This is a genomic window from Ramlibacter sp. (genome assembly GCF_035548915.1).
In the GTDB taxonomy this organism is placed as follows: domain Bacteria; phylum Pseudomonadota; class Gammaproteobacteria; order Burkholderiales; family Burkholderiaceae_C; genus Ramlibacter.
In genome coordinates, this window is the sequence record NZ_DASZSE010000014.1 from 1 (window position 1) to 57671 (window position 57671).

At 68.1% G+C, this 57671-nt stretch carries 52 protein-coding genes (1 of these 52 running past the window's edge); 33 read left to right on the forward strand and 19 right to left on the reverse strand.

What is annotated here, in order from left to right:
- The 5 genes from VHA82_RS03105 to fdhF all read left to right on the forward strand — a co-directional run.
- Positions 1-345, forward strand: a 345-nt coding sequence (locus VHA82_RS03105; protein ID WP_325540173.1) for a thiamine pyrophosphate-dependent enzyme, incomplete at its 5' end; no start/stop codon positions are given.
- A gap of 106 nt (positions 346-451) precedes the next feature.
- Positions 452-1849, forward strand: coding sequence for a formyl-CoA transferase (gene frc, locus VHA82_RS03110; RefSeq protein WP_325540175.1), 1398 nt, complete (start codon positions 452-454; stop codon positions 1847-1849).
- Positions 1850-1859: 10 nt separating this feature from the next.
- Positions 1860-4004: an acetate--CoA ligase family protein gene (locus VHA82_RS03115; RefSeq protein ID WP_325540177.1), complete on the forward strand. Its 2145-nt coding sequence runs from the start codon at positions 1860-1862 to the stop codon at positions 4002-4004.
- Positions 4005-4101: 97 nt separating this feature from the next.
- A complete protein-coding gene (locus VHA82_RS03120; RefSeq protein ID WP_325540339.1) occupies positions 4102-5760 on the forward strand; it encodes an NAD(P)H-dependent oxidoreductase subunit E in 1659 nt (552 codons plus the stop codon).
- Between the two features lie 69 nt (positions 5761-5829).
- Complete coding sequence (gene fdhF / locus VHA82_RS03125) at positions 5830-8664, forward strand: formate dehydrogenase subunit alpha (RefSeq protein WP_325540179.1); 2835 nt, start codon at positions 5830-5832, stop codon at positions 8662-8664.
- A 19-nt stretch (positions 8665-8683) separates the two neighbouring features.
- On the opposite strand, the gene VHA82_RS03130 is transcribed toward fdhF, so the two are convergent.
- Positions 8684-10600, reverse strand: coding sequence for an ABC transporter ATP-binding protein (locus VHA82_RS03130; protein ID WP_325540182.1), 1917 nt, complete (start codon positions 10598-10600; stop codon positions 8684-8686).
- 83 nt (positions 10601-10683) lie between these two features.
- On the reverse strand, positions 10684-12177 hold the full coding sequence (gene pap / locus VHA82_RS03135; protein WP_325540184.1) for a polyphosphate:AMP phosphotransferase: 1494 nt from the start codon (positions 12175-12177) through the stop codon (positions 10684-10686).
- 254 nt (positions 12178-12431) lie between these two features.
- Between pap and VHA82_RS03140 the strand changes: the two genes are divergently transcribed.
- From VHA82_RS03140 to VHA82_RS03200, 13 genes are all read left to right on the forward strand, one after another.
- Positions 12432-13490, forward strand: coding sequence for an ATPase, T2SS/T4P/T4SS family (locus tag VHA82_RS03140; RefSeq protein ID WP_325540186.1), 1059 nt, complete (start codon positions 12432-12434; stop codon positions 13488-13490).
- A 68-nt stretch (positions 13491-13558) separates the two neighbouring features.
- On the forward strand, positions 13559-13972 hold the full coding sequence (locus tag VHA82_RS03145) for a TrbC/VirB2 family protein (protein WP_325540188.1): 414 nt from the start codon (positions 13559-13561) through the stop codon (positions 13970-13972).
- A gap of 12 nt (positions 13973-13984) precedes the next feature.
- Positions 13985-14302, forward strand: coding sequence for a conjugal transfer protein TrbD (gene trbD / locus VHA82_RS03150; protein ID WP_325540190.1), 318 nt, complete (start codon positions 13985-13987; stop codon positions 14300-14302).
- 32 nt (positions 14303-14334) lie between these two features.
- Positions 14335-16779 (forward strand): transporter, encoded by a 2445-nt coding sequence (locus tag VHA82_RS03155; RefSeq protein ID WP_325540192.1) that lies wholly within the window; start codon positions 14335-14337, stop codon positions 16777-16779.
- A gap of 10 nt (positions 16780-16789) precedes the next feature.
- The gene (locus VHA82_RS03160) at positions 16790-18094 is read left to right on the forward strand and encodes a type IV secretion system protein (RefSeq protein WP_325540194.1); all 1305 of its coding nucleotides are present in this window, start codon (positions 16790-16792) and stop codon (positions 18092-18094) included.
- A gap of 9 nt (positions 18095-18103) precedes the next feature.
- Positions 18104-18865, forward strand: a complete 762-nt coding sequence (locus tag VHA82_RS03165; protein ID WP_325540196.1) for a VirB8/TrbF family protein — start codon at positions 18104-18106, stop codon at positions 18863-18865.
- A 19-nt stretch (positions 18866-18884) separates the two neighbouring features.
- Entirely contained in the window at positions 18885-20039 is a 1155-nt protein-coding gene (gene trbG, locus VHA82_RS03170; RefSeq protein ID WP_325540198.1) for a P-type conjugative transfer protein TrbG, read from the forward strand.
- 3 nt (positions 20040-20042) lie between these two features.
- Positions 20043-21248, forward strand: a complete 1206-nt coding sequence (locus tag VHA82_RS03175) for a TrbI/VirB10 family protein (RefSeq protein ID WP_325540200.1) — start codon at positions 20043-20045, stop codon at positions 21246-21248.
- Positions 21249-21295: 47 nt separating this feature from the next.
- Positions 21296-23209 (forward strand): type IV secretory system conjugative DNA transfer family protein, encoded by a 1914-nt coding sequence (locus tag VHA82_RS03180; protein WP_325540202.1) that lies wholly within the window; start codon positions 21296-21298, stop codon positions 23207-23209.
- Between the two features lie 8 nt (positions 23210-23217).
- Positions 23218-23685 carry a lytic transglycosylase domain-containing protein gene (locus VHA82_RS03185; RefSeq protein WP_325540204.1) on the forward strand — a complete coding sequence of 156 codons (468 nt, stop codon included), beginning with the start codon at positions 23218-23220 and terminating at the stop codon, positions 23683-23685.
- Complete coding sequence (locus VHA82_RS03190) at positions 23682-24281, forward strand: hypothetical protein (RefSeq protein WP_325540206.1); 600 nt, start codon at positions 23682-23684, stop codon at positions 24279-24281. Before VHA82_RS03185 ends, VHA82_RS03190 begins: the two co-directional genes overlap by 4 nt.
- Before the next feature lie 54 nt (positions 24282-24335).
- Complete coding sequence (locus tag VHA82_RS03195) at positions 24336-26183, forward strand: hypothetical protein (protein WP_325540208.1); 1848 nt, start codon at positions 24336-24338, stop codon at positions 26181-26183.
- Positions 26184-26210: 27 nt separating this feature from the next.
- On the forward strand, positions 26211-26714 hold the full coding sequence (locus VHA82_RS03200) for a GNAT family N-acetyltransferase (protein ID WP_325540210.1): 504 nt from the start codon (positions 26211-26213) through the stop codon (positions 26712-26714).
- Here the strand turns inward: VHA82_RS03200 and VHA82_RS03205 are convergent.
- The 9 genes from VHA82_RS03205 to VHA82_RS03245 all read right to left on the reverse strand — a co-directional run bounded on the left by VHA82_RS03205 (position 26656) and on the right by VHA82_RS03245 (position 34036).
- Positions 26656-27003 (reverse strand): hypothetical protein, encoded by a 348-nt coding sequence (locus VHA82_RS03205; RefSeq protein ID WP_325540212.1) that lies wholly within the window; start codon positions 27001-27003, stop codon positions 26656-26658. The genes VHA82_RS03200 and VHA82_RS03205 overlap by 59 nt on opposite strands.
- Before the next feature lie 67 nt (positions 27004-27070).
- The gene (locus VHA82_RS03210; protein ID WP_325540214.1) at positions 27071-27478 is read right to left on the reverse strand and encodes an alpha/beta hydrolase; all 408 of its coding nucleotides are present in this window, start codon (positions 27476-27478) and stop codon (positions 27071-27073) included.
- A gap of 19 nt (positions 27479-27497) precedes the next feature.
- A complete protein-coding gene (locus VHA82_RS03215; protein WP_325540216.1) occupies positions 27498-27773 on the reverse strand; it encodes a hypothetical protein in 276 nt (91 codons plus the stop codon).
- 77 nt (positions 27774-27850) lie between these two features.
- Positions 27851-28627, reverse strand: a complete 777-nt coding sequence (locus tag VHA82_RS03220) for an enoyl-CoA hydratase/isomerase family protein (protein ID WP_325540218.1) — start codon at positions 28625-28627, stop codon at positions 27851-27853.
- Between the two features lie 62 nt (positions 28628-28689).
- A complete protein-coding gene (locus VHA82_RS03225) occupies positions 28690-29907 on the reverse strand; it encodes a CoA transferase (RefSeq protein ID WP_325540220.1) in 1218 nt (405 codons plus the stop codon).
- A complete protein-coding gene (locus VHA82_RS03230) occupies positions 29904-31190 on the reverse strand; it encodes a TRAP transporter large permease (RefSeq protein WP_325540222.1) in 1287 nt (428 codons plus the stop codon). The genes VHA82_RS03225 and VHA82_RS03230 overlap by 4 nt, the downstream gene beginning before the upstream one ends.
- A gap of 12 nt (positions 31191-31202) precedes the next feature.
- Entirely contained in the window at positions 31203-31754 is a 552-nt protein-coding gene (locus VHA82_RS03235) for a TRAP transporter small permease (protein ID WP_325540224.1), read from the reverse strand.
- A 13-nt stretch (positions 31755-31767) separates the two neighbouring features.
- On the reverse strand, positions 31768-32751 hold the full coding sequence (locus tag VHA82_RS03240; protein WP_325540226.1) for a TRAP transporter substrate-binding protein: 984 nt from the start codon (positions 32749-32751) through the stop codon (positions 31768-31770).
- A 37-nt stretch (positions 32752-32788) separates the two neighbouring features.
- On the reverse strand, positions 32789-34036 hold the full coding sequence (locus VHA82_RS03245; protein WP_325540341.1) for a pyridoxal-phosphate-dependent aminotransferase family protein: 1248 nt from the start codon (positions 34034-34036) through the stop codon (positions 32789-32791).
- Positions 34037-34150: 114 nt separating this feature from the next.
- Between VHA82_RS03245 and VHA82_RS03250 the strand changes: the two genes are divergently transcribed.
- The gene (locus VHA82_RS03250; RefSeq protein ID WP_325540228.1) at positions 34151-34852 is read left to right on the forward strand and encodes a GntR family transcriptional regulator; all 702 of its coding nucleotides are present in this window, start codon (positions 34151-34153) and stop codon (positions 34850-34852) included.
- Positions 34849-37923, forward strand: a complete 3075-nt coding sequence (locus VHA82_RS03255) for an FAD-binding and (Fe-S)-binding domain-containing protein (RefSeq protein WP_325540230.1) — start codon at positions 34849-34851, stop codon at positions 37921-37923. Before VHA82_RS03250 ends, VHA82_RS03255 begins: the two co-directional genes overlap by 4 nt.
- A gap of 13 nt (positions 37924-37936) precedes the next feature.
- On the opposite strand, the gene VHA82_RS03260 is transcribed toward VHA82_RS03255, so the two are convergent.
- The 3 genes from VHA82_RS03260 to VHA82_RS03270 all read right to left on the reverse strand — a co-directional run bounded on the left by VHA82_RS03260 (position 37937) and on the right by VHA82_RS03270 (position 39104).
- The gene (locus VHA82_RS03260) at positions 37937-38359 is read right to left on the reverse strand and encodes a hypothetical protein (protein WP_325540232.1); all 423 of its coding nucleotides are present in this window, start codon (positions 38357-38359) and stop codon (positions 37937-37939) included.
- An 81-nt stretch (positions 38360-38440) separates the two neighbouring features.
- Positions 38441-38653, reverse strand: a complete 213-nt coding sequence (locus VHA82_RS03265; RefSeq protein ID WP_325540234.1) for a hypothetical protein — start codon at positions 38651-38653, stop codon at positions 38441-38443.
- Positions 38654-38723: 70 nt separating this feature from the next.
- Positions 38724-39104 carry a response regulator gene (locus tag VHA82_RS03270; protein ID WP_325540236.1) on the reverse strand — a complete coding sequence of 127 codons (381 nt, stop codon included), beginning with the start codon at positions 39102-39104 and terminating at the stop codon, positions 38724-38726.
- A gap of 97 nt (positions 39105-39201) precedes the next feature.
- On the opposite strand from VHA82_RS03270, the gene VHA82_RS03275 reads away from it, so the two are divergent.
- Entirely contained in the window at positions 39202-39666 is a 465-nt protein-coding gene (locus tag VHA82_RS03275; RefSeq protein ID WP_325540237.1) for a GNAT family N-acetyltransferase, read from the forward strand.
- A 49-nt stretch (positions 39667-39715) separates the two neighbouring features.
- Here the strand turns inward: VHA82_RS03275 and VHA82_RS03280 are convergent, their stop codons facing one another.
- The 4 genes from VHA82_RS03280 to hemN form a co-directional block, all read right to left on the reverse strand.
- Positions 39716-40840 (reverse strand): sensor histidine kinase, encoded by a 1125-nt coding sequence (locus VHA82_RS03280; RefSeq protein ID WP_325540238.1) that lies wholly within the window; start codon positions 40838-40840, stop codon positions 39716-39718.
- On the reverse strand, positions 40837-44784 hold the full coding sequence (locus VHA82_RS03285) for a PAS domain-containing protein (protein WP_325540240.1): 3948 nt from the start codon (positions 44782-44784) through the stop codon (positions 40837-40839). Before VHA82_RS03285 ends, VHA82_RS03280 begins: the two co-directional genes overlap by 4 nt.
- A gap of 193 nt (positions 44785-44977) precedes the next feature.
- Positions 44978-45706, reverse strand: coding sequence for a sulfite exporter TauE/SafE family protein (locus VHA82_RS03290; protein WP_325540242.1), 729 nt, complete (start codon positions 45704-45706; stop codon positions 44978-44980).
- Complete coding sequence (hemN, locus tag VHA82_RS03295) at positions 45706-47094, reverse strand: oxygen-independent coproporphyrinogen III oxidase (protein ID WP_325540244.1); 1389 nt, start codon at positions 47092-47094, stop codon at positions 45706-45708. Before hemN ends, VHA82_RS03290 begins: the two co-directional genes overlap by 1 nt.
- Before the next feature lie 97 nt (positions 47095-47191).
- Between hemN and fnr the strand changes: the two genes are divergently transcribed.
- The 12 genes from fnr to hemP all read left to right on the forward strand — a co-directional run bounded on the left by fnr (position 47192) and on the right by hemP (position 57412).
- Positions 47192-47917: a fumarate/nitrate reduction transcriptional regulator Fnr gene (gene fnr, locus VHA82_RS03300; protein WP_325540246.1), complete on the forward strand. Its 726-nt coding sequence runs from the start codon at positions 47192-47194 to the stop codon at positions 47915-47917.
- Positions 47918-47991: 74 nt separating this feature from the next.
- On the forward strand, positions 47992-48273 hold the full coding sequence (locus VHA82_RS03305) for a FeoA family protein (RefSeq protein WP_325540248.1): 282 nt from the start codon (positions 47992-47994) through the stop codon (positions 48271-48273).
- A complete protein-coding gene (feoB, locus tag VHA82_RS03310) occupies positions 48270-50144 on the forward strand; it encodes a ferrous iron transporter B (RefSeq protein WP_325540250.1) in 1875 nt (624 codons plus the stop codon). The genes VHA82_RS03305 and feoB overlap by 4 nt, the downstream gene beginning before the upstream one ends.
- 266 nt (positions 50145-50410) lie before the next feature.
- Positions 50411-52630 (forward strand): TonB-dependent siderophore receptor, encoded by a 2220-nt coding sequence (locus VHA82_RS03315; protein WP_325540252.1) that lies wholly within the window; start codon positions 50411-50413, stop codon positions 52628-52630.
- 31 nt (positions 52631-52661) lie between these two features.
- Positions 52662-53339 (forward strand): Fe2+-dependent dioxygenase, encoded by a 678-nt coding sequence (locus tag VHA82_RS03320; RefSeq protein WP_325540254.1) that lies wholly within the window; start codon positions 52662-52664, stop codon positions 53337-53339.
- 25 nt (positions 53340-53364) lie between these two features.
- Positions 53365-54462, forward strand: coding sequence for an alpha-hydroxy acid oxidase (locus VHA82_RS03325; protein ID WP_325540256.1), 1098 nt, complete (start codon positions 53365-53367; stop codon positions 54460-54462).
- On the forward strand, positions 54459-54740 hold the full coding sequence (locus tag VHA82_RS03330; RefSeq protein ID WP_325540258.1) for a PepSY domain-containing protein: 282 nt from the start codon (positions 54459-54461) through the stop codon (positions 54738-54740). The genes VHA82_RS03325 and VHA82_RS03330 overlap by 4 nt, the downstream gene beginning before the upstream one ends.
- Positions 54741-54756: 16 nt before the next feature.
- A complete protein-coding gene (locus VHA82_RS03335; RefSeq protein WP_325540260.1) occupies positions 54757-55299 on the forward strand; it encodes a cytochrome b/b6 domain-containing protein in 543 nt (180 codons plus the stop codon).
- 69 nt (positions 55300-55368) lie between these two features.
- Positions 55369-56040, forward strand: a complete 672-nt coding sequence (locus VHA82_RS03340) for a TonB family protein (protein WP_325540262.1) — start codon at positions 55369-55371, stop codon at positions 56038-56040.
- A 10-nt stretch (positions 56041-56050) separates the two neighbouring features.
- Entirely contained in the window at positions 56051-56770 is a 720-nt protein-coding gene (locus tag VHA82_RS03345; RefSeq protein ID WP_325540264.1) for a MotA/TolQ/ExbB proton channel family protein, read from the forward strand.
- 1 nt (position 56771) lies between these two features.
- A complete protein-coding gene (locus VHA82_RS03350; protein WP_325540266.1) occupies positions 56772-57185 on the forward strand; it encodes a biopolymer transporter ExbD in 414 nt (137 codons plus the stop codon).
- The gene (gene hemP, locus VHA82_RS03355; protein WP_414708616.1) at positions 57182-57412 is read left to right on the forward strand and encodes a hemin uptake protein HemP; all 231 of its coding nucleotides are present in this window, start codon (positions 57182-57184) and stop codon (positions 57410-57412) included. The genes VHA82_RS03350 and hemP overlap by 4 nt, the downstream gene beginning before the upstream one ends.
- A 51-nt stretch (positions 57413-57463) precedes the next feature.
- On the opposite strand, the gene VHA82_RS03360 is transcribed toward hemP, so the two are convergent.
- Positions 57464-57671, reverse strand: partial view of a hypothetical protein gene (locus VHA82_RS03360; RefSeq protein ID WP_325540268.1) — the 3' portion only. It continues 68 nt past the right edge of the window; 208 of the gene's 276 nt are visible here — the last part of the coding sequence; its start codon lies off the right edge, out of view; it ends in the stop codon at positions 57464-57466.

The following is a 57671-nucleotide window of genomic DNA, read 5'->3' on the forward strand; positions in this document are numbered from 1 at the left end:
TTCTCCGGCATGGAGGTGGAGACGATCTGCCGCTACAACCTGCCGGTCTGCGTCGTCATCTTCAACAACAACGGCATCTATCGCGGAACCGACGTCAATCCGACCGGCGGCGCCGACGCCGCGCCCATGGTCTTCGTGAAGGACGCACGCTACGAGAAGCTGATGGAGGCGTTCGGCGGCGCCGGGGTGCGGGTGACGACCCCGGACGAGCTCTACCGCGCGGTGAGCGAGGCCATGGATTCCGGCAAGCCGACGCTCGTCAACGCCGCGATCGATCCGGCCGCCGGCACCGAGAGCGGCCGCATCGGCAACCTCAACCCGCAAAGCAAGCTGAAGAAGAAATGATTCCCACCCGCTCGTCCCCGCGCAAGCGGGGACCCTGAGCGATGCCGCAATGCCGCGCCGGATGCCCGCCTGCGCGGGCATGAGCGGAAGAGACGGAGGACCAGAAATGGCCAAGAACAAACAGAAGAAATCGAAGCAAGCCAAAGCTTCGAAGAAGCCCGCCCGCAAGGTCGTGAAGCTCGCGTCGAAGAAGGGCGCGGCGAGGAAGGCGAATGGCAACGGCCTGCCGCGGCCGAGCACCAAGCCCTGGGGACAAGCAGGCAAGGCGCTTGAGGGCGTGCGCATTCTCGACTTCACGCACGTGCAGTCGGGACCGACCTGCACCCAGCTGCTCGCCTGGTTCGGCGCCGACGTGATCAAGGTCGAGCGTCCCGGCGTCGGCGACATCACCCGCGGGCAGTTGCGCGACGTGCCCAACGCCGATTCGCTCTACTTCACGATGCTCAACCACAACAAGCGCTCGATCACCATCGATTCCAAGCACCCGCAGGGCAAGCGCGTGCTCGACGGGCTGATCAAGGTGTGCGACGTGCTGGTGGAGAACTTCGCCCCCGGCGCGCTCGACCGCATGGGCTTCTCGTGGGAGAAGATCCATTCGATCAATCCGCGCATGATCGTCGCCTCCGTGAAGGGCTTCGGCCCCGGCCCCTACGAGGACTGCAAGGTCTACGAAAACGTTGCGCAGTGCGCCGGCGGCGCGGCCTCCACCACCGGCTTCGACGACGGCCCGCCGCTCGTGACCGGCGCGCAGATCGGCGACTCGGGCACCGGCCTGCACCTCGCGCTCGGCATCGTCACCGCGCTCTTCCAGCGCGAAAAGACAGGCCAGGGCCAGCGCGTGCTGGCCGCCATGCAGGACGCCGTGCTGAACCTCTGCCGCGTGAAGCTGCGCGACCAGCAGCGGCTCGACCGCCGCCACGTGATGGAGGAGTACCCGCAATACCCCGAGAAGGAATTCGGCGAGGCCGTGCCGCGCGCGGGCAATTCATCGGGCGGCGGCCAGCCGGGCTGGATCCTCAAGTGCAAGGGTTGGCAGCACGACCCCAACGCCTACATCTACTTCATCACGCAGGCGCCGGTGTGGGACAAGATCTGCAAGGTGATCGGCGAGGAAGGCTGGATCACCGATCCGAGCTACTCGACGCCCAAGGCGCGGCTGCCGCACCTGAAGACGATCTTCTCGCGCATCGAGGAGTGGACCAAGACCAAGACGAAGTTCGAGGCGATGGAAATCCTGAACGGCTTCGACATCCCCTGCGGCCCGATCCTGTCGATGAAGGAGCTCGCCGAAGAGCCGTCGCTGCGCGAGACCGGCACCGTCGTCGAAGTGGATCACCCGACGCGCGGCAAGTACCTGACGGTGGGCAATCCGATCAAGCTCTCGGAAAGTCCCACCGACGTGAAGCGTTCGCCGCTGCTGGGCGAGCATACCGACGAAGTCCTCGCGCAACTCGGCTACTCGAGCGGGCAGATCGCCGAGCTGCGTGGCGCCAAAGTCATTTAAGGAGCGAACCATGAGCACTTTCCAACCCGACAAGAGCAAGGTCCGCGAAGTTCTCGACACCGTGAAGGCGGCCGGCCGCGGCTCCCTCACCGCGCCCGAAGGCAAGCGCGTCTGCGAGGCCTACGGCATCGCCGTGCCGCAGGAGGCCGTCGCCACCAGCGCGCCGGAAGCGTCGAAGCTCGCGCAGGGCATGGGCTTTCCGGTCGTGATGAAGATCGTGTCGCCCGACATCCTGCACAAGACCGAGGCGGGCGGCGTGATCGTGGGCGTGAAGGATGCCGCGGAGGCCGCGAGCGCGTACGAGCAGATCGTCGCGAACGCGAAGAAGTACAAGGCCGACGCCGCCATCCTGGGCGTGCAGGTCCAGCAGATGGTGAAGGGCGGCCAGGAGGTGATCGTCGGCGCGATGACCGACGCGAGCTTCGGCAAGCTGGTGGCGTTCGGCATGGGCGGCGTGCTGGTCGAAGTGCTGAAGGACGTCACCTTCCGCCTCGCGCCGGCCACGCGCGAGGACGCGGGCTCGATGCTCGATTCGATCCAGGCGGCCGAGATGCTGAAGGGCGTGCGCGGCGGCAAGCCCGTGAACCGCGAAGCGCTCGAGGACACGATCGTGCGCGTGTCTCAGCTCGTGAGCGATTTTCCCGAGATCGCGGAACTGGACCTGAACCCCGTCTTCGCGAGTGACACCGGCGCGATCGCCGCGGACGTGCGCATCGTCGTCGACTTCCAGCCGAAGACGCCGCGCTATCGCCCCGACGAGAAGAGCGTGGTGGCGGCGATGAACCGCATCATGAAGCCGCGGGCCGTGGCGGTGATCGGCGCGTCGAACGAGACCGGCAAGATCGGCAACTCGGTGATGAAGAACCTCATCAACGGCGGCTACAAGGGCACGATCTATCCGATCCACCCGAAGGAAGCCGAGATCATGGGGCTGAAGGCCTTCAGGAGCGTGAAGGACGTGCCGGCCGACATCGACGTGGCCGTGTTCGCGATTCCCGCGAAGATGGTGGCGCTCGCGCTGAAGGAGTGCGGCGAAAAGAAGATCGCGGGCGCGATCCTCATCCCCTCCGGATTCGGCGAGACCGGCAACATCGAAGGCCAGGAGGAGCTGCAGCGCATCGGGCGCGAATACGACATCCGCCTCATGGGGCCGAACATCTACGGCTTCTACTACACGCCTTCGAACCTGTGCGCGACGTTCTGCACGGCCTACGATTACAAGGGAACGACCGCCCTCTCCTCGCAGTCCGGCGGCATCGGCATGGCGATCATCGGCTACTCGCGCTCGGCGAAGATGGGCGTGTCGGCGATCGTGGGCCTCGGCAACAAGTCGGACATCGACGAGGACGACCTGCTTCTTTTCTTCGAGCAGGACGAGAACACGCAAGTGATCGCGCAGCACGCGGAAGACCTGAAGGACGGCCGCGCGTTCGCCGAGGTCGCCAGGCGCGTGTCGAAGAAAAAGCCCGTCATCATGCTGAAGGCCGGGCGCACCGCGATGGGCGCGGCGGCCGCGAGTTCGCACACGGGCGCGGTGGCCGGCACCGACAGGATTTACGACGACGTGCTCAGGCAGTCGGGCGTGATCCGCGCGAAGAGCCTGCGCCAGATGCTGGACTTCGCGCGCGGCGTGCCGATTCTCCCCACGCCCAAGGGCGAGAACGTCGTCATCATCACGGGCGCCGGCGGTTCGGGCGTGCTGCTGTCGGATGCGTGCGTGGACAACGGCCTGAAGCTGCTCAAGCCGATGCCCAAGGATCTGGATGAGGCCTTTCGCAAGTTCATCCCGCCGTTCGGCGCGGCCGGCAATCCGGTGGACATCACCGGCGGCGAGCCGCCCATCACGTACATGAACACAGTGCGCCTGGGACTCGAGGACGATCGCATCCACGCGCTCATCCTCGGCTACTGGCACACGATCATCACGCCGCCGATGGTCTTCGCGCGCAACATGGTGACGGTGGTCAACGAGATGAAGCAAAAGGGCAAGGTGAAGCCGGTGGTCGCGTCGCTCGCGGGCGACGTCGAAGTCGAGGAAGCGGCTCAGTACCTGTACGAGAATGGCATCCCGGCGTATGCGTACTCCACGGAGATCCCGGTGGAGATCCTGGGCGCGAAGTATCAGTGGGCTCGCTCGGGCGGGTTGTTGAAGTGAACAAGACCGCCGTCATCCCCGCGTTCGCGGGGATGACGGGGCAATGATCGTGCAGAAGAACCGTACCATCCCCATCGCCGCGGCGGGCTCGCCCGACATGCGGCTGCGCAAGCGCCAGGGCCCCAAGGGCCGCAAGCCCGACGCGCAGGCAGTCGAAGAGGTCGCGCGCGTCCTCGGTGACGCACCGCGCAGGCGCGACCTGCTGATCGAGCACCTGCACAAGCTGAACGACGAGTTCGGCAGGCTCTCCGCGCCGCACCTGTCCGCGCTCGCGCAGGAGATGCGGCTCGCGCAGTCCGAGGTGTACGAGGTCGCGTCCTTCTACCACCACTTCGACATCGTGCGCGAAGGCGAGGACGATCCGCCCGCACTGACCGTGCGCGTGTGCGACGGCCTCTCCTGCGAGATGGCCGGCGCGCAAAAGCTCCTCGCGAAGCTGCCTTCCATCCTCGGGCGCGACGTGCGCGTGCTCGCCGCGCCCTGCATCGGCCGCTGCGAACAGGCGCCCGCCGCCGTCGTGGGCCAGCACCCCGTGCCCCGCGCCACCACGGAAAGGGTCGCGGAGTGCGTGAAGCAAGGCATCACGAAGCACGAGCCCGAAGGCTACATCGGTCTGTCGCAATACCGCGCGGCCGGCGGCTACCGTCTGCTCGAGCAGTGCCTGAAGGGCGAGCGCAAGGCCGACGACGTGATCGCCACGCTCGAATCGTCCGGCCTGCGCGGCCTGGGCGGCGCGGGCTTTCCGGCAGGGCGCAAGTGGAAGATCGTGCGCGCCGAGCCCGCTCCGCGCCTCATGGCCGTGAACATCGACGAAGGCGAGCCCGGCACCTTCAAGGACCGCGTGTATCTCGAACGCGATCCGCACCGCTTCCTCGAAGGCATGCTGATCGCCGCGTGGGCGGTCGGCATCGACGCGATCTACATCTACCTGCGCGACGAATATCACGGCTGCCGCGCGCTGCTCGAGCAGGAACTCGCCCGATTGCAGGCCGACCCGCCCTCGGCGGGCCTGCCGAAGATCGATCTGCGCCGCGGCGCGGGTGCGTACATCTGCGGCGAAGAGTCCGCGATGATCGAATCGATCGAGGGCAAGCGCGGCATGCCGCGCCTGCGCCCGCCCTATGTCGCGCAGGTGGGCCTCTTCGGCCGCCCGACGCTGGAACACAATTTCGAGACGCTTTACTGGGTGCGCGAACTGCTCGAACGCGGCGCCGACTGGTTCTCCTCGCAAGGCGCGAACGGGCGCCAAGGCCTGCGCTCGTTCTCGGTGAGCGGCCGCGTGAAGGAGCCCGGGGTGAAGCTCGCGCCGGCCGGCATCACGATCCAGGAGCTGATCGACGAATTCTGCGGCGGCATGCAGGACGGGTACCGGTTCTACGGCTATCTGCCGGGCGGCGCGTCGGGCGGCATACTTCCCGCCTCGATGAACGACATACCGCTGGACTTCGACACGCTGCAGCCGCATGGCTGCTTCATCGGCTCGGCCGCGGTCGTCGTGCTGTCGGACAAGGACACGGCGACGATGGCCGCGAAGAACACGATGAGGTTCTTCAAGGACGAGTCGTGCGGGCAGTGCACGCCGTGCCGCGCGGGCACGGCGAAGGCGCTCGCGCTCATGAACGCGCCGAAGTGGGACGTGCCGCTGCTCGCGGAGCTGTCGCAGGTGATGCGCGATGCGTCGATCTGCGGCCTGGGCCAGGCGGCGCCCAATCCGGTGGATTGCGTGGTGAAATATTTCCCGCAGGAGCTGGGATGAAACGCTTCGTCATTCCCGCGAAGGCGATTCCCACCCGCGTGGGCATGACGACACTGGGAGTACCTTGACATGAACGCCGTCACGCGAGCCGAACTCGCCATGATCGACGCGCCCGTCGTGACCTTCAGGCTCAACGGCCGCGAAGTCGCTGCGCGCGCGAACGAAACGATCATCGAAGTCGCCGACCGCGAAGGCGTCGACATCCCGCGCCTGTGCTACAAGCCCGGCCTCGACAAGGCGGGCAACTGCCGCGCCTGCATGGTGGAGATCAAGGGCGAACGCGTGCTCGCGCCTGCGTGCTGCCGTGCGCCCGCGCCGGGCATGGAAGTGTCGAGCGACAGCGAACGCGCCCTGAAGTCGCAGCGCATGGTGCTCGAACTGCTGCAGTCGGACATGCCGGAGGTGGAGTACACGCGCAGCAACGAGGTCGACTTCTGGAGCGGGAAACTGAGCGTCGGCAAGCCGCGCTTTCCCTCGCGCGGCAACGTCGCGGCGGATCTTTCGCACCCGGCAATCGCGGTCAACCTCGACGCCTGCATCCAGTGCACGCGCTGCCTGCGCGCCTGCCGCGACGAACAGGTGAACGATGTGATCGGCCTCGCCTTCCGAGGCGAGCAGGCGAAGATCGTCTTCGACATGGACGACCCGATGGGTGTGTCCACCTGCGTGGCCTGCGGCGAATGCGTGCAGGCGTGCCCCACGGGCGCGCTCATGCCCGCGCGCGGCGCGGGACTGCAGGTGCCGGACAGGAAGGTCGAGTCGGTGTGCCCCTATTGCGGCGTCGGCTGCCAGCTCACCTACAACGTGAAGGACAACAGGATCCTCTACGTCGAAGGACGCGACGGCCCGGCGAACCACGGGCGCCTGTGCGTGAAGGGGCGCTACGGCTTCGACTACGCGCATCATCCGCAGCGCCTCACGAAGCCTTTGATCCGCAAGCCCGGCGTGCCCAAGGTGCCGCTGGAAACCATCGACCCCGAGCGGCTGCACGACATCTTCCGCGAAGCGACGTGGGAAGAAGCGCTGGACTTCGCCGCCCGCAGCCTTCGCGAGATCAAGGCGAAGCACGGGCCGAAATCGCTGGTGGGCTTCGGCTCCGCCAAGGGCAGCAACGAAGAGGCCTACCTCTTCCAGAAGTTCGTGCGCACGGGCTTCGGCAGCAACAACGTCGACCACTGCACGCGCCTGTGCCATGCGTCTTCGGTGGCGGCGCTGCTGGAAGGCATCGGCTCGGGCGCGGTGTCGAACCCGGTGATGGACGTGACGCAGGCCGAACTCGTCGTCGTGATCGGCGCGAATCCGACGGTGAACCATCCGGTGGCGGCGACCTGGATGAAAAACGCCGTGAAGAACGGCACGAAGCTCGTCGTGATGGACCCGCGTGCTTCGGACCTTTCGCGCCTCGCGTGGCGCTTCATGCAGTTCAAGCCCGACACCGACGTCGCGATGCTGAACGCGATGATGCACGTGATCGTGCAAGAAGGCCTCGCCGACCGCGCCTTCATCGAGTCGCGCACGAGCGGCTTCGAGGAACTGAAGAGGAACGTCGAGGGCTACAGCCCCGAGGCGATGGCGCCGATCTGCGGCATTCCCGCCGAGACACTGCGTGAAGTGGCCCGCGCGTATGCGACGTCGAAGGGCTCGATGATCCTCTGGGGCATGGGGGTGTCGCAGCACGTGCACGGCACGGACAACGCGCGCTGCCTGATCGCGCTGTCGCTCCTCACGGGCCAGATCGGCCGGCCCGGCACCGGACTGCATCCGCTGCGCGGCCAGAACAACGTGCAGGGCGCGTCCGACGCGGGGCTGATTCCGATGATGTACCCGGACTACCAGCGCGTGGCCGATCCGCGTTCGCGCGAGAAGTTCGAAAAGCACTGGGGCCTGGCAGCCGGCTCGCTGGACGACAAGCCCGGCCTCACGGTGGTGGAGGTGATGCACGCGGCCTACGAGGGCCGGGTGCGCGGCATGTACATCATGGGCGAGAACCCCGCGATGTCCGACCCCGACGCGAACCATGCGCGCGAGGCGATCGCGAAGCTCGATCACCTCGTCGTGCAGGACATCTTCCTCACCGAAACCGCGTGCCTCGCGGACGTCGTGCTGCCCGCGAGCGCGTTTCCCGAGAAGACCGGCACCTTCACCAACACCGACCGGCTCGTGCAGCTCGGCCGCCAGGCGATCGATCCGCCGGGCGACGCGAGGCAGGACCTGTGGATCATCCAGGAACTCGCGCGGCGCATCGGGCTTGCCTGGAACTACTCGCACGTGAGCGAAGTGTTCGACGAGATGCGCCATTCGATGCCGAGCATCGCGGGCATCACGTGGGAGCGGCTCGAGCGCGAGCATGCGGTGACCTATCCGTGCACGCACGAGGGCGATCCGGGCCAGTCGGTGGTGTTCGACCACGACTTCCCGCGCGAGGACGGAAGGGCGCTCTTCGTGCCCGCGGACATCATCCCGGCGGCCGAGCGGCCCGATGCCGAGTACCCGATGGTGCTCATCACGGGCCGCCAGCTCGAGCACTGGCACACGGGCAGCATGACGCGGCGCGCGACCGTGCTCGACGCGATCGAGCCCGATCCGGTCGCGCTCGTGCATCCGCTCGATCTGGAGGCGCTCGGCGCGAAGCCGGGCGAGCTTGTCACGATCGAGTCCCGGCGCGGCAAGGTGACGCTGTACGGCCGGCCCGACGATGGGTCTCCGCGCGGCGCGGTGTTCGTGCCGTTTTGCTACTACGAAGCCGCGATCAACCGCGTGACCAACGATGCGTTCGACCCCGTGGCGAAGATTCCGGAGCTGAAGTACTGCGCGGTGCGCGTCACCTTGGGCGGCGAGCCGCCGAAGCAGGTGAGTTTCGGCGGCGGGCAGGCGCTGGAGCGGGCGCTGAATGGGGGCGTCTAATGCGTGACGGCGCGCGCCGTCATGCAGCCGCCACCTCCTCCACTTCGACGACCTCCTCGCCCAGATACCCCCCGCTCTGGCGCGCCCACAGTCGCGCATAAAGCCCGCCCTGTGCGAGCAGCGACGAGTGATCGCCCTCTTCCACCACGCGCCCTTCGTCCATCACGATGAGCCGGTCGAGCGCGGCGATGGTCGAAAGCCGGTGCGCCACCGCGATCACCGTCTTGCCCTCCATGAGGCGCGCGAGGCTCGCCTGGATCGCGGCTTCCACCTCGGAGTCGAGCGCGCTCGTCGCTTCGTCCAGCAGCAGGATGGGCGCGTCCTTCAGCATCACGCGCGCGATGGCGATGCGCTGGCGCTGGCCGCCCGACAGCTTCACGCCGCGTTCGCCGACCTGCGCCTCGTAGCCGCGCCTGCCCTTCGGGTCGGCAAGCTTCACGATGAAGTCGTGCGCCTGCGCGCGCTTCGCGGCGGCGACGATCTCCCCGTCGGTCGCCTCGGGCCGGCCGTACGCGATGTTGTCCCGCACGGAGCGATGCAGGAGCGACGTGTCCTGCGTCACCATCCCCACGCCCGCGCGCAGGCTCTCCTGCGTCACTCGCGCGATGTCCTCGCCGTCCACGAGAATGCGGCCCGCAGCCACGTCGTGAAAGCGCAGCAGGAGATTGAGCACCGTCGACTTGCCCGCGCCCGAAGGACCGACGAGGCCGATCTTCTCGCCCGGCCGCACGGTGAGATCGAAGTTGTCGAGCACCGGCGACTTGCCGCCGTAGGCAAAGCTCACCCGCTGGAACTTCACTTCTCCGCGGCGCACCGCGAGCGGCACCGCATCCGGCGCGTCCACCACCTCGCGGCGCTTCGTGAGCGTCGCGATGCCGTCCTGCACGATGCCGACGTTCTCGAAGAGGCCCGCGAGCGACCACATCACCCAGTGCGACAGGCCCGCGACGCGCAGGCTCATCGCCGTGACCGCCGCGATGGCGCCCGGTCCGATCGCCGCGTGGCTCCAGAGCCAGAGCGACTGGCCCACCGCGCCGAACGTGAGCAGCACGACGAGCGCGTAGTTGGCGATTTCGAACGACGTGATGAGCCGGCACTGTTCGTAGCCGACCTCGCCCATCCCCGAGAGCGCCTGCCGCAGGAATGCCGATTCCCTGCGCGTGTGCGAAAAGAGCTTGACGGTGGCGATGTTCGAATACGAGTCGGCGATGCGGCCCGTCACCACGGCCTTCGCGTCGGCGTAGGCGCGGCCCACGCGCGCGAGGCGCGGCACGAAGTAGAAGCACGAGACGCCGTAGAGGCCCATCCACGCGACGAAGGGCAGCATCATGCGCGCATCGAACGTGCCCGCGAGCGTGAGGAAGGTGACGAAGTAGACGCCCATGCCGACCAGGATCTCGACGCCCGTCACGATCACTTCGCGCACGGCGAATCCCGTCTGCATCACCTTGGTCGTCGTGCGGCCCGCGAATTCGTCCGCGTGGAAGGCCATGCTCTGCCCGAGCATGAGGCGGTGGAAGTTCCAGCGAAGACGCAGCGGAAAGTTCGTGGAAAGAATCTGCCGGTTCACGAGCGCTTCCGCCGCGACGAGCCCCACGCTCGTCACGAGGAGCCCGGCGAAGAGGGCGAGTCCCGCGCCGTGTTCGCGCAGGAACTCGCCGGCCGGCGTCTTCGCCGCCCAGTCCACGACGTGTCCGAGCATCCAGAAAAGCGATGCGTCGAACCCCGACACCAGCGCGCTCAGCACGGCCAGCAGCAGCACGTAGACGCGAAGGCCTTCGGTGCAGGCCCACACGAATGCGAAGAACCCGGCCGGCGGGAAGGGCGGCTCGGGTTCGGGATAGGGATGCAGAAGTCGTTCGAAGAGTCTGAACAACGGATTCTCCGGAAAGTGGATGGAAGGCCGGCTCGCGCCTTCGAAAGGGGCACGGATCATGCCAGAACTCCGGCCCCGGCGTGCGAGACCTTCGTCCATGGCCGCCCCCGCGGCCGGGTCATCCTGCTTCCGGTCCGCCCTGCCTACTTTCCGCCCGCTTTCTCCAGCCCCTGCTCGAGCGCCTCGCACACCGTTCGCAGCACCTCGATGCGCGACCACAGCTTGTCGTCGCTCGCGATCACGTGCCAGGGCGCGATGTCGGTGGACGTGCGGTCCACCATGTCGCCCACGGCACGCTCGTAAAGCGGCCACTTCTCGCGGTTGCGCCAGTCTTCCGCCGTGATCTTGTAGTTCTTGTAGGGCGTCGCCTCGCGCTCCTTGAACCGCGCGAGCTGCTGCTCCTGCGTGATCGAAAGCCAGAACTTCACGAGCACGGCACCGCCTTCCACGAGCTGCGACTCGAACTCGTTGATTTCCGAGTAAGCGCGCATCCAGTCGTCTTCGGCGCAGAAGCCTTCCACGCGCTCCACGAGGACGCGCCCATACCACGAGCGGTCGTAGATCACCGCATGCCCGTGCTGCGGCACGTGCCGCCAGAAGCGCCAGAGGTAGGGCTGCGCCTTCTCCTCGTCGCTCGGCGCGGCGATCGGAACGACGCGGTAGAACCGTGCGTCCAGCGCCGTCGTGATGCGGCGGATCGTGCTGCCCTTGCCCGCGGCGTCCATGCCCTCGAACACGAGGATGAGCGACCGCCCCGCCATGCGCTTGTCGCGCGCGAGCCGCGCGACACGCCCCTGCAGTTCCTCCAGCTTGCGGTCGTAGGCCTTCTCGCCGAGCTTGCGCGTGTAGTCGAACGACGCCATGAGCGTGCGTCCATCCAGCGCCGGCCGCGCGAGCCGCGGCGGCTCGCGCACGGGCGCCTCCTCGCCGGCGAGCCGCCGCTTGATCGCATCGAGCAGGTATTGGCCCACCGTGAGTTCGCGGTAGTTCGCATCGCTGCCGTCGACGACCCACCAGGGCGCCTCGCCCGTGCTCGTGAGGCGCAGCGCCTCCTGGTCCACGTCGATGAATTCGTCGTAACTCTTCAGGTGATCCCATTCCGCGTGCGTCACGCGCCAGGAATTGTTGGGGTCTCCCTCGAGTTCCCTGAAGCGCTTGCGCATGCCCTTCTTCGTGAGATGGAACCAGAACTTCACGATCACGACGTCCTCGGCGGCAAGCATCTGCTCGAAGTGGCGGATCTGCTCCAGGCGCCGGTCGAATTTCGACTTCTTCTCGTGGCCCATCACGCGGGCGAGGATCGGGTCCGTGTACCACGAGCCGAAGAAGATGCCGATGCGGCCCTTCGCGGGCAGCACCTGCCAGAAGCGCCACATTTCCGGCCGCAGCCGCTCGGGTTCGGTGCGCGCGCCGAACGCCTCGGTGCGGATGTGGCGCGGGTCCATCCACTCGTTCAGCACATTCACCGTCTCGCCCTTGCCCGAACCGTCCACGCCGTTGATGAGCACCACGACGGAGAAGCTCGCGCGCTGCAGCATCTCGTACTGGGCTTCGAGCAATTGCGAACGCAGCTTGGGGGCCAGCTTGCGGTACTCGTCCTTGGGGGTCTTGTGGCCGATCTCGGCGGATTCGAACATGGCGAAGGCTCCTGGGCTGAAAGCCATCATAGGTGCGCGCCGCCGCCGCCCGCCGAGCGACAGCGCGCGGACTTGAGCTGGATCAGGCATCGGCGGCCGGATCGATTGGAGGTAATTTGTAGTACCAGCAATCCTAGTTTCCACCTATATGGTTAATTCGTTCGTGCGCATACATTCCCGCCCCTGAAGGGGAGGAGCGATGCGAAAAACGCAAGGCCGATCGTCGGCCGCGTCGGCGCCGCGCGTGGCAGGGCATGTCTGAAAGCGCACAGGAAGTCGTCGCCGCACGATTGCGCGACAAGTTGTCGCGCGAGTGCGGCCCGGCCGTGGTGAGCGCGCTCGGCGACCCGAAGGTGGTGGAGATCATGCTCAACCCCGACGGCCAGATCTGGGTCGACCGTGCCGGAGAAGGCATGTCGTTCACCGGCACGCGCATGGCGCGGGCGGCCGCCGAAAGCCTTCTCACGACGTGCGCGGCCATGCTCAACACCACCGTGCACTACGGCTCGCCGATCCTCGAGGGCGAATTCCCGCTGGACGGCTCACGCCTGCAGGGCCTCGTGCCGCCGATCGTGCGCGCGCCGGTCTTCGCCATCCGAAAGCGCACGCAGAAGGTGCTCACCCTCGACGACTTCCGCGCGAGCGGCGTCATTCCCGCCGCCCGCGAGGCGGACCACGCGACCGATACGGCGCAAGCGCCATCGCACGTCGCACCCCCGCCCGGCCACTGCGCGAGCCCGATCGACGCGATCCGCGCCGCGGTGCTCGCCCGCAGGAACATCCTGATCGTCGGGGCCACCGGCAGCGGCAAGACGACGCTGGCCAACGCGGTGCTCGACGAAGTGGCGCGCGCCGCGCCGCACGACCGCCTGATCGCCATCGAAGACACGATGGAGCTGCAGGTGAACGTGGCCAACCACGTGCTGCTGCGCTCCAGCAGCGCCATCGACATGCAGCGCCTGCTGCGCGCGACCATGCGCCTGCGCCCCGACCGCATCGTGGTCGGCGAGGTCCGAGGCGGCGAAGCCCTCACCCTGCTCAAGAGCTGGAACACGGGGCACCCGGGCGGCCTCGCCACGGTCCACGCCAACTCGGCGCAGGCGGGGCTGCTGCGCCTGCGCCAGCTGATCTACGAGGCGCCGGAAGCGGCCAACCTGTCGCCCGCGGCCATCGACGCGATGATCGCCGAAGCGGTCAACGTGGTGCTCTTCATCCAGCGCACTCCCGGCTCCCCGGGGCGGCGCGTGAGCGAAATCGTCCGCGTGCTCGGGGCCTCCGGCGGCGGCTTCGAAGTCGAATCCCTCATCGCGTGAGTCCGCGCGACCCGCGGCCATCCACGACATTTTTCTTCCACCCACTCTCGTTTTCATCAGGAGAACCCATGCAAACCATCCAGACTCTTCCGGCCCGCTTCTCGACTCGCCTGTCCGTCTTCCTGTCATCGTGCGACACGCGCACGCTCGGCAAGTGGCGTCCGTACGTCGCATGGGCCCTGCAATGCCTCGTCGTCCTCGCGCTGTGGCTGCTGCTGTCGGACATGGCGCTCGCGGCCGAAGGCGGCACCGGCGACCCGTGGGGCAGCTCGCTCACCAAGCTCGCGGACATGCTGAACGGCACGGTGGCGCGCGGCATCGGCACGATCGCTCTCTTCGCCGCGGGCGGCATGCTCGTCTTCGGCGGCGAATTGAATGAGTTCACCAAGAAGATCTGCATGGTCGTGCTCGCCGTCGCGGTGATGGTGCTGGGCGGCGGAATGATCACCGGCATCTTCGGCGCGGCCAACGGCAACAACTGACGCGAGGCCCGCATGATGAAGGAACCCCGCCGCATCCCGTTTCACAGCTCGCTCAATCGCAGCCACCTGCTTCTGGGCGGCGAGCGCACGCTCGTCATGATGACGGGGCTCACGGTGATCACGCTCGTGTTCAGCGCGGGGTTCCAGCTCTACGCGGTCATGCTCGGCGCGGCACTGTGGGCCGTCGCGCACGCCCTGCTCGTGAAGCTCGCCAAGGCCGACCCCGACATGAGCCGCATCTACCAGCGCCACCTGCAGTACCGGCCTTACTACATGCCGCGCGGCTGCGTCCACGCCGTGTTGCTTCCCGAGAAGAGAAGCGCGCTCTGAACCCGGCGCCAACCACCTCGCTCCCCCAAAGCATGCTGCAACTCAAGCAATTCCGCGATCGCGCCCGCGGCCTGCCCGACCTGCTCAACTTCGCCATGATGGTGGCCGACGGCGTGATGCAGAACAAGGACGGCAGCCTGAGCGCCGCCTGGTACTTCCGCGGCGAGGACATGGCGAGCTGCACCCACGAGGAACTCGCGGCCATCTCGGCGCGCCTGAACGCCGCGCTCTCGCTCATGGGAAGCGGCTGGATGCTCAACTGCGATGCCATCCGCCGCCACGCGACCGACTACACCGGAGTAGGCGCCTTCCCCGACCGCACCTCGCGCCTGATCGACGAGGAGCGGCGCGAACTCTACGCGTCCGAAGGCAGGCACTTCGAGACCGTCTACGCCCTCACCCTCACCTACCTGCCGCCGCTGCGGCAGGCGAGCAAGCTCGCCGATCTCATGTACGAGGACGCGAGCCGCGACAAGAGCGAGCAAGGCCTCGCCGACCGCCTGCTCGCGCAGTTCCAGCAGCAGGTGGAGGATTTCGAATCGGTGCTGTCCAACACCTTCCCGATGCGCCGCATGCGCGCCCAGCAGGACAAGGACCCGCACGGGCGCCCCCGCACGACCGACGCCTTCATGCAGTACCTCGAATTCTGCGTGAGCGGCGTGCTGAGGCCCGTGCAGCTCCCGAGCATCCCGATGTACCTGGACGCCGTGATCGGCTGCCATCCTTTCGCCGGCGGCATCGCGCCTCGCGTGGGCGACCTCCACATCAAGGTGATCGCGATCGACGGCTTCCCGCAGGACAGCTACCCGGGCATCCTGCACGTGCTGGACGAACTGGACATGCCCTACCGCTGGTCCACGCGGTTCATCTTCATGGACACGTACCAGGCCAAAGGCGTCATCAACAGCGTGCGCCGGCGCTGGCAGCAAAAGCAGCGCGGCCTGAAGGACCAGCTTTTCAACACCGCCAAGGGCCCCGTGGACCTGGACGCCATGCGGATGACGAGCGACACGGAAGCCGCGCTCGGCGAGGCCGAGAGCAACGCCGTGAAGTTCGGCTACTACACGTCCTGCATCGTCCTCATGCACGAGGACGCGCGGCACCTCGACGAGCAGGCGCGGCTCGTGCGCAAGCACATCCTCAACTTCGGCTTCGGCGCGCGCATCGAAGACATCAACGCGGTCGAAGCCTACCTCGGCTCGATCCCGGCGCACGGCTACCCGAATATCCGCCGGCCGCTCATGCACACGCTCAACCTCGCGGACCTGCTGCCGATCACCGCCGTGTGGCCCGGGATGGAAAGCAATCCCTGCCCGTTCTATGCGCAACCCGCGCCGCCCCTTCTCTACGCGGCCACCACGGGCTCGACGCCGTTTCGCCTGAGCCTGCACGTGGGCGACGTGGGCCACACGCTCATGATCGGCAAGACGGGCGGGGGCAAGTCCACCGCCCTCAGCTTCATCATGGCGCAGCACCTGCGCTACCCCGACGCGCAGATCTTCGCGTTCGACAAAGGCTATTCGTCCTTCGTGCTGTGCAACGCGTGCGGCGGCACCTACTACGACATCGGAGGCGAAGGAGCCGAGCTCGCCTTCTGCCCGCTTCGCATGATCGACGAGCCCGACGACCAGGCATGGGCCGCCGAATGGATCGCGTCCTTGCTGATGCTGCAAGGCGTCGGCATCACCCCGACCGTGCGCGAGGCGATTCACCACGCGCTGCTGCGGCTGGTCCACTCGCCCCGGCGCACGCTCACCGAGTACGTGGCCGAACTGCAGGACGAGGAATTGCGGCAGGCGCTCACGCACTACACGCTCGCCGGCCCCATGGGCCACCTGCTGGACGCGGAGACCGACAGCCTGGACGACGCGAATTTCCAGGTGTTCGAGATGGAGCACCTCATGGGCATGGGCGAAAAGAATCTCGTGCCCGTGCTGCTCTATCTTTTTCGCCGCATCGAAAAGCGGCTGGACGGCAAGCCGACGCTCGTGCCGCTCGACGAATGCTGGCTCATGCTGTCGCATCCGCTCTTTCGCGAGAAGGTGCGCGAGTGGCTGAAGACCTGGCGCAAGAAGAACGCCGCGATCCTGCTGGCCACGCAGGAACTCGCCGACGTGATCGCCAGCCCGATCCGCGACGTGATCTTCGCGAGCTGCCCGACGAAGCTGCTGCTGCCCAACCCCGAAGCACACGACCCTTCCTCGCGCGAGGCCTACAACCACATCGGCCTGAACGAACGCGAGATCGACCTGCTTTCCACCGCGGTGGTGAAGCGCGACTACTACTACAAGTCGCCGCTCGGCCGGCGCATGTTCTCCTTCGGCTTCGGCCCGCTCGCGCTTTCGTTCGTGGGCGCGAGCGGCCAGAAGGACCTGCGCGCCGCGCGCGACCTGATGGCGCAGCATGGCGATGCGTGGCCCGCCGAGTGGCTGCGCAACCGGGGCCTGGAACGCTGGGCCGAGCGCTCGGCGCAATGAGGTGGATGCGATGCCGCACAACCCGCTCGCGCAAGCCTGCTACCTGATCGATCCGCGCGACGCTGAGGGGCGCTCGAGGCGCCGCCACGTGCGATCGGGCGTGATCGCCTTTTCCCTCACGTATCTCCTGCTGTTCTTCGCGCAAGGGGCGCAGGCCACGAGCTTCGACGGCATCCTCGGCGTCATGCAGTCGCAGACGACGACGTGGCTCGCGAGTCTCGCGGCCACGGGGCGCACGGCGTTTCTCGCGCTCGCCACCATCGAGATCGCGTGGTGCGCGGCGCTCTGGGCCTTCGAGAAGGACAACATGACGAGCATGATGGGCGACATGGTCAAGAGCATCATGACCATCTCGTTCTTCTACGCGCTCATGATCAACGCGCCCGAATGGATTCCGAAGATCCACGAGCAGTTCACCGACCTCTCGCAAAACACGATCCACGCGCCGGCGCTCACGGTCGACGCCGTGATCGGCCAGGGCCTGCAAGCGTGCATCTTCGTGCTGATCAACCTGCTGAACCCGCTCAACATCTTCGCGGGGGTGGCCGCGCAGATCGCCGCCCTCGTCCAGGCGATCGTCGGCATGGTGGCTTCCATCGGCATCAGCACGGTCGTCACGGGCGGCGAGAATCTGATCACGCCGCTCGTGCAGATCGGCATGATCCTGCTGTGGGGGTTCACGAGCTGGTGCATCGCGGGGCTGGTGTCGCTGGTGGTGCTCGTGTGCTATCTCATCATCGCGCTGCAACTGCTCATGCTGCAGATCGAGATGGGGCTGCTCATGGCCGCGGGCGCCGTGTTCCTCGGCCTGGGCGGCTCGCGCTGGACGCGCGACTACGTGCAGAAGTATCTGAACCACGCCCTCGTGACCGGCTTTCGCTACCTCGTGCTCATGATGGTGCTGAGCGTCACGATGGCGGGCGCCGAAGCCGCGCCCTGGGAAGCGACGGCCAGCGCGTTCACCGGACTCGCCCAGGGCATGTCCGGCGCGCAGGGCGACGCGAACCAGGCGCTCCTCGTGTCGATCTCCTCGTTCGGCATTCTTTTTCTCGTCCTCATCAAGACCTTCCTCGCCATCAAGGCGCCCGATCTCGCCGGTGCGCTCTTCAGCGGCGGCTCGGTGCTCACCGCCAGCTCGGTGTCCGACACCGTGATGGGCGTGGTGGGTGCGGCAGCCACGGTCGTCGGCATGCCCGGCGCCGCCATGCAATCGGCCGAAGCGCTCAAAGGCCTGAGCGCGGCGGCCAAGCCGGCCGGCGGGGCGGGCGCGGCCGCGGGCGCGGCGAAGCCCTCGGGCGCCGTCGCCGGACTTTGACGATTCACCATGAAGAACCTGTTCAAAAAAGACATCGAAGCGATCGAACGCGTGCTGGAGCCGATGCGAAAGGCGCAGCCGCGCGTGGGCCTCGCCGCGGGCGCGTCCGCCGAACCGGGCGAACGCGACACCAACCCCTACCTCGAAGCCCGGCGCGAGTGGAACGAGCGCTACGGCACCTACATCATCCAGGCGTCGAACTGGCGCAAGATCGCGCTGCTGTGCGGCATCACCGCGCTTTCGAGCGTGGGCGGGCTCGCCTACATCGCCACGCAGACGAAGGTGGTGCCCTACGTGGTGCAGGTCGACCGGCTGGGCGAGGCGCAGGCGGCGGGCTTCGCCGAGCAGGCGCAGCCGGTGGACCCGCGCGTGATCCGCTACGCGCTCGGCAACTTCGTCACGTGGTGGCGCTCGCTCACGCCCGATCGCGTCGTTCACAAGCAGAACATCCAGAAGCTCTACGCGATGGTGCCGGTGGGCTCGCCGGCGGTGACCAAGCTGAACGAGCAGTTTCGCGCGAAAAGCCCGTTCAAGGAAGCCGAGGAATCCAGCGCCACCGTGCAGCTGCTCGCGCTGCTGCCGATTTCCGGGCAGACGTGGCAGGTCGAATGGATGGAGACGCACCGCGACCCTCGCGGCGAGCTGCTGAAGAAGATCCGCTTCAAGGCCACCGTCACCGTCAACCTCTCGGCGCCGACGACCGAAGGCGAGGTCACGAGCAACCCGCTCGGCGTGTTCGTGCGCGACTTCAACTTCACGCAGCAGATCTGAACAACCCTGTCCTTCACCGATGCGCATTCACCTCCTCCTCGTGCCGCTCTTCGCCCTGGCCGGGCCCATGCACGCCGCGGCGCAGAGCGCGAAACCGCCCACGCCGACCCTTCCGCGCGCCAACAACGGGGGCTACAACGCCGGCCACAACATCGCCCACACCGTCGCCCATCCCGCCTCCACCGCGAGCGCGGCGACCCAAGCCGAAAGCGCGGACCCGCCCCTGCCCGATGGCGTCGCCTGCGCGGGCCCGGCGTGCAAGAGCAAGCCCGCCGTGCCGGAACTGAAGCCCGTCGCGCGCGACAAGACACCGAAGCTCAGCGCAGCCGCGAACCGGTCCGTGGCCGAATCGCAATCGTTCGCCAACACCGCGGCCGTGGCGCCCACCCTCGGCAAGGGCGGCCGGGTGCTCTTCACCTACGGCGACTCGATTCCGACCGTCGTGTGCGCGCCGCTGCGCGTATGCGACGTGGAGCTCGAACCCGGCGAGACCATCCAGGGCGCGCCCCACATCGGCGACTCGGTGCGCTGGCGGGTGTCGCCCGCCATCTCGTTCGATCGCGACCAGCGCGTGACGCACCTCGTCATCAAGGCCACCGCCGCGGACCTCGACACGAACCTCATCGTCCCGACCGACCGGCGCACGTACTACCTGCGGCTCGTCTCGAGCGAGGACAAGTACGTGTCGCGCGTGGCATTCGAATACCCCGACAACGACGAGCGGGCCTGGCGCCGCCTCGCGCGGCAGGCCCGGCCAGCGGGCTCGGCCGCCGCGGCGAGCGCCGCCGCGACGGCGCTCGACGATCTTCCGCCGGTGGCGCTCAGCCGCCTTCACTTCGACTACACGGTGACGGCCTCGGGCCATCCCCGCTTCAAACCCGTGCGCGTCATGGACGACGGCGCGCGCATCTTCATCACGATGAGCGACGACATGCCGGTGGACGAGGCGCCCGTGCTCTTCGTGGTCGGCGCGGACGGAACCGAGCAGCTCGTCAACTATCGCCTGCGGGGCAACATCTTCGTGATCGACCGGCTGGCCGACAAGCTCGCGCTCGTGGCGGGCACGGGCGGCGAGCAGCAGCGCGTGGACATCGTCCACGGCACCTGCAGGAAGCAGGGCTGGCAAGGCTGGCAGGCTTTGTTCAGCCGCTGCGCCGCCGCCACGAGCGAGTAGACGATGGCCGCGGCAACTTCCTCCCCCGACGGCCTGCAGCTGCGCAGCAAGCCGAAGATCAGCGCGCGGCTGAATCGCAAGGCGCTCTTCGTGCTGGGCGGCGTGCTCGCGGCCGTGGTGCTCTTCGTGATGACGAACATCGCCCATCCGAACACCGCCTCCGGCGGCAAGGCGGGCACGGCGGACCAGCCCCGCTCGCGCATCGTCTCGGCCGACAGCGCCGCCGCGGAAATCACCAACGCCGTTCCCGACAACACGCCGCGCATCGCCGCTCGCCCGCCCGAAGTGCCGCCGCTGCAACCCGAAGGCGGCCAGGCCGCCGCGAGCGCACCGGGAAGGCCAAACCAGCCGCCGCGCGAGGATCAGGAGCTCGCGCAGGCGCTTCGCAGCGGCACGGCGCTGATCAACTTCGTGAGCGGCACGGCGCAGCCGGCCGCGTCCGCGCACGACGCGTCCGGCGAACGGGAGTCGCGCAAGGACCGCGATTCGCTCGACATCGGTGAGCCGTCCCCGAGCGAACCCGACCAGAACCGGCAGTCCCGGAAACGCGATTTCCTGCAACGCGCGGCCGAGGCGCGGCCGCCGCCGTACCGCATCGCGCGGCCTCGGGCGCCGCTCTCGGAATTCGAGATCAAGACCGGCTCCATCATTCCCGCGACGCTCATCACGCAGATCGATTCCGACCTGCCCGGCGAGATCGTGGCGCAGGTATCGCAAAACGTTTTCGACAGCGCCACCGGACGGCACCTGCTGATCCCGCAGGGCACGAAGCTCTTCGGCCAGTACGACTCGTCCATCGCCTTCGGCCAGGAGAGGCTCATGGTGACGTGGTCGCGCCTCATCTACCCCGATGCGAGCACGCTGGACCTCGGAGGGATGGCCGGCATCGACGGGCAGGGCCAGGCGGGATTCGGCGACCGGGTGAACAACCACGTGGTGCGAACCTTCGGCGCGGCCGTCCTCACCTCGCTCTTCTCCGCGGCACTGCAGGCTTCGCAGCCGCAGCCCGTCACGGGCGGCACGCTCACGTCGCAGCAAGTCGCCGCGGCCGCGATGGGCCAGCAGATGGGCCAGTTCGGCATGGCGGTGGCGAACCGCTACCTGCGCGTGCAACCCACGATCGAGATCCGGCGCGGCCACCGCTTCGCCGTGATGGTGAGCAAGGACCTCGTGTTCTCCGGGCCGTACGGCGAGCAGTCGCCGGACTGATGCCGGGGCACGCCACGCGTTTTCCACTTCAAGGGAGGGCCATCGACATGGCAACGGGTATATCGACCGCGCAAGGCGCACTCTACAGGCTGCCCGGCAAGCTGGTGCTGCCGGGGCAGATCGCGGGCCGCTACATCGGCGGCGCGCTCATGGGCTTCGCCCTGGTGGCGCTCCTGTGCACGCAATATCTCGCCTTTCGCTTCGGCTACCAGGAAGCGCTCGGCAAGCCCTTCTTCGATCTGGGCGCGCACAAGGTCTACGAGCCCTTCGGCGTGTTCCGGTGGTACCAGTCGTGGGGCAAGTCGGCCGACCCGGCCATCGCGATGTATTTCCGGCACGTGATGTGGGGCGGTGCCGCGGCCGCGGCGGCGATCGCGATCTTCGCGCTCACGAAATTCAACCGGGCGCTCAGGCGCGCGGACGACGACGCGCGCGCGGATCACCTGCACGGCTCCGCGCATTGGGCCACGCCCGCGGAAGTCCACGCGACCGGGCTCATCGGCAAGGGCGCGGGCGTCTACGTGGGCGCGTGGAAGCATCCCTCGACCGGCGCCATCCGCTACCTGCGCCACGACGGGCCGGAACACGTCATGGCGTTCGCGCCGACACGCTCCGGCAAAGGCGTGGGCCTCGTGCTGCCCACGCTGCTCTCGTGGCCGCACAGCGCGCTCGTCTACGACATCAAGGGCGAGAACTGGGCACTCACGTCCGGCTGGCGCAGCCGGGAGGCCGGCAACAGGGTGCTCAAGTTCGAACCCACGGCGGCCGACGGCTCCAGCGTGCGATTCAATCCGCTCGCGCAGGTGCGGCTTCGCACGGGCAAGGAAGTCGCCGACATGCAAAACCTGATGACGATGATCGTCGACCCCGACGGCAAGGGCCTGCAGGACCATTGGCAGAAAAGCTCGCAGGCGCTGCTCGTGGGCGTCGGCCTGCACGTACTCTACGCGGAAGAAAACAAGACGCTCTCGGGCGTGGTGGAACTCCTCAGCAATCCGAACCGCACGATCAAGGAAACGCTGTCGCACATGCTCGGGACCGTGCACGACACGCAAGGCGACGGCTGGAACGAGGCGGGCGGGACGATCACCTTCACGCATCCGGTCGTCGCCGCCGTGGCGCGGGACATGATGAACAAGGCCGAGGAGGAAATGTCGAGCGTGCTCTCCACGGCCATCTCCTATCTGACGCTTTATCGCGACCCCGTCGTCGCGGCCAACACGAGCGGAGACGACTTCATGGTCCCCGACCTCATGAACCTGGAGCAGCCGGTGTCGCTCTATCTGGTCGTGCCGCCTTCGGACAAGGACCGGCTGAAGCCGCTCATCCGCCTCATCGTGAACCAGGTGGTGCGCGGCCTCACCGAGAAGATGGAGTTCGCGCAAGGCCGCAGCGTCGCGGGCTACAGGCATCGCCTGCTGCTGCTGATCGACGAGTTTCCGAGCCTGGGCAAGCTCGACGTGTTCGAGGAGTCGCTCGCGTTCATCGCCGGCTACGGCCTGAAGGCGTACCTGATCATCCAGGACATCTCGCAGCTCTGGACGGCGTACGGCAAGGACGAGAGCATCTTCTCGAACTGCCACGTGCGCCTCGCCTACGCGCCCAACAAGGTGGAGACGGCCGAGCTGCTGTCGAAGATGGTGGGCACCACCACCGTGGTGCGCGACACGCGCTCCTACTCCGGCACGAAGTTCTCGCCGAAGAAGAACGTCTCCATCGCGACGCAGGAGACGCAGCGCCCCCTGCTCTCGCCCGACGAGGTGATGCGCCTGCCCGCGGCGCGCAAGGATGCGCAGGGCAACGTGCAGGAAGCGGGCGACATGCTGGTCTTCATGGCCGGCCACGCGCCGATCTACGGCAAGCAGATCCTCTACTTCATGGACCCCGTGTTCAGCGAGCGCGCGAAAGTCCCCGCGCCCGCGGTGAGCGACCGCGTCCGCGATACGGCGGCCGCCGCATGAGAGCCGCCATGGACTGGACCCCCATGCTGGAGCAATGCGCGCCGCAGGTCGCGGCCGCGACGATGCGCGCCGTCGCGCAGGTGGAAAGCGGCTTCGATCCGCTCGCGATGCACGTGAACGGCCACTGGCGGCTCGGGCGGCGCGCACGCGACGCGGGCGAGGCGAAGGCCTGGCTGCGCTGGCTGATGGCGCGCGGCCATTCGGTGGACGTGGGTCTCATGCAGATCAACACGGCCAACTTCGCGGCGCTCGGGCTCACGCCCGACAATGCGTTCGACCCTTGCCGCAATCTCGCCGCGGGCGCGGCGCTGCTGCAGGCGGCCTACCGCCGCACTCGCGCGACCGAGTCCGATGCGCAGATCGCGCTGCGCCGCGCGGTGTCGGCGTACAACACCGGCCGCGAGGACGATGGATTTCGCAACGGCTACGTGGCGCGCGTGGTGAACGCGGCGCGCCCCACCGGAGCACGGCCATGAGCTCGGCCTGGGTGGCCGAGGCGCTGACCGCGCAGATGAACTCGCTCTCGCCGCGCATTCGGCAGGCCATCGCGAACCAGGCGCTCTTCACACCGGTCATCGTGGGCGCGCTCTCGCGGCTGCAGCAGGACCTGAAAGCGGGGCATCATGAACAGGTCCGCGAGGGCATCGCCGAACTCGACGATCTCCTGAAGCTTCGGTTCGAACCCGACTTCTCGGAGTTGCGGCACGTCTGGCTGTTCGCCGGCAAGAATGTCCGCTTCGATCTCGCGAGACTGCGGCGCAAGGTGGTCGAGGCATTCAAGGACGATCCGGTGACGGCGGCCGCCGTGACGTACGGCCTCGACCGGCTCACCGCCAATCTCTCCACCTTCGACGGCTGGCTCGCTCGGGCGCTCGATGCCCGCCTGCAGGCCGAGTCCCCGCTGGAACGGCTGCAGGCCGACCGCGAGGCGATCGAAATCATCGAAGGCTATCTGGACTTCCTTGGCACCGACTCGCTCGTGTCCGCCATCGAGAACAACCCCTTCGCGCCCGCGAACATCCAGGCGCCCTTGACGGTCACCCTGACCGCCCTCGCCGAGCGGCTCGCCTGAACACGGGCGCCGGCTCACGCGCAAAAAACCAACTTTCAGGAGGAGCAACACAGCATGGAAAAACTCGAGACACCGCAAAAGTCTCAGACCCAGGAATGGGGCGCGACCTTCAGCATGGGCGACTTGACGGCCACCGCCAGCAAGACGGTGCAGGTGCCGCAGAACGACGGCTCGTCTTCGCTGTCGCTCGCGAAGTACAAGTTCCACGAGGAGTTCAGCGACACGAAACTGGAGGAGATCAGGCACAAGGCCGAACGCGAGAGAACCCTCGTCGGGCCGGACACGGGCAGCTTCGAAAAGGTCCTCGAGGCTGCCAAGAAGACTGCGGAGTATTCGAGGGCCATGGAAAAGGGCGTGCCGGTGAAGGAGAGCCATCACCTGGTCCTCACGAAGGAAGTGCAGATCGGCCGCGGGCAGATGATGCAGCAAACGACCGAGCTCATGGATGCGGTGAAGACGTGGACGGACCGCTTCGACGAGGAGGGGCAGCGCAAGCAGTCGAGCATCGGCAAGTCCGTCGAATCCAACACCAGGCGCGATGCGAAGATGCAGGCGTGCGAGGACTTGACGGCCGGCGCGAAGATCATCCAGGCCCAGCAGCAAATGAAGATCGAGCAGGTGGCGAAGGCGAAGGATCCGCAGGAGTTCCGGCTTCTCGACGCCAAGCTTCTGCGCGAGGTCTACGGGATGCAGCCCGCCGGCGGAGGAACCTCCGAAGTGGGGCTCATCGCGGCTCCCGACAAGTCGGTGGCCTACGCCTTCAAGAGCGTCGCGGGCGAAAGCGACCAGATGGGCACGGCCAAGGGCGCGGGCGCGATCCGCGAAGTGCTCACGAGCCGTGTTGCCGATGTCATCAAGAACGGCCCGAGCCAGCTGGACTTCGGCTGGCCGGCCACGAGCTTCGCGCGCTTGTCGGGCGTGCAGGGAGGCTCGGCGGAGCTGGGCGTTCTGGTCGACGGCATCAACGGCAAGAAAATCTACGACGACGACGCCCTCGATCACGTGCGCAAGACCGGCGGGAACGTGGAACAGAAGAAGGCGGAATCCGCCGATCGTTTCGCGAAGATGCCCGCCTCGGAAATCCAGAAGGTGCTCATGTGCAACCTGGCGATGGCGCAGTTCGACATCAAGTGGGACAACGTGATCGTCGAGGAACACCCCGGCGGGCTGAAGGCGCGCCCCTATGACGGAGGCGCCGCGTTTCCGGACAAGGACACGTTCATGGACATGCAGATGGGCCGGCCCAGTATCAAGGGAGAAAAGCTGCTCTTTCTGGACATCAACACGAAACATCTCGCGGCCGATCTGTCGATGAACGATCCGCAGCTCGCGCAGATGCGCGACAAATTCCTTCTGATCGACGAAGAAGCGGTGCGCAAGGTGATGGCCGAAACGGTGAAACAGGCGGGCATCGAAGGCATTCCCGCCAACGTGGTGGCCAGTGCGCAGCAGGGCTGCGAGCTCACCCTGAAATCCATCCAGGGCATGAAGGAAGTGATCCGGTCGGACCAGAACATGACGTTGGGCACTTTCCTGCAGCGATGCGAGACCGAGGTCTTCCAGGGCATCGCCAAGGACATGAAGCAGGAGTGGCTGCAGGAAAAGAAGATGGCCTACGACCGCCTGCAGGAAAAGCACCCCGACTTGCTCAAGCCGTCGAGCGTCTTTCAGGGCGACGATCAGAAGTACATGTTCGGCAACTTCCTGAAGCCCGACGAATTCGCGAAATTCCAGAAGCTCGCCGAGTATGGCGCGCAGAACCTGGCCCAGCACAACATCGCCGTACCGCTATCGGAATTCGGAACCTGCACGGCCGCGCTGGGCCGCGTTCCCGCGGAAGTGCGGGCAGCGCACCCCGCTTTCGCGGAGAAGTCGCCGTCGCACGGTCTGACCAAGCATTGAGCCCACTGGGCGCTGGGCGCAAGCGCGATGGAGACTTCGCCGGGGAGACTTCGACACGCCTTGGGCAGGCTCAGCCTCGCGGGCGACCCGCGCGTCCTGGAAGCCGTCGCCTCATGGCATCACGGGCAATGGGCGGGGCCACGGGGCGAATCGCTGCCACAGGTGCAGGAACGGCTGCGGGAGCGGCTGCGGCGGGGCGCGGGCGAGACCTGGGTCTATCTTGCCGATGGGAAGCCCGCCGCAACCGCGAGACTCCTGCACGACGAGAACCCCATCGCGCCCGGCAACGTGCTGCTGCTCGCTGACCTTCTCGTGGCGCCCGAGTGGCGCGGGCAAGGGATTGGCCGCGCATTGTGCGCGCACATGGTCGCCCTCGCGCGGCAGGAGCGGGCCGGGCCGCTGCACGCACTCACGGTGGACCGCGTGGACTTCTTTCGAAAAGTGGGATTCAGGTGCCTTGCCGATACCGTGGTCACGGCCATCGGCCGAACCCGGGTTCTGGCGAGCTTGCTCGTGCACGATCGGTCCTGAATTCGAGCAGCCGCTCGAGCTCCGCGAGGACGAGGGACGGCTCGCTCAGTTGCGGGAAGTGGCCGCTCGACTGTGCGATCACCTGCCGGCCTTGCGAGGAAAGGCGGGCCAGGGCCTGCTGGTGCGCGCGGCGCGCCCCCGCCGCGGCGGGCGACATCAGCCACTGCGGCGGCGGCTTGCCTCCCGTGATGACCGCAAGGGGCACATCCGGAAACTCCCCCGCGCATTCCACTTCCCGCACGGTCTCGCCGATCAGCTCCACTTCGCAGTGGACATTTTCTTCGAGCATTTGCCGCGGCACGGCGATCGCGTTCGATGCGCCCTGCGCGAAGAGCGCGGCCTGCTTTTCGAGGACTTCATGGTCGCCGGGGTGCGTGGCTTCGATCAGGAGCAGTGCGCACTTCGCGCGGATGAAGGCGCGCGAACAGGTTCGCGAAGAGGCCGCCCAGGGAATGGCCCACGAGCACGTAAGGCGGCTCGAGGCCCGCATAGCGCAGCAGCTCGCGCATCGAGGCGATGACCGCGACACCCGTCTGCGGCTGCCGCGGCGCATCGCTGCCTTTCACGCCCGCGCGGTTCCACGCGAACACGGTGCCCATCGATTCGATGCGCGGATATAGCCCGCGCCAACCCTCGAGGCTCACGCCCGCGCCGTTCATGAGCACGATCGTGGACGCGCCGAAGCCGGACACGACGTAGCTCAGCCGACCCGCCTGGGTCTGAGCCACCTGGATCGGCGGCAACATGCCGAGCCGAAAGCTCATGCGGGGCCGTGCGCCACGCTCACCCGCCTCCGATGCCCACCGTAATCCGGCCAGTGCCTTCGCATTCGGGGCAGGTGCGGCCGGCGAGCATGCCGCTGCCCCCGCATGACGGGCAGACCGACTCGCCGGTTCCGGGGGCGCCCTGGGGAGCTTCGTCGCCCGGGCGCATGCCCGGCCGCGGCTTGCTCGCCTGCTCCGCGCTGGCGGGCGGGGACGCAAGATCGATCGACGCGCCGGGGTCTTCTTCCCCCGCAACGGACTGGGCCAGGTCGATGGGCTTGTCCTTGGTACTCATTGAACGATCCTAGGTCGCCCGCGCGCCACTGTGTGTAAGACAGCCGGCTCACTTTTCAAGCCCGGCAGTTGCGCCCGCTACCGGCCCCGCCACACCGGACTTCGCCTCGCGACGAACGCCTGCACGCCTTCGCGAAAATCTTCGCTCGCATAGCAGCGGCGGATCAGGTCTTCGGCCTGCGGCAGCGCCGAGCTGCGCAGACGCGCCAGCATCTCCTTGCTCACGGCCTGCGTGAAGGGCGCGAGGGCGGCGAGCTTCGCGCACATCCGATCGCTCGCGGCGTCGAGCTCGGCGGGCGCCACGACTTCGCTCACGTAGCCGCAGGCGCTCGCCTCGTCCGTGCTCAGCATGTCCGCGGCCAGCAGCATCCGCAGCGTCCGCGGCCCACCGAATGCCGCGACCAGCCTCGCGACGTTGCCGATGGACAGGCAGTTGCCGAGGGTTCGCGCAATGGGTACGCCGAATTTCGACGCGGGCGTGCACATGCGAAAGTCGCACGCCGTCGCGATTGCGAGGCCGCCGCCCACGCACCAGCCTTCGATGACGGCGACCGTCGGCATCGGCAGCGATTCGAGAAGGACCATGCCCGCTTCGATGCGGCGTTCGTATTCGACGCCGTCCTCGCCGCTTGCGAACGACTCGAATTGCGCGATGTCCGTGCCCGCGACGAAAGCTTCGCCTCCCGCGCCGCGAAAGCGCACGACGCGCACGCTGCGATCTTCACGCAAGCGCTCGCAGATCGAAGCGAGCGCTTCGTACATCGCCCAGGTCATCGCGTTGCGCGCGGCGGGACGATCGAACGTCACCGAGGCGATCGCGCCGTCGATGCGAAGGTGGACGTTTCCGTGGGTCATGGCGATGTCATGGCAATCTCTTGGCGATCTCTTGGCAATCTCTTGGCGACGGCGCCTGAAAGCTATGCCGAGAACGCGCCCCGCGCGGCGAGCTCGTCATGCGAAAGCCCGAGCTCCTCGACGATTTCCCGCGTGTGTTCGCCAAGCCGCGGCGGGTGGCGGCGCACCTGCTGCGGCGTGCCCGAAAGCTTCACCGCAAAGCCGATGTTGGAGACCTTGCCTTCCACCGGATGATCGATCTCCATGCGCATCGCGCGCGCCCGGCCGTGTTCGCTCTCGAAAGCCTCGGGGTAGGAAAGGATCGGCCCCGCGGGAATGCCGCTCGCAAGCAGCGTCCGCACCCAATGGTCCTTCGGCTTCGTCTCGAACGTGCGTTCGAGCTCGTCCTGCAGCGCCTCGCGGTTCGCAAGGCGCGAGGCGATCGCCGCGAACCGCGGATCGTCCAGCAGTTCCCGCCGATCCATGAGCGTGCAAAGTTGCGTCCACAGCTTCTGGTTGTTGGCGCCCATCACGAAGTAGCCGTCGGCGCACTTCATCGCCTGATAGGGCGCGGTCATCTTGTTGGACGTGCCGAGCGGCTTCGGCGGCGTGCCCGTGCCCCAGTAGTCGCAGATGTCCCACACCGAAAACGCCATCGCCGCGTCGAAGAGCGCGGCGTCCACGTATTGCCCCTCGCCCGTGCGCTGCGCGCCGATGTAGGCGGCGAGCGTCGCATAGATCGCGAAGAGCGCGCAGCCGATGTCCGCGACGGGCACGCCGCACTTCACCGGCGGGCCGCCGGGATAGCCCGTCACGCTCATCACGCCGGACATGGCCTGCGCCATCAGATCGAAGCCGGGGCGATCGGACCACGGCCCGCTCTGGCCGAAGCCGGAGATGCTCGTGTACACGAGCCGCGGATTCACCTGGCGCACGTCCTCGTAGCCGAGCCCGAGGCGCCTCATCGCGCCGGGCCGGTAGTTCTCGATCAGGATGTCGGCATCCTCGGCGAGCTTCAGCACGAGCTGCCGCCCGGCATCGGTCTTCAGGTTCACCGCGACGCTGCGCTTGTTGCGGTTCATGTTCAGGAAGCCGAGGCTGTCGGGCCCCTTCATGCGAAACCCCATCGAGCCGCGCGTCTGGTCGCCGCTGCCGGGCGGCTCGATCTTGATCACGTCCGCGCCGAGGTCGCCAAGGAGCATGCACGCGTACGGCCCCGCCATCACCTGGCTGATGTCGAGGACCCGCACGCCTTCGAGCGGCAGACGCTTCGCCGGGTTCTCCAAGGACGATCCCTTCATCGATAGAAAAGCTGCACCAGTCCCATCCCGGTGATGGGCACGTACGTCACGAGCGCGAGCACCGCCACGAGCACGCCGATGTACCAGACGTTCACGCGCGTCACCTGCCACACCGACGCCTTCGCGATGGAGCTCGCCACCATCAGCACGCTCGCAACCGGCGGCGTCTGCTGGCCGATGCCCAGGTTGATGGTGACGATCAGGCCGAAATGCACCGGATCGATGCCCGCGGCGCGCACGAGCGGCATCACGATGGGCACGACGAGGATGATCGCGGCCGCCGAGTGGAGGAACATGCCGAGAAAGAGAAAGAGCACATTCAGAAGCGCGAGAACGGCCCATTTGTTGCTCGTGAAGTCGGAGACGGCCTGGGCGAGCGCCTGCGGAGCCCGCACTTCGCTCAGATAGGTGCCCAGCAGCGCGCTCGTGGCGACCAGCAGCATCACGACGGCCGTCTGCACGCCGCCTTCCATCGCCGCGGCACGCAGGTGCTTCAAGTCGAGCTCGCGGTAGATCGCGACCCCGACGAAAAGCGCCGCCCCCACGGCGAGCGCCGCACCCTCGGTCGCCGTCACGATGCCGCCGAAGATGCCGCCCAGGATGATGATGGGCAGCAGGAACGCCCAGAGCGCCTCGCGGCCCGTCTTCATCACCTTGCGCAGCGAGAACGCTTCCGCGCGCGGCAGGTCGTAGCGGCGAGCGAGAAACGTCGCGGTGCCCATGAGCCCGGCCGCGCCGATCAGCCCGGGGACGATGCCCGCGACGAAGAGCTGCACCACGGACGTCTCGGCCATCACGGCGTAGAGGATCATGGGAATGGAAGGCGGGATGATGACCGCGAGCGTGGCCGCGGACGACATCGAAGCGGCCGCGAAATCGCTGGGATAGCCCTTCTCCTTCATGCCGGGGATCAGGAGCGATCCGAGCGCGGCGACATCCGCCACGGCCGAGCCCGAAATCTCGGCGAAGAAGAGCGACGCGCCGATCGAGACGTGGGCGAGCCCGCCGCGCAGCCAGCCGAAGAGCGCCGAGGCGAATGCGATCAGGCGCCGCGAAATGCCCGATGCGTTCATGATCGCGCCCGCGAGAATGAAAAGTGGGATCGCAAGCAGCGGGAAGTTGGTGGCGCCGTTGTAGATGACCACGGCCATGTTCGGCAGCGACGCCGTGCCGTGCGTCGCGAGCATCGCGGCGACCGCCACGAGGCCGAGCGATACCGCAATGGGCACGTCGATCAGCACCAGCGCGAGGACGGCGGCGAAGAGCACGAGCATCACGGCCATGGCGGCGGTCTCTCAGTGAAGCCCGTCGGCGAGCGCTGTCGCATCGGCCGCGGTGAGCGGCGCGCGCGAACCGACGAGCAAGTCCGCGAGCTCGATCGCCTCGGCCACGAGGATCAGCCCCGAGGAGACGGGTACCGCCGACTGCACGAAATTCATCGGCACCCAGGGCAGGCTCACCAGCGTGTCGCCTTCGAGCACCGGCATGATCGTGAGGCCGACATAGCCGAGCAGCGCGAAAAACGCGATGACCAGCAACTGCGCGAGGACGGCCAGCCAGCGGCGCGCGGCGGGTGGCAGCCGATCCGCGACCTCCGGGCAGCCGATGTGCGCCCGCTTCACCGAAGCGAGCGCCGAGCCGTAGAAGGTGAGCCAGGCGAGCAGCACGGATGCGACCTCGTCGTACCAGACGAGCGAGCGGCCGAGCGCACGAAAGACGACGCCGAGCATCACTTCCAGCGTGAGCGCGACCATGAGCGCGATCACCACCCACTCGAGGACGCGCCCGTAGCGGTCGCGAAACCGCAGCATCGCGTTGCCGCGCTCGGCGATTTCGGAGAGCCGCATCCCGTCGACTCCTTCAGCGGCCGAGCGCGATGGCCTTGTCGATCAGAGGCTTCGCGGCGGGCACTTCCTTCGCGAACTCGTCGTAGATCGGCTTGCTGGCCTTGATGAATGCGTCCTTGTCCACTTCGTTCACCTGCATCCCGGCTTGCTTCAGCTTCGCGAGCAGCTCGGTTTCCTGGCGCTCGGCCGTCTGGTAGATGAAGGCCTGCGTCTCGCGCGCGGTGTCCTCGAGGACCTTGCGCACGTCCGCGGGCAGCGTCGCGTATTTCTTCGAGCCCGCGATGAGATAGGCCGGCGTGTACACGTGCCCCGAGAGCGAGAGGTACTTCTGCACTTCCTGCAGCTTCGCCGACCAGATCTGCGCGAACGGGTTTTCCTGGCCGTCCATCACGCCGGTCTGCAGCGCGGTGAACAGCTCGGAGAACTTCATGGGGCTCGGGTTCGCGCCGTACTCCTGGAACATCTTCACGCGCCACTTGCCCTCGGGCACGCGCAGCTTGATGCCCTTCAGGTCCTCGGGCACGCGCACCGGATGCTTGTTGTTCGTGATGTGGCGGTAGCCGTTCTCCCAGACCGCGAGCACCTTCAGGCCCTTCTTCTCGGTCTCGGGCGCGATCACGGGCCAGAAGATCTCGCGCTCGATCTTCGCCATGTGCTTGCGGTCCTTCACCATGTAGGGCAGCTCGAAGATGCCGTAGACGTCGAGTTCGGACGTCATCACCGTGGAGGGCGCCGCGAGGTCGACCGTGCCGAGCTTGAGCTTCTGGATCAGCTCCTTGTCGCCGCCGAGCTGGCTCGAGCCGTACGTGACGACCTTCACCTTGCCCGCGAGCTTCTCGTTCACGCGCCGCGCGAACTCGTCGGCGCTCAGCTGGAAGAGCGATCCGGGCTCCCCGACGTGGCCGAGCTTCAGCTCGGTCTGCGCCGCCGCGCAAAGCGGCATGACGCACGCCGCGGTGAAGGCCGCGGCCGCGGCCATCGCAAAGAGTCTTCTCATGGCTTGTCTCCTGTCTCGTTGGACTTCGGGTACTTCATCACTCGCTCGCCGCGCGCCGCGGCGCGGCGCCTGCATGCAGCGGCAGCGGATGCTCCGCAAAGTGCGCCATGGCGGCCTGCACCCCCGAAGCCGCCAGCTTCACGCCGGCGAGCTTCAGGCCCATCTCGCAGCCGCCGAGCGCCGCCACGAGCGTGAGGTCGTTGCAGTTGCCAAGGTGCCCGATGCGAAACATGCGGCCCTTCACCTTGCCCAGGCCCGTGCCGAGCGAAAGGTCGAAGCGCTCGTGGATGAGCTTGCGCACCCGATCGGCATCGACGCCCGGCGGCATCACCACGCCGGTCAGCACGGGCGAATGCGATTGCGGCTCGACGCACTGCGTCTCGAGCCCCCATGCGGCCACGGCCGCGCGCACGGCTTCGCCCCAGCGGCGGTGACGCGCGAACGCACCCGCGAGCCCGCCGTGGGTGTCGTCGAGCAGCATGTCGCACGATTCCGCGAGCCCGTAGAGCAGATTCGTGGCGGGCGTGTAGGGAAAGTAGCCCGTCCGGTTCGCCTCCATCATCTCGTCCCAGGCCCAGAACGATTTCGGCAGCTTCGCGAAGCGGCTTGCCTCGATCGCTCTTGGCGACAGCGCGTTGAAGCTGATGCCCGGCGGCAGCATCAGACCCTTTTGCGAGCCCGCGATCGTGACGTCCGCGCCCCACTCGTCGTGCCGGTACTCGGCCGATGCGAGACCGGAAATCGAATCGACCATGAGAAGCGCCGGATGCTTCGCCGCGTCGATCGCGCGACGCACGGCGAGGATGTCGCTCGTGGCGCCCGTCGAGGTTTCGTTGTGCACGACGCACACCGCCTTGATGGCATGCTCGCGGTCGGCGGCGAGCCGCTCCTCGATGAGATGCGCCTGCACGCCGCGCCGCCAGCCTTCCACCCCGGGCAGGCCGATGCGTTCGGCCCTCAGGCCCAGGCGAGTCGCCATCCTGTGCCAGAGCGCGGCGAAGTGCCCGGTTTCGTACATCAGCACGTCATCGCCCGCGCTCATCGTGTTGGCGAGCGCGGCTTCCCACGCCCCCGTGCCGGAGGCGGGATAGATGACGACGGGATGCTTCGTCTGGAACACCTCGGCGACGCCCTTCAGCACGCGCAGGCCGAGCGCGCCGAACTCGGGCCCGCGATGATCGATGGTGGGCATGCTCATCGCCCGCAGGATGCGATCGGGCACGGGCGACGGCCCGGGAATCTGCAGGAAGTGATGTCCGGTGGGATGGAAGTCGAGCTCGAGCATGAGGCGGCGCGGCGAACGAAAACTCATTTTGTATGCAAAAAACCGGAATGGCCGCAACGGAATTTCCCTATGAAGTCTTTCGGGCTGCACGGAGTTGTATGCAAAAATCGGCCTATGTCGGCCGAGATCATCTCCATTCCGCGTGCCGGCCTGCACGAGCACGTGACGCAGGAGCTGCGCCGCATGCTGGTGGAAGGAACCATCGCGCCGGGCGCCAAGCTGAACGAGCGCGAACTCTGCGAGGCGCTCGACGTCTCGCGCACGCCGCTGCGCGAAGCGATCAAGCGGCTCGCCGCCGAGGGCCTGGTCGAGCTCGTGCCCAACCGGGGCGCGATCGCCATCGAGCTCGGCGAGGAGGACATCCGCCATACGTTCGAGGTGATGGGCGGGCTCGAAGCGCTTTCGGGCGAGCTCGCGGCCGAGCGCATCACCGACGAGGAGCTCGCGGAGCTGCGCGCGATGCACTTCGAGATGCTCGCGGCGTACACGCGCCGCGACCTGCGCGCCTACTACCGGCTCAACGCGAAGATCCACAGCGCGATCAACGCGGCCGCGAGGAACCCGGTGCTTTCCGCCACGTACGATCGCGTGAACGCGCGCCTGCAGGCACTGCGCTTTCGCTCCAACCAGGATGGAGAAAAGTGGAAGACGGCGATGCGCGAGCACGAGCTGATGGTGGACGCCCTCGCGCGCCGGGACGCGGCGGCCATGCGCCGGGTGCTGATCGCGCACCTGAAGAACAAGCTCGACGTGGTGCTGCAGCAGCTGCACTCGCGTGAAGAGCGGACCCAGAGGAAGAAGGGCACGCGCACATGAACGCACCGCTGCCCCTGCGGGTCGCGCGCGGCGCGGACGCGAACGCCTACGACCGCGTCGCGCACGCGACGCAAAGCGAGCTGGCAGGGCGGCTTGCGCAGCGCCTCGCGAGCGAGACGAAGGGCGAAGTGCTCTTCTCCGCGGCCGACCGCGGCCGCTATGCGACGGACGCCTCCATCTACCAGGTGATGCCCGTCGGCGTGTTCGTGCCACGCACGAGCGACGAAGCGCGCGCCGCGCTCGACATCTGCCGCGATCTCAAGGTGCCGGTCGTCGCCCGGGGCGCGGGCACGAGCCAGTGCGGCCAGACCGTGGGCGCCGGGCTCGTGATCGACTTCTCGAAGCACGTGCGCGCGCTGCTGGAATTCGATAGCGCCAATGCGACGGCGGTCGTGGAGCCCGGCATCGTGCTGGACCACCTGAACGCGCAGTTGAAGAAGAGCGGCCTGTGGTATCCGGTGGACGTCTCCACGAGCGCGCAGGCGACGCTGGGCGGCATGGCGGGGAACAACTCGTGCGGCAGCCGCAGCATCGCCTACGGCAACATGGTGCACAACGTGCTCGCGATCGAGGCGTGGACCTCCGACGGAGCCCATCACCGCTTCGAATCCTACGAACGCTGCGCCGGCGGCGCGCGCGAAATCGGCCGGCGCGTGAAGGACCTCGCGTCGCTGCTCGCCCCCGAGATCGACCGGCGCTGGCCGAAGGTGATGCGCCGCGTCGGCGGCTACAACCTCGACATCTTCCGCAACCAGAGCGAGCGGCCCTACACCGGCGACGGCGGCGTGAATCTCGCGCACCTGCTCGTGGGCAGCGAAGGCACGCTCGCGCTCACGAAGAACCTCACCCTCGCGCTCGCGCCGCTTGCGCGCGCGAAGGTGCTCGGGGTCGTGAACTTCCCGACCTTCTACAAGGCGATGGATACCGCGCAGCACATCGTCGCGCTCGGCGCGGAGGATCGCAGCCTCACGGCGGTGGAGCTCGTCGACCGCACGATGATCGAGCTTGCGCTGCGCAATCCCGCATTCGAATCGACCGTGCGCGCGTCGCTCATCGGCCGGCCCGATGCGCTTCTGCTGGTCGAATTCTCGGGCGACGACCGGCGATCGCTCGCGCGCAAGCTCCAGCAGCTCGAGGAGCTGATGGGAGACCGCGGCCTGCCGGGATCGGTCGTGCACCTCGTGGACGACGCCTCGCAGAAGAATCTGTGGGAAGTCCGCAAGGCCGGCCTGAACATCATGATGAGCCTGAGGGGCGACGGCAAGCCGGTGAGCTTCATCGAGGACTGCGCGGTGCCCCTGCAGCACCTTGCCGAATACACCGACGCGCTCACGCAGGTCTTCCGCCGGCACGGCACGCGGGGCACGTGGTACGCGCACGCCTCGGTCGGGACGCTGCACGTGCGGCCGATCCTCGACATGCGCAAGGACGGCGCGAGAAAGATGCGCGCCATCGCCGAGGAGGCATCGGCGCTCGTTCGCAAGTACAAGGGCGCCTACAGCGGCGAGCACGGCGACGGGCTTTGCCGCGGCGAGTGGATCGCCTGGCAGTTCGGCCCGAAGATCACGCAAGCCTTCGCCGAGATCAAGAAGCTCTTCGACCCGGAGGGGCTTCTCGCGCCGCAGCGCATCGTCGAGCCGCCGCGCATGGACGACACGCGCCTCATGCGCTTTGCGCCGTCATATCGCGTGATCCCGCTTGCGCCCGCGCTCGACTGGAGCGAATGGGACGTGCAGAACGATCCCGCCACCGAACGCACCACCCCGCCCGGCACCGGCGGGGACGCCGCGCAAGGCTTCGCCAAGGCGGTGGAGATGTGCAACAACAACGGCCACTGCCGCAAGTTCGATGCGGGCACCATGTGCCCGAGTTTTCGCGTGACGCGCGACGAGCGGCATGTCACCCGTGGGCGCGCCAACACGCTGCGTCTCGCATTGAGCGGCCAGCTCGGGCCCGACGGGCTCGCGAGCGATGCGGTGCGCGAGGCGCTCGATCTTTGCGTGAGCTGCAAGGGCTGCAAGCGCGACTGCCCGACGGGCGTGGACATGGCGCGCATGAAGGTGGAGTTCCTGCATCACGACCGCAGGAAAAACGGCTTCACGCTGCGCGATCGCCTCATCGGGCAGCTGCCCGCCTACGCGGCGACGGCGAGCCGCTTCGCATGGCTTCTCAACCTGCGCAACCGCAGTCGGCTCGTGGCGCGCATGACGCAGGCGCTGACCGGTTTGGCGGCCTCGCGCAGCCTGCCCGCCTGGCGCCGCCAGCACTTCTTCAACCGCCCGCTGCGCTCGGCCACGCGCGACGAAGTGTTCGCCGCCGAGAAGCCGGCCGTGCTTTTCGTCGACACGTTCAACGGCTTTTTCGAATCGGAAACCGCCTGGGCCGCGTTCCGGGTCCTGCGCGCGGCGGGCTACACGGTGCACGTCGCGGCGAAGGACGACGAGACGAGCGGCCATCTCTGCTGCGGCCGCACGTATCTCGCGACCGGCATGGTGGAGAAGGCGCGCGCCAGAGCGAGCGGCCTCGTGAATGCATTGCACCCGTTCGCCCGGCGCGGCATCGCGATCGTGGGGCTGGAGCCATCGTGCCTGCTCACGCTGCGCGACGAAGCGCTCGCGCTCGGCCTGGGCTCGAACGCGCAGGAAGTGGCGAAGCACGCGCTTCTCTTCGAGGAATTCCTCGCGCGCGAAGCGGCCGCGGGCCGGCTCGCGCCGCTGCAGGCGAGACTTGCCCCGGTCGGCGCGCCCGTGCTCGTGCACGGCCACTGCCATCAGAAGGCGTTCGGCGCCGTCTCGCCCGTGCTCGACGTCCTGAAGCTCATCCCCGGCTTGCAGCCGCAACTCGTCGAATCCAGTTGCTGCGGGATGGCCGGCGCCTTCGGCTACGAAGCGAGCCACGTGGAAGTTTCGATGGCGATGGCGCAACTCTCCCTGTTCCCCGCGCTCCGCGCGCAACGCGGCGCGATCGTCGTGGCCGACGGCACGAGCTGCCGCCACCAGATCCGCGACGGGCTCGGGCGCGAGGCCGTGCACGCCGCGGTGCTGCTCGCGGGGCAGCTGAAGGGGGGCTGAAGGGGAAGCCGAGTCAAGCCGCGGCGGCTTCGGTCCAGAAGGACGGCGCGGGCAGGGTCGCCCAGCGCGGGTCGCGCGTGCCGCTGAATTCCCAGCACACCGCCTCGAGCCAGTCGCGCGCGCGCGGGTCCTGCCGCTGCAGCTCGCGCAGGAAGTCCGCCTGGAATCGCTGCACGTGGCCCACGAGCTGGTCGTCTCCCTTTTGCACCACGAACTGCACGATGAGCCGCTCGCGGCCGCGCGCGTTCTGCACGAACAGAATGTGCCCGACGATCCAGTCGGACGGGATGCCGTGGCGCCGCATCGCCTCGTGCAGCACGACATGCGCGAGCGCGCGGCGGCGCTGGCTGTCGGTCTGGCGCGGCATCTTGTCGGCCGACGAGTTTCCGCCGAAATCCGAGTCGGGCGGCACCGAAGACGAGCCGGGCGGTTTCATGAGCGGGAAGTGTGCGCGAGAAACATCGTGGCGCAAGCAGGGCGTCCATTCCCGGTTACAGACGTTGCAGCGCCGCGCAATTCAGGCCTGCCTCAGGCGGCGCACGCGGGAATCGGGCGCCCCGGGGTCGGATGGCTCCGGCGCGTCCTGCCCGGTTCGGCGCCCGCGGATCACTTCGCGAATTTCGCGCTGCAGAAGTTCGCGGCGGATGCGAAGCGGCAAGGTCTCGTTGGTCCACGAGGCGCGGGCCTTCGCCTCGCGCATGCTCGTGCCGCCGTCTTTCTCATGGGTCATGCAGCCGATGTACCCTTGCCGGGCCGGCGCGGCGGTAGGACGAATTTGTCGGCGGTTGTACGGGCTGCCTTCACGCACCCGGCGCCGGAGAAAGCCGAGCGCAGTATTCGGTGAAGCGCTTGGCGTCCTGCTTGTCGAACACCTCCTGCGCGCCGAGCTTCATGCAATGCGCGCACACCGCGGGGGTCGCGTAGCTGCTGAACACGACGATGCGTCCTTCGGGGTTCGTGGCCCGGCAGCGCTGGATCACGCCCATGCCGCTGCCCTCGTCGAGGATGAGGTCGACCACGGCGAGGTCCCAACGACCCCGATGCTCCTCGAGCCACAGGAACGCTTCGGCTTCGGAGGCGGCGGTACCCACGAGGGCGAGGCCGCCCATGCTGCTGAACAGGTCCGCGAGGAGCGCTCCCATGCGCTGGTGATCCTCGACAAGAAAGACACGCAGGTCCACGGCAGGCACAGCTCGGCAAAGCCCTATTGGGTACTCCTGCGGCGACGGGCGTCTGTAGGACAGCTGCGCTTTCCGAGCAACGGCGCCAAAATGCGACATGGTCACTGCCCTCATCCGCGCCGCCCTCCCCTCGGACGAACCGGTCTGGCGCGCGCTCTGGCGCGGCTATTGCGACTTCTACTCCGTGCCTCTGCCGCCCGAGGCGACTCAGCGCACCTGGCAGCGCATCCTCGATCCGGATTCCGCGGTGATGTGCATCGTGGCCGAGATCGATGGCCGCGTTCGCGGCTTCGCGAATTGCGTGGTGCACGAGAACACCTGGGAAACCCAGCCCGTGTGCTACCTGGAAGACCTCTTCGTCGCCGAGGAAGCGCGCCGCCACGGCGTGGGCTCGGCGCTCATCGAGTGGCTGCGCAACGCGATGCGCGCGGAAGGCTGGGCGCGCATCTACTGGATGACCCGCGAGGACAACACGCGGGCGCGGCGCCTTTACGACCGCTTCACCCAGGCCGATGGGTTCGTGCGATACGTGCTGCGCCCGGCTACGGCGCCGGCGCAGTAAGCATTCGCGCTGCGAGCGTTCGCGCTCGATGCGACAGGCGAGCTGCGAATCACGCGGCGGCAGGCTCTTCGGTGCGCGAGGGAAGACGGAAAGTGAACGTGGTCCAGCCGCCGGGGATCGACTCCGCGGCGACGCGCCCGCCGTGGCGCGCAACGATGCGCTTCACGATCGCGAGCCCGACGCCCGTGCCCGGGAACTCCTCTTGCTTGTGCAGGCGCTGGAACAAGCCGAACAGCTTGCCGGCATACGCGGAGTCGAAGCCCGCGCCGTTGTCGCGCACCCGAATCTCGACTTCATCCTCAACTCGCAAGCCTTCGATCCGCACGCGCGGCTCGGCGGCGCCCGCGGAAAACTTGAGCGCGTTGCCCACGAGATTGGAAAACACCTGCCGGATCAGCGTCGGATCGCCCTGCACGCACGGCAGCGGTTCGATTTCGATAACGGTGGAGGCATACGCGGCGCCGAGTTCGTCCACCACGCCCGAGGCGATCGCATGCAGGTCGACCTCGACGCGGCGCGGCTGGGCGCGCTCCGCGCGCGAGCACGCGAGGATGTCGTTGATCATGCCGTTCATGGTGCGCGCGCCCTGCACCACCCGCTCGAGGCGGTGCCGCCCCTGCTGCGACAGGGAAGCGGCCTCGCCGCGCTGCAGGGCCTCCGCGAATCCCGCGATCGCGTGCAGCGGCGCCTGAAGGTCGTGCGACAGCGTGTAGTTGAACGCATGCAGTTCGCCGACCGCGTCCTGCAGATCGGCGTTGCGGCGCGCGAGTTCGTCGCGCGTGCGCTTGAGCTCGATCTGCGTGCGCACGCGCGCCCGGATGATCGTGGCGGGCGCGGGCTTGCCGATGAAGTCGGCCGCGCCGAGCGCGAGGCCCGCGAGTTCGTCGTCCGTATCCTGCAGGCTGCTCAGGAAGATGACCGGCAGGCCGCGCGTGCGCTCGTCGGCCCGAAGCGCATCCAGCACGGCGTAGCCGTCCATGCCCGGCATCATCACGTCGAGCAGCACGAGATCGGGCAGCGACTTGGCAATGAGCGCGAGCGCCCGCTCGCCGCTCGTTGCCACCCGCACGCGGTATTCGCTCGCGAGCGCTTGTCCGACGAGGTCGAGGCACTCGGGCGAATCGTCGACGACCAGCACCGTGGCCCGCGTATCGGGCGCGCAGGCGGCGCTCACAGCGAAGCCTCCGCGACGGGGCCGCTCAATCTCCTGAGGACCGCCAGCGCGCGTTCGTGATCGTGCTCGCGCAGCGCGGCCCCGATCTCGTCGGCCGCGCCGCCCCAGGCCGCGCGAAACACGCCGGCCACGTCGCGCCATTGCCGCTCGGCCGACCAGTCGCCCGAAGCCAGCAGCAGCTCGAGGCTTTCGGCCTCGCGCGCGAGCTGCGCTTCATCGCTCTGGCCGCCGGCTTCTTCGGCCATGGATTCGCAAGGCGGCAGGCGATCGTGCAGCGCCGCCACGAGGTGCACGATCTCGTACTGCAGATCGAAGGCCGCAAGCCGCAGCCGCTCGACCGGCGCACTCTCCAGGATCGCGCGTTCGAGCGACAGCGCGAGCCGCCGCACGACGTGCGCGCCGACCGCGGCCGCCGCACCCTTGAACGAATGCACCATGAGCCTCGCCTGAGCGAGGCGCCGGGCCGCGAGCGCCGCGTCGAGTTGAGGCAGCCCGTCCGCCTGGTGGCCGACGAAGCTGCGCAGCAGCCTGAGGTAGGCGGCTTCGTCGCCGTCCACGAGTTCCAGGCCCTGCAGCGCATCGAACCCGTCGATGCCCGCGAGGCGGTCCACGAGGCGAGCCGGCAGGGCCGCATCGGGCTGCGGCACCGGCGTCGCGGCGGCCGGCAGCCAGCGCCCGATCGCATCGCGCAGCCGCTTCGTGCTCACCGGCTTGGCGATGTGGTCGTTCATCCCCGCTTCGAGGCAGGCCGCGCGAGTCTCACCGAACGCGTCGGCCGTGAGAGCGAGGATGGGAACGGTTTCGTAGCCCTCGATGCCACGCATCCGCCGCGCGGCTTCGAAGCCGTCCATGACGGGCATGTGCAGGTCCATCAGCACGAGCCCATAGCGGCACTCGCGCGCCCGCGCGAGCGCCTGCTCGCCGTCGGCCGCGAGGTCGGGCTGCAGCCCCAGGCGCTGCAGCACGGCTACTGCGACTTCCTGGTTGAAGCGGTTGTCCTCGACGACCAGGATGCGCGAGCCGGCCTGCACGGGTGGCGCGTCCTCCGCGCGAGCCGCCGGCATGCTCGCGATGGCACCGGCCGCGCGTCGCGCCAGGCTCGCCTCGTCGCAGCGCTCGAGCCTCGCGCTGAACCAGAACGTGCTGCCCACGCCCTCGCGGCTCGCGACACCGGCGCTGCCGCCCATCAGCTCGGCCAGTCGGCGGGTGAGCGCGAGTCCGAGGCCCGAGCCGCCGAAGCGGCGCGTGGTGGACACGTCGGCCTGCTCGAATGCCGTGAAAAGGCGCGGCTGCACGTCCTCGGCGATACCGATGCCCGTGTCCCGCACCTCGAACCGGAGCTCGGGGCCCGAGGCGTGTTCGGCGACCGTCGTCACGCGCAGTCGCACGCTGCCGTGTTCGGTGAACTTCACCGCGTTGCCGAGAAGGTTGAGCAGTGCCTGCGACAGGCGGGTCGCGTCGCCGACGAGCGCGGGAGGGGCGCCGTCGGTGTCGCACTCGAGCACGAGCCCCTTCGCCTGCGCCGCTTCGGCCACCAGCATCCGCGTCTGCGCGACCAACTCGCCGAGCGAGAACGGCTCGTGCGCGAGCGTGAGCTTGCCCGACTCGATCTTGGAGAGGTCCAGCACGTCGTTGATCAGCTGAAGCAGGTAGTTGCCCGCCTGCGCGATGTTGTCCAGGCGCGGGTCGCACGCGCCGTCGGCGACCTCCCCGCGCATGAGGTCCGTGAAGCCCAGGATGGCATTCATCGGGGTGCGCATCTCGTGGCTCATGTTCGCGAGGAACGCGCTCTTCGCGCGGCTCGCGGCCTGAGCGCGATCGCGCTGCGCGAGCAGCGCTTCGTTGGCGCGCTGCAAGGCCACTTCGGCGCGGCGCAGCTCGGTCACTTCGATCGCGAGCACGAAAAACCCCTGCACGTCGCCGTCGACCCGGTCGGGAATCAGGCTCACCCAGACGTCGACGTTCGAGCCGTCGAGCTCGAGCGTCTTCGGGTAGTCCACGCGCTCGCCCCGGAGCGCCTGCTCGGAGACTGGCCGGACCGACTCGTACATCTCGGCGCCCATCAGCTCCGACGCATGCAGCCCGACCGCCTCGTAGGGTTCCTTGCCGAAACGCCTGGCATACGAGCGGTTGGAGAATCGGCAGCGCATCCCGGCGTCCCAGTAGGCGATGAGCGCCGGCACGTTGTTGGTCATCGTCCGCACGAACCGTTCGCGGTCGGCGAGGCGTTCGTTGCTTTCCTCGAGCATGGCGGTGCGTTCGCGCACCTGGTCTTCCAGACCCGCGCGATACCGCGCGAGTTCCGCTTCGCTGCGCTTGAGCCTCGTGATGTCGGTGTGCACGGCGACCGCGCCGCCGCCTTCTGCCTTGAGCGGCGTCACGTTGAGCATGAACCAGCGCGTGTCGTCGCCCACGTCGCAGGCGTATTCCATCGTGAACGCGCCCACGCGCCCGCGCAGCACGGCGAGCACGCCCGCCCAGGCGCGCACGGCCTCGGCGCCGGGCGCGCAAGCGAGCGACCCCACATAGTTGGAGCCCACGGCGCAGCGCGGCATCGCGCCGCAACCGGCCGAGCGCCCTTCTTTCAGGAACGCATGCCAAGCCGCGTTCGCGCGCGTGACGACGCCCTCGGCGTCGAGCACCGCGATGTGGTCGAGCACCGAATCGCCCACCGCCTGGACGGTCGCGGCGGCATCGCGCAGTTCCCGCTGCGCGCGGCGCGCGGCGGTGGTGTCGTGCAGGATGGCGAAGACCCCGGCGACGTTGCCGTCGGGCCCGCGCAGCGGAGCCTTGGAGGTCTCGAAAATGCGCCGCCCCTGCCCGGTCTCGATCTCGTGCTCGTAGCGGATCGGCTCGCCCGAGATGATCACCCGCTGGTCGGAATTGCGCATGCGCGCGGCGTCGTCGGGGCGCAAGACCTCCGTGTCGAGACGGCCGATCACGTCTTGCTGCGCGATGCCCAGGCACTGCGCCGCGGCCCGGTTGAACATCATGTAGCGGCCCTGCAGGTCCGTCGCGTACATCGGATCGCCCGAGTTGTCGGTGAACGACTGGATGAGAGCGAGGACCTCGAGCCGCTGCGCCTGCTCGCGGCCGAGCGCCCTTTGCAGCTGAAGCCGGTGACGCTGCATCAGCATGTAGGCCCCGAGGGCCAGCGTGAGCAATGCGCCCAGCGCGAAGATGGCGCTCAGCGAAGCCGCGTGCCAGGCGTCCTCGTAGAACGACTCCATCGAAATCTCGCTGGCGAGCATCCAGCGCGTGCCTTCGATCGGCTGCGCGAATGCCGCATGCGAGCGCGATTCGTCCATGGCGGCAGCCCCTGTCTGCGCCACCGCGCGCGCGAGGGCGGCCGACGCCTCGCCGGGTCGCGAGTCCGCCATGTGGGATTGCACGATCGGCTGTCCGTCCGCGCGGAAAAGCACTGTCGCGCCGTGCGCCCCCGGCAGAGGCCATTCTCGGATCATCGGCAGCAGCGCCTGCCGGGGATCGAAGCGCAGGACGAGCGCGAAGCGCGGGCCTCGTGCCTCGGCAGCCAGCGGTGCCGCGAAGTCCACGCGCTCCGATGCGAATTCCGCCGAGGCCGGCTCCAGGAGCGCCGGCGAGTTGCCCTTCAGCACGGACGGCAGCGCCAGGCCCAGGTCACGCGCGACCTGAGGCCGAGCGCCAGCCGATGCGACGACCCCCCCGTCCGCATCGGTCACCATCACGCAAGCCGCACCGCTTGACTTCTGCAGGGTCTGCAAAGCCGCGGCGAGCCGGACGATCGCCGGGACTTCGCCCGCGTCGGCCGCCGCCGCCAGCTCGCCGAGCGAGCTTTCGGCCGCGCCGCGCGCCTGGGCCTTGCGTTCGCGCACCCAAGCGGCGACCTGTTCCGCGCGGACGCCGGCGGCCGCCTGCACGCGTTCGGCGGCGAAGCCGCCCTGCTCGTCGTATTCGCCACGCATGGATGCGTATGTGAACGCAATGGCGAGTGCCGCGGCCAAGGCGAAGCAGACTGACGTCAAGAGCCAGGGCCTGCGATCCTTCGGTTGCTCGTCCATTGTGTCCTCGGCGGATGCTCCGCAACTGAGGATCGAGTCTGGAGGGGAAGGTCGCAGCGCCGGTTGAGCTGGATCATGTGCGCCGCACGCAGCGTCGTCAGGCGCCGGGCGGTATGCACAATTGCGCGATGCGATGGGCGAGATCCGCCCAGAGCGCCCACCCCGCGGCGCCCGCGAGCAAGGCGCCGGCGGCTCGCGTGCCCCATTGCTTCCTCGCGCCGTTGCCGGGCGCGGACAGCAGCGAGAGCACGCCAGGAAAGAGCCCGAGCGCGAGGCCGCTTCCGAGCGCGAAAAGCGCCATGGCGGCCGCGCCCTGCGGCGCCCCGCCGGCGAGCGAGGCGACGAGCAGCGCCGAATAGAGCAGCCCGCACGGCATGAAGACCCACAACGCGCCGGTGGCAACGAGGCCGCCACGCGCCGTGGCCAGTGGGCGCACGCGCTGCCACGCGGCGCGCCCGGCGCTGTCGACCCAGGCCGGTTGGCGCGCGAGCACGATGAGCGCGAGGCCCCAGGCCAGCACGGCGAGGTGGAACAGCATCCACACCGGCCGAAGCGCGGCGGTGTGGGAGGAAAGCCAGGCGAAGCTTTCGACGGTGGCGCCCGCGGCCGCGCCGGCGAGGCAATAGCCGAGGAGGCGGCCGAGCTGGAAGGACAGCAGCGGGCGCGACGGATGCCGGGGTATGCGCCGCTCGGCCCACTCGACGATCGTGCCGGGCGAGTCGCGCCGCGCAACGAGAGCGTTGCAAGCGGCGCCGCACATGGCGGCACAGTGCGGGCCGCCCGCGAGTCCCATGAGAAACGATGCGGCCAGCAGCGACGCGGCCATCAGATGATCCGCGAGAACTTCGCGCGGTTGCGGTCGGCCTGCAGGTACCTGTCGAACAGCATCGCCACGCCGCGCACGAAGAACCAGCCGGCCGCGGTGATCCGGATGCCCTCGTCGTCCACGCAGACGAGCCCCTGCGCCTGCATCTGCTTCAGCTGCTCCAGCTCGCTTGCGAAATACGTGGGGAAGTCGAGCAGCCACGCGAGCTCGATCGACTCGAACACGACCTGCCCCTGGCACATGAGCGCCATGATCACCGCGCGCCGGGCGAGATCGTCGCGCGTGAGCGCGAGCCCGCGCTGCACCGGAAAGCGCCCCTGGTCGAGCGCGTCGCAGTATTCCTCGAGCGTCTTCGCGTTCTGGCTGTAGGTGGCGCCCACCCGGCCGATCGAGGAGACCCCGAGCCCGATCAGGTCGCAATCGGGCTGGGTGCTGTAGCCCTGGAAGTTGCGGTGCAGGCGGCCTTCGTGCTTGGCCTGCGCGAGCGCGTCGCCCGGCAGCGCGAAGTGGTCCATGCCGATGTAGACGTAGTCGGCGCTGATGAAGGCGGCGAGCGCCTGCGACAGCATCGCGATCTTGTTGCCGGCTCCGGGCAGTTCGGCCGGGACGATGCGCCGCTGCGGCTTGAAGCGCTCGGGCAGGTGCGCATAGCCGTAGAGCGCGATGCGATCCGGCCGCAGCTGCGCCACCTGCTGCAGCGTGCGCGCGAAGGATTCGGGGGTCTGGCGCGGCAGACCGTAGATCAGGTCCACGTTCACCGAATCGAAGCCGATGCGGCGCGCGTGCTCCATGAGCGCGAACACCTGCTCGGCCGGCTGGATGCGGTGCACGGCACGCTGCACGTCGGGGTCGAAGTCCTGAACGCCGAAGCTGATGCGGTTGAAGCCGAGGTCGGCAAGCGCCTGCAGCCGAGTGCCGTCGACCGTGCGCGGATCGACTTCGATCGAGCATTCGGCATCGGGCGCCAGCGCGAAGCTGCGCCGGATCATGTCCATGAGCTCGCTCAGTTCGGCGTCCGAAAGAAACGTGGGCGTGCCGCCCCCGAGGTGCAGCTGCGTCACGGGCTGGCCGGTGCCGAGCACGGTCGTGTGCAGGTCCATCTCGCGGCCGAGATAGCGCAGATAGGTCTTCGCTCGCGAATGGTGCCGGGTGATGATCTTGTTGCAGGCGCAGTAGTAGCAAAGCGACTCGCAAAACGGCAGGTGCACGTAAAGCGACAGGGGCAGTGCGAGCGCGGCCGGGCCCTCGCGGCGCTGCGAAAGGGTCTGCACGTAGTCGGCGGCCGTGAACGCTTCCACGAACCGGTCGGCGGTGGGGTAGGACGTGTAGCGGGGGCCGGGCACGTCGAAGCGGCGCAGCAGCTCGGGGGTGATGGGGGGATTGCTCATGAGTCCTTCGCCTGAGCCTGCACTCTGCCCGCGCGGTGCCCCGCATCGCTTGACCCAAATCAAATCCGCGGCCGGGACGCCCCGGACAATTTGACCCATGTCAGACCCCCTGAAAACCACCATCAAGGTGGCCTGCTCCAATTGCAACCTGCGCGAGCTGTGCATGCCGATGGGCCTTGCGCAGGAGGACCTCGACAAGCTCGACCAGCTCGTGGCCACGCGCCGCCGCGTGAAACGCGGCACCACGCTCTTTCGCAACGGCGACCCCTTCGAGTCGCTCTTTGCCGTGCGCACGGGCTTCTTCAAGACCTGCCTCACGTCGCAGGACGGACGCGACCAGGTGACGGGCTTTCAGATGGCCGGCGAGATCATCGGGCTGGACGGCATCGTGAACGAACGCCACACGTGCGACGCGGTGGCGCTCGAGGACGCGGAAGTGTGCGTGATGCCGTTCGAGCGGATCGGCGAGCTCGCGCGCGAAGTGGGCGCGCTGCAGCACAACCTGCACCGCGTGATGAGCCGCGAAATCGTGCGCGAGCACGGGGTGATGCTGCTGCTCGGCACGATGCGCGCCGAAGAGCGGCTCGCGGCCTTCCTGCTGAACCTCGTGCAGCGGCTGCATGCGCGCGGCTTCTCGGGCTCCGAGCTCATCCTGCGCATGACCCGCCAGGAGATCGGCAGCTACCTCGGCCTGAAGCTCGAGACCGTGAGCCGGACGTTCTCGCGCTTCGCGGAGGAAGGGATCATCGAAGTGGACTACCGGCACGTTCGCATCGTCGATGTCGAACGGCTGCGCGCCGTGATGCCTCAGCCGGAAAAATAGCGGACACCGAATGAGAACGATTTGCATTGACGACGCAGTGTCGCTAGAATGAGCCGAACTCTCATCTGCCACCCATGACTGCCGCTGTCGAGGCGAATCGAACCTTCCAGTCGGGGCCGCTGCGCTCCGCGCCCTGCGGCACGCCCTGCGTCGTGCGTCGCGTGGTCGCGCCTGCCGCGAACCCCGAGCTGAAGTCGCAGCTCGAGGACATCGGCTTTCTCCCCGGCGAGCCGGTCCTCGTCACGATGCGCGGCTTCCCCGGTGACGACCCTCTGGCCGTGCGCGTCGGTCAGTCCACATTCGCATTGCGCGCCGCCGAAGCCGCCTGCATCGAAGTCGAATCGCACCCGAAGTGACCGAAGCCGTCGTCCATCTGCATCCGGCCGGGCGTCTGGCCGCGCTGGTGGGCAACCCGAACGCGGGCAAGACAGCGCTGTTCAACCGGCTGACGGGCAGCCGCCAGAAGGTCGCCAACTACGCAGGCGTCACGATCGAGCGCAAGGAAGGGCGGCTGCAGCTGCCCTCGGGCAAGCTCATTCGCGTTCTCGACCTGCCGGGCACCTACAGCCTGCATCCGCGCTCGCCGGACGAGAAGATCACGTGCGACGTGCTCGGCGGACAGGCCCGCGGGGAGAAGCGGCCCGATCTCGTCGTGTGCGTCGTCGATGCGACACAACTCAGACGCGGCCTGAGGCTCGTCCTCGGCGTGCTCCGCACCGGCTTGCCCTGCGTCGTGGCGGTCAACATGATGGACCTGGCCGAATCGCAAGGCATCCACATCGACCTCGACGCGCTCTCGCGCGAACTGGGCGTGCCCGTGGTGAGCACCGTCGCCATCCAGAGCGACGGCGCGGCCCGGCTGCAAGGCGTGCTGGACGACCATGACGTCTGGCATGCCGCGCCGTCGCCGCTGGCCACGCAGACGGCCCAGGCGGACCACGAGCTCGTGTCGGCCATGCTCGTTCGCCTCGGCTTGCAGGACGTCGTGCGGCACGAGCTCAGCGACGCGGTGGACCGCGTCGTGCTGCATCCCGTGTTCGGGCCGCTGCTGCTCGCGGTGCTCCTCTTTTTCATCTTCCAGGCGGTGTTCTCCTGGGCCAACTGGCCCATGGACCTCATCAAGGACGCGACCTCGTGGGCCGGCGACTTCGTGCGGCAGCACCTGCCCGACGGGCTCGTGCAGAGCTTCATCGCGGATGCGCTCATCTCCGGCGTCGGCGGCGTGGTCGTGTTCCTGCCGCAGATCCTCATCCTCTTTTTCTTCATCCTGCTGCTCGAGGAATCGGGCTATCTGCCCCGCGCCGCCTTCCTGCTGGACCGGCTGATGGGCAGCGTGGGACTTTCGGGGCGCAGCTTCATCCCGCTCCTGTCGAGCTTCGCCTGCGCGATCCCCGGCATCATGGCCACCCGCACGATCGCGAACGCGCGCGACCGGCTGGTCACCATCATGATCGCGCCGCTCATGACGTGCTCGGCGCGACTGCCCGTCTACGCGCTGCTGATCGGCGCTTTCGTGCCGCGGCGCACGCTCGCATTCGGCGTGCAGCTGCAAGGCCTCGTCCTCTTCGTTCTGTACGTCGCGGGCGTGGCCGGCTCGATGGCGGTGGCCTGGCTTTTGAAACATCTGAGCGGCCGCGGGCAGGTGCGCCCCCTCATGATGGAGCTGCCCTGGTATCACGTGCCGCGCGCGCGCAACATCGCGATCGGCCTCGTGCAGCGCGCGAAGATCTTCCTTCGCCGCGTGGGCGGCGTCATCATGGTCCTCACGGTGCTGCTGTGGGTGCTCGCGAGCTTTCCCGCGCCGCCCGATGGCGCCACGGGGCCGGCGATCCAGTACAGCTTCGCGGGCATGCTGGGCCAGGCATTGGCCGTGGTGCTGGCCCCGGTGGGATTCAACTGGCAGATCAGCATCGCGCTCGTGCCCGGCATGGCCGCGCGCGAAGTGGTGGTCGGCGCGCTCGGGACCGTCTACGCGCTCTCCGCAACGGGAGCCGATACGGCGCAGTCGCTTTCGCCTCTCATCCAGCAGACGTGGAGCGTCGCCACGGGCCTGTCCCTGCTCGCATGGTTCGTGTTCGCGCCGCAGTGCCTGTCCACACTCGCGGCCGTGCGGCGCGAGACGGGCCGCTGGCTGTGGCCGGTCGTGATGGCCGCGTATCTCTTCGCGCTCGCCTATGCGGCGTCCTGGGTGACTTACCGGGCGGCGATCTGGTGGGGCATCTCCTGATCCATAAAACCCCGATCGCGTGAAGTCTAAATGAGATAGATTCTCATTTGAGCTACACTCGCAGCCGGAGAATCGGCAAGCCAAGTGGCGTTCTCGAACGCCTAGCCAGCCTCTCGACAACCCGCCAACAACGGAGGCATCACTTGGCAAAGAAAACTTCAGCACGCGGCGCGCGCCGCGCACACGGTCCGCGAACCCTGTCTGCCGCAGTCGTTGCGCGCGCATCGGCGAGCGGCACCGCGCCCGTCCTGCCCCTGGGCGCGATGATGCTCGCCGCTTCCCTCGGCAGCTGGGCCCAGAGCGCCGCGCCCACCGCGCCCACTGCGCCGCAGGACAAGGCGCTCACCACCATCACGGTCCGCGAGAAGGCCGAAGCGCCGAGAGGCAAGGACGACCTGCGTGCCACCACGACCCACATCGGCAAGGGCACGCAGGAACTGCGCGACGTGCCGCAGTCCATGGGCGTGGTCACCGAGAAGCTGATCGACGACCGCAACCTCGACACGGTGAAGGATGCGCTGCGCCAGACCGCCGGCGTCACCTTCCAGGCGGCCGAAGGCGGCGAGGAGGACATCCGCCTGCGCGGCTTTTCGCTCGCGACCACCGGCGACATCTTTCTCGACGGCATGCGCGACCCCGCGTTCTACGACCGCGACACGTTCAACCTCGACCGGCTCGAAGTGCTGCGCGGCTCCGCTTCCATGCTCTTCGGCCGCGGCTCCACCGGCGGCGCGGTGAACCAGGTGAGCAAGATGCCCGAGCTGCTGGACGAAAACGAAGTCGTCACCACGCTCGGGAGCCATTCGTACCGGCGCGTCACGGGCGACTTCAACAAACGCACCGGCGAGCATTCGGCCGTGCGCGTCACCGCGATGTACAACGAGGCCGACAACAACGGCGCGGGCTCCAGCATCGACAAGCGCGGCCTCGCGGGCGCCTACCGGTTCGGGATCGATACGCCCGACGAAGTCCTCGTGAGCCTCTACTGGCTGGACAACAACAACGGCATCAACTACGGCCTGCCGTGGATCAAGCCGCACGCGAGCGACACCACGGCCGCCAACACGATCATCGGCGGGCTGAAGCCCACCGACTACTTCGGCATGGCGAGCGACTACAACGCGGGCACCGCGAAAATCGCGACGCTCGCCCACACGCATCGGTTCAGCGAGAACACGCAGCTGAAGACGATGCTGCGCAAGGGCGAGTTCACGCGCGACCTGCGCGCGGGCACCGTCCGCTTCGCGGCCGCGAGTGCGCAGCCGGGTGGGCTCGCTGCCGATCTCTCCAACTTCGGACCCGGCACCGTCTTCACGCGCGGCACCAACCTGAAAATCCAGGACATGGACGTGCTGCAGGCGCAAAGCGACCTGAGCTCGAAATTCGAGGCGTTCGACCTGCATCACGAGCTCACCACCGGGATCGACTTCTCGCGCGAACAGAAGAAGGTCTATGCCGCGCTCTCGGCGGCGCAAGGCGGACCGAACATCGTGAAGCCGCCGACCCTTGCCGGCACGCCGGACGACGGCGCATGGGTCGACGAGTCGTCGCGCATCCTTCGCGACAACAACGACTTCGTCAACGACGCTCTGGGCGCCTACGTGCAGGACATGGTGCAGGTGGCCCCGCACTGGAAGGTGCTGGGCGGCCTGCGCTACGACCACATGCGGGGGCGCTACAACGCCTATGGCATTCCCTCCAACGCGCCGGGCCCGGTCACGACCACGAGCTACCGGCAGGGCGTGGCCGACTGGAGCAAGCGGGTCGGCCTGCTTTACCAGCCGACCGATCGCATGACGTTCCACTTCTCGTACGGCACGTCGTTCAACACATCGGGCGACACGTACTCGTACAACGCGCTTTCGGCCAACACGCCGCCCGAACAGAGCGAGAACATCGAGGCGGGCGGCACGCTCGAAACCGCGGACAAGCGCTTCTTCACGCGCTTTGCCGTCTTCCGCTCGACGAAGAAGAACGAACGCAATACCGACCCCGATTCGGCCGCGACTCGCCTGCTGCTTTCGGGCAAGCGTCACGCCGCGGGCATCGAGATCGACGCGTCGGGACGCATCACGCCCCGGTGGGAAGTCTACGGCTCCTACCAGTGGCTGCCCATCGCGCGCGTGGACGACGCCGCTGCGACCGTCAATACCGTCGGCAACCGCGAAGGCGACCGGCCGGGTCTGTCGCCCCGGCATAGCGGCACGGTGTGGAGCACCTACCAGATCGCGCCGAAGTGGCGCGTGGGCGCGGGCATCAACTTCCGCAGCCGGCAGGCCCCGGCCGACGTGACGGCGCCTGCGTGGGAAGCGCCCGGCTTCGTCACCGCGGACCTGATGACCGAATACGCCATCACGCCGGACATCATGCTGAAGGCCAACGTGACCAACCTCACGGACAAGCTCTATGCCGAGTCGCTCTATCGCGGCCACTACATCCCCGGCGCGGGCCGGCTGGTGCAGGTGTCGCTCGGAGTGAAGTTCTAGACTTCCGAAAACGAGAGCAGTAGCCGCCGCCATGCTCATCACATTTCCCCTGCTGGACGAACGCGCCCTCGACCGGGCGCGCCCGCTTCTCGCGCGCGCGCCCTGGAACGACGGGCGCGACACCGCCGGCCCACAGGCCGCGCAGGCCAAGAACAACTCGCAGATGCCGCGCGACTGCGCCGAGGCGCGCGAGCTGAGCGCGCTCGTGCTGCAGGCACTGGACGGCTCGGCGATGTTCCTGTCGGCGGCTTTGCCCGCGCGCGTGTATCCGCCCCGCTTCAACCGGTACACGGGCGCTGCGAATCACTACGGGCCGCACGTCGACAGCGCGGTGCGCTTCGGCGAGAACGGGCTGCGCGTGCGCACGGACCTGTCGTGCACGGTGTTCTTCAGCGATCCGGAGGCTTACGAGGGCGGCGAGCTCGTGCTGCACGCGCCGGATGGCGAACGGTCCGTGAAGCTGCCCGCGGGCCATGCGGTGCTGTACCCGGCCACGCTCGTGCACGAGGTGCGGCCCGTCACGCGCGGCGCGCGGGTCGGCTGCTTCTTCTGGGTGCAGAGCCTGGTGCGCGGCGCCGAGGAACGGCGCCTGCTGCTCGAATTCGACCAGGCGCTCACCGTGCTGCGTCAGCGCGACGGCGACAGCCCCGCGACGGTCGCGCTCACCGGGACGTACCACAACCTGCTGCGGATGTGGTCGGACACGTGAACGGCCTCATGAACGGCTCTCACGCATGAAGATGGAAGTCCAGTCGCTTCCCGCCGGCATCGCGAACCTCGCGCAGCACGAGCAGCGCGCGCGCGAGACGCTCGACCCCGCGGCCTGGGCCTATCTGTGCGGCGCGGCCGGGCGCGGCATCACGGAACGCGCGAACCGCGCCGCGTGGGAATCGGTGACGCTCGTGCCGCGCGTGCTCGCATCGCTGGAAGGACTCGACACGCGCACGCAACTGCTGGGCCGCGCGATGGCTAGTCCGCTGATCGCGGCGCCCGTCGCATTCCAGCAGCTCGCGCATCGCGACGCCGAGGTGGGCACCGCGCTCGCGGCGGCCGCGCAGGAAGCGGGCATGGTGCTCAGCCAGCAGGCGAGCACGCCGCTCGAGGCAGTCGCCGATGCGGTCGCGGCGGATTCGAGGCGAGGCCCGCTGTGGTTGCAGATGTACTGGCAAGCCGATCGAAGCGCCGTTGCCGCGCTCGCCGATCGCGCGCGGGCGAGCGGATACGAAGCGCTCGTGCTCACGGTCGATTCGACGGTGCGAAGCGGCTTCCATTTGCCCGCGGGGCTCGTGGCACCCAACATGCCGGCGGCGCCCGCGGCCCAGGACCTCCGGTCGCTCTGCGCGGCGGCGCCCACCTGGCACGAACTCGAATGGCTTTGCGCGAACGCGCCGCTGCCGGTGATCGTGAAAGGCATCCTGCATCCCGACGACGCGCGGCATGCGCGCGCCTGCGGCGCCGCGGCGATCGTCGTGTCCAACCACGGCGGACGCACGCTCGATGGCGCGGCCGCCACGGCGACGATGCTCCCGCGCGTGGCCGAAGCGCTCGACGGCGCCGTGCCGCTCCTCGTCGACGGGGGCATCCGCAGCGGCACCGACGTGCTGAAGGCGCTCGCACTCGGCGCGCGCGCGGTGATGATCGGCCGCCCCATCGTGTGGGGTCTGACCAATGCCGGCGCGCGTGGCGTGGCGCACGTGCTGCGGCTCCTGCGCGACGAACTCGAGATCGCGATGGCGCAGTGCGGCTGCGCGAATCTCGCGCGAGTGCATGGCGATTTGATCGCACCCATCGACGCTTCAGCGCAATCCTTGCGCAACGAAAGGACGACATGAACGGACATCACATGGCAGCCGCGCTCGCGGCGCTCACCTTCTGCGCGGGCGCCGCGGCGCACGGCGACTTCAGGTGCGACGTGCCGAAGGCCGAGTGGCAGCCGCAGACCGCGCTGCAGCGAAAGCTCGAAGCCGATGGCTGGAAGAAGGTTCGCCAGGTGAAGACCGAGAACGGCTGCTACGAGGTCTACGGCTTCGACGAGAAGAACCGCCGCGCGGAAAAATTCTTCAACCCGAAGACCTTCGAGCTGGTCGGCGAAGTGCAGCAGAAGAACTGACGTGCGTGGCGGGCCGGTGCCAGCTCGCTCGCTGCCCGTGTGGGACGTCGTCGTGCGCGCCACGCACTGGACGCTCGCGCTCGGCTGCGCGGCCGCGTGGGTCACCACCGCGGTTGGCTTGCGCTGGCACGAACCGGTGGGCTATCTGGCGCTCGCCATGGCGGCATTGCGCATCGGGTGGGGATTCGCGGGCCGCGGCTATGCGCGGCTCGCGCAGTTCGTCCGCGGACCTCGCGCCACGCTCGCCTATGCGGCGCAGCTCGCGCGCGGTGAAGCACCGCGCTACATCGGCCACAACCCTCTGGGCGGATGGATGGCCGTTTTGCTCTGGTTGTGGGTGGCACTGCTTGGCCTCACGGGGTGGCTCTACTCGACCGACGCGTTCTGGGGCGAAGCCTGGCTCGACCGGACGCATCAGGCACTCGGCTGGTCGATGCTCGCGCTCGTTGCGCTGCACGTCGCGGGCGTGATCCATGCGTCGATCCGTCATCGCGAAAACCTCGTGGCCGCCATGTTGACCGGCGTCAAGCAACCCGCAAAACCTACCGACGTGGCGTGAACATCGGCGCCAGGAAACTGCGAATGCGAAGGATTCGCATTTATACTTGCCACATCTTCATTGCCCGCCATGACCCGAGCCGCCTCCATGAACCCCGCGCGCCGCAACGCCTTGATCGCAAGCGGCGTGCTGGTGTTCCATGCGGCGGCGCTGTGGGCGCTCAACTCGGGCTTGCTGCGCCGGGCCGTGGAGATTGTCGTGCCGGTCGAGGTGCTGAGCGAGATCATCACCCCCGCCCCGAAGGTCGAGACGCCGCCGCCGGCCGCGCCCAAGGTGGAGCCGACGCCGAAGAAGCTGCCGCCGCCCCCGCGCCCTGAAGCCCTCCCCGTCCCCGCGCCGCCTTCACCGAACGCGCCGGTGGCGACAACGCTGCCGCAGCCGCCCGCGCCGCCGATCGCGACGCCTGTCGCGGCCGAGCCCAGCCCCCCCGCGCCACCGGCTGCGCCCGCGCCGCCGAAGATCGAACTGCCTTCGAGCGATGCGACCTATCTGCAAAATCCTTCACCCGTCTATCCGCCGGTCTCCAAGCGCATGGGCGAGCAGGGAAAGGTCGTCGTGCGCGTGCTGATCGGCGCGGACGGCCTGCCCCAGCGCGCGGAGGTGAAAGTGTCCAGCGGCTTCGACCGCCTGGACCGCGCCGCGCTCGACTACATCCTGAAATGCCGCTACCGCGCCGGGACCGTCAACGGCGTGCCGCAGGCGATGTGGAAGGATGCCCCCGTCAATTTCGTCCTGGAGTAGGAAAAGCAACATGAATCCCGATTTCGGCCTGGTCCACCTCTGGTCGCAAGGCGACATCGTCACACGCGGCGTGGCCTTGCTGCTGCTTGCGATGTCGGTCGCCTCGTGGATGGTGATCCTCGTGAAAGCGCTCGACCTGAGGCGCCATGCGCGCGAGGCGCGCAGCATCGAGAGCTTCTGGCATGCCGCCGACTTCGCCGACGGCCTGAGCAAGCTCGGCACCGACCCGGCCAATCCGTTTCGCGCGCTCGCACTCGAAGGTCGCGAAGCCGCCGCGCACCACAACGCGCAGCCGCAGCTGCACGACTCGCTCGACGCGAGCGAATGGCTCACGCGCACGCTGCGCAACTCCATCGACGAATCACTCGCGCGCCTGCAAGGCGGCCTCGCGGTGCTCGCCTCCGTCGGTTCCACCGCGCCCTTCGTGGGCCTCTTCGGCACGGTGTGGGGCATCTACCATGCGCTGCTCTCGATCAGCCTCGCGGGTCAGGTCGCGCTCGACAAGGTGGCCGGGCCGATCGGCGAAGCGCTCGTGATGACGGCGCTCGGCCTGGCCGTGGCCATTCCCGCCGTGCTCGGCTACAACGCGCTCGTGCGCGGCAACAAGTCGGTCATCCACCGCCTCAACCGCTTCGCCTACGACCTGCACGCGCACTTCGTGACCGGTGCCCGCGTGGCGCGCGGCGCCCCGGGCGACGCGAAGGTCCGCGCGATGAAGAAGGGGGCGTGACATGGCGTTCGGCACGCAGGACGAAACCGACGACGTGATGAACGAGATCAACATGACGCCGCTCGTCGACGTCATGCTCGTGCTGCTCATCATCTTCATCATCACCGTGCCCGTGATGAAGCATGCGGTGAACATCGAGCTGCCGCGCGCCACGAACCAGCCGGAGGACACGCCGCCCCAGGCCATCCGGCTCAGTGTCGACGCGCAGGGCCAGTACTACTGGAACGAAGCGCCGATCGAGGACAAGGAGCTTCCCGCGAAGCTGCAGGCCGAAGCCGGACGCGAGCCGCAGCCCGAGCTGCACATCCGCGGCGACCGCGACGCGCGCTACGAACGCGTCGCCCAGGCGATGGCGCTTGCGCAGCGCTCGGGCCTGCACAAGATCGGCTTCATCACGGAGCCTCGGGCGCCGTGAAGACGCCGGGGGACATCGACGAGGATGCGGCCCGCGACCCGGCGGAAAGCGCGGGATCGCCCATCTCGCACGCGTGCGGAGCCTTCGAGGAACACGCCGCGTCGCGAGCCCCGGCACTCAGCAGCGAACAATTGCTGCAGGGCCGCTCCTGCGTCGAGATCCGGCACAACGGGGCGACCTACTGCCTGCGCGCGACGCGGCTCGGAAAGCTCATTCTGACCAAGTGACCCGCGCGGTGGCAGAGCGCATTGACCCACCCGCGCGGAGCGCCGGAGCGTTCAACGGATCGAGATCATCTGGTCGGGCGAGGTGAACGGCGCCCAGTTGGGCCTCAAGCCCTCGATCACCTGACGCGCCTGGAACTCCGCGGCCTGCAGGGCCTTGGCCTCGTCGGGGTAGGCGCCGACGCTCGTCACTTTCTCCAGCGCGTTGGCACTGGCCGGATCGCGCGGCCGCTCCAGACACAGCTTGGCGTGACCGATGTAG

Bases quoted from the DNA above. Each gene is read 5' to 3' on its own strand.
- frc (WP_325540175.1), top strand. From the start codon at position 452: ATGGCCAAGAACAAACAGAAGAAATCGAAGCAAGCCAAAGCTTCGAAG.
- VHA82_RS03115 (WP_325540177.1), top strand. From the start codon at position 1,860: ATGAGCACTTTCCAACCCGACAAGAGCAAGGTCCGCGAAGTTCTCGAC.
- VHA82_RS03120 (WP_325540339.1), top strand. From the start codon at position 4,102: ATGCGGCTGCGCAAGCGCCAGGGCCCCAAGGGCCGCAAGCCCGACGCG.
- fdhF (WP_325540179.1), top strand. From the start codon at position 5,830: ATGAACGCCGTCACGCGAGCCGAACTCGCCATGATCGACGCGCCCGTC.
- VHA82_RS03130 (WP_325540182.1), bottom strand. From the start codon at position 10,600: ATGATCCGTGCCCCTTTCGAAGGCGCGAGCCGGCCTTCCATCCACTTT.
- pap (WP_325540184.1), bottom strand. From the start codon at position 12,177: ATGTTCGAATCCGCCGAGATCGGCCACAAGACCCCCAAGGACGAGTAC.
- VHA82_RS03140 (WP_325540186.1), top strand. From the start codon at position 12,432: ATGTCTGAAAGCGCACAGGAAGTCGTCGCCGCACGATTGCGCGACAAG.
- VHA82_RS03145 (WP_325540188.1), top strand. From the start codon at position 13,559: ATGCAAACCATCCAGACTCTTCCGGCCCGCTTCTCGACTCGCCTGTCC.
- trbD (WP_325540190.1), top strand. From the start codon at position 13,985: ATGATGAAGGAACCCCGCCGCATCCCGTTTCACAGCTCGCTCAATCGC.
- VHA82_RS03155 (WP_325540192.1), top strand. From the start codon at position 14,335: ATGCTGCAACTCAAGCAATTCCGCGATCGCGCCCGCGGCCTGCCCGAC.
- VHA82_RS03160 (WP_325540194.1), top strand. From the start codon at position 16,790: ATGCCGCACAACCCGCTCGCGCAAGCCTGCTACCTGATCGATCCGCGC.
- VHA82_RS03165 (WP_325540196.1), top strand. From the start codon at position 18,104: ATGAAGAACCTGTTCAAAAAAGACATCGAAGCGATCGAACGCGTGCTG.
- trbG (WP_325540198.1), top strand. From the start codon at position 18,885: ATGCGCATTCACCTCCTCCTCGTGCCGCTCTTCGCCCTGGCCGGGCCC.
- VHA82_RS03175 (WP_325540200.1), top strand. From the start codon at position 20,043: ATGGCCGCGGCAACTTCCTCCCCCGACGGCCTGCAGCTGCGCAGCAAG.
- VHA82_RS03180 (WP_325540202.1), top strand. From the start codon at position 21,296: ATGGCAACGGGTATATCGACCGCGCAAGGCGCACTCTACAGGCTGCCC.
- VHA82_RS03185 (WP_325540204.1), top strand. From the start codon at position 23,218: ATGGACTGGACCCCCATGCTGGAGCAATGCGCGCCGCAGGTCGCGGCC.
- VHA82_RS03190 (WP_325540206.1), top strand. From the start codon at position 23,682: ATGAGCTCGGCCTGGGTGGCCGAGGCGCTGACCGCGCAGATGAACTCG.
- VHA82_RS03195 (WP_325540208.1), top strand. From the start codon at position 24,336: ATGGAAAAACTCGAGACACCGCAAAAGTCTCAGACCCAGGAATGGGGC.
- VHA82_RS03200 (WP_325540210.1), top strand. From the start codon at position 26,211: ATGGAGACTTCGCCGGGGAGACTTCGACACGCCTTGGGCAGGCTCAGC.
- VHA82_RS03205 (WP_325540212.1), bottom strand. From the start codon at position 27,003: ATGCTCGAAGAAAATGTCCACTGCGAAGTGGAGCTGATCGGCGAGACC.
- VHA82_RS03210 (WP_325540214.1), bottom strand. From the start codon at position 27,478: ATGAGCTTTCGGCTCGGCATGTTGCCGCCGATCCAGGTGGCTCAGACC.
- VHA82_RS03215 (WP_325540216.1), bottom strand. From the start codon at position 27,773: ATGAGTACCAAGGACAAGCCCATCGACCTGGCCCAGTCCGTTGCGGGG.
- VHA82_RS03220 (WP_325540218.1), bottom strand. From the start codon at position 28,627: ATGACCCACGGAAACGTCCACCTTCGCATCGACGGCGCGATCGCCTCG.
- VHA82_RS03225 (WP_325540220.1), bottom strand. From the start codon at position 29,907: ATGAAGGGATCGTCCTTGGAGAACCCGGCGAAGCGTCTGCCGCTCGAA.
- VHA82_RS03230 (WP_325540222.1), bottom strand. From the start codon at position 31,190: ATGGCCGTGATGCTCGTGCTCTTCGCCGCCGTCCTCGCGCTGGTGCTG.
- VHA82_RS03235 (WP_325540224.1), bottom strand. From the start codon at position 31,754: ATGCGGCTCTCCGAAATCGCCGAGCGCGGCAACGCGATGCTGCGGTTT.
- VHA82_RS03240 (WP_325540226.1), bottom strand. From the start codon at position 32,751: ATGAGAAGACTCTTTGCGATGGCCGCGGCCGCGGCCTTCACCGCGGCG.
- VHA82_RS03245 (WP_325540341.1), bottom strand. From the start codon at position 34,036: ATGCTCGAGCTCGACTTCCATCCCACCGGACATCACTTCCTGCAGATT.
- VHA82_RS03250 (WP_325540228.1), top strand. From the start codon at position 34,151: ATGTCGGCCGAGATCATCTCCATTCCGCGTGCCGGCCTGCACGAGCAC.
- VHA82_RS03255 (WP_325540230.1), top strand. From the start codon at position 34,849: ATGAACGCACCGCTGCCCCTGCGGGTCGCGCGCGGCGCGGACGCGAAC.
- VHA82_RS03260 (WP_325540232.1), bottom strand. From the start codon at position 38,359: ATGAAACCGCCCGGCTCGTCTTCGGTGCCGCCCGACTCGGATTTCGGC.
- VHA82_RS03265 (WP_325540234.1), bottom strand. From the start codon at position 38,653: ATGACCCATGAGAAAGACGGCGGCACGAGCATGCGCGAGGCGAAGGCC.
- VHA82_RS03275 (WP_325540237.1), top strand. From the start codon at position 39,202: ATGGTCACTGCCCTCATCCGCGCCGCCCTCCCCTCGGACGAACCGGTC.
- VHA82_RS03285 (WP_325540240.1), bottom strand. From the start codon at position 44,784: ATGCGTGGCGAATACGACGAGCAGGGCGGCTTCGCCGCCGAACGCGTG.
- VHA82_RS03290 (WP_325540242.1), bottom strand. From the start codon at position 45,706: ATGGCCGCGTCGCTGCTGGCCGCATCGTTTCTCATGGGACTCGCGGGC.
- hemN (WP_325540244.1), bottom strand. From the start codon at position 47,094: ATGAGCAATCCCCCCATCACCCCCGAGCTGCTGCGCCGCTTCGACGTG.
- fnr (WP_325540246.1), top strand. From the start codon at position 47,192: ATGTCAGACCCCCTGAAAACCACCATCAAGGTGGCCTGCTCCAATTGC.
- VHA82_RS03305 (WP_325540248.1), top strand. From the start codon at position 47,992: ATGACTGCCGCTGTCGAGGCGAATCGAACCTTCCAGTCGGGGCCGCTG.
- VHA82_RS03315 (WP_325540252.1), top strand. From the start codon at position 50,411: ATGCTCGCCGCTTCCCTCGGCAGCTGGGCCCAGAGCGCCGCGCCCACC.
- VHA82_RS03320 (WP_325540254.1), top strand. From the start codon at position 52,662: ATGCTCATCACATTTCCCCTGCTGGACGAACGCGCCCTCGACCGGGCG.
- VHA82_RS03325 (WP_325540256.1), top strand. From the start codon at position 53,365: ATGAAGATGGAAGTCCAGTCGCTTCCCGCCGGCATCGCGAACCTCGCG.
- VHA82_RS03330 (WP_325540258.1), top strand. From the start codon at position 54,459: ATGAACGGACATCACATGGCAGCCGCGCTCGCGGCGCTCACCTTCTGC.
- VHA82_RS03340 (WP_325540262.1), top strand. From the start codon at position 55,369: ATGACCCGAGCCGCCTCCATGAACCCCGCGCGCCGCAACGCCTTGATC.
- VHA82_RS03345 (WP_325540264.1), top strand. From the start codon at position 56,051: ATGAATCCCGATTTCGGCCTGGTCCACCTCTGGTCGCAAGGCGACATC.
- VHA82_RS03350 (WP_325540266.1), top strand. From the start codon at position 56,772: ATGGCGTTCGGCACGCAGGACGAAACCGACGACGTGATGAACGAGATC.